This is a genomic window from Streptomyces gelaticus (genome assembly GCF_014649535.1).
GTDB lineage: Bacteria > Actinomycetota > Actinomycetes > Streptomycetales > Streptomycetaceae > Streptomyces > Streptomyces gelaticus.
Genome location: NZ_BMTF01000001.1, coordinates 534692 through 592362, shown reverse-complemented (window position 1 = coordinate 592362; position 57671 = coordinate 534692). Strand labels below are relative to the sequence as shown.

Here is a 57671-nt window from a genome sequence, read left to right as displayed (position 1 = left end):
TGCGCAGCTCGATCCCGATGGCCCGCCCGTCCTCGACAAGGATCCGCTCGACGCGTGCCCGGTAGTTGATCCGGCCGCCCAGCGATGTGTAGCGCTCCTCGATCGACCGGGACAGGCCCAGCGAACCTCCTTGCGGGAAACCGGCGTTGTTGTGATGGGCACCCGCCATGTTGAACAGGTACGGCAGGAGCGGGAAGCCTTCCGGGTCCTGGAAGAAGATGTTGCGGAACGCCCGGCGGAGCAGCGGGTCCTGGAACCGGTCGGCGAATTCGTGCATCGGCGTCGAGGCCGTGCGCCAGAACAGCCGGAACGCGGGCAGGACGGTGCGCAGCAACGCCACTCGCTCGCGTACGGTCCGCAGGGCGGGGGCGGTCAGGAACGGGTACAGCTCGATGTCGGTGAACCGGCGCAGGTCCCGGCAGAACGAGCGGATCAGCCGGGCGTCGGCGGGCGAGAGTTCGAGCAGATGGCGTTCCAGCCGACCGGGGTCGTTGTAGAAGGTCACCGAGCGGCCGTTCTCGTCGACGACCCGGTTGAACATCTCGAAATTGGTGATGGTCTTGCCGTCGAGTGCCCCCAGTTCGCGCCACACCTGGTTGGCTTCGTTGCCGGCGGCCGTGCCGATCAGCCACTCGATGCAGTAGTCGAAGATGTAGCCCTCGCGCGACCAGGCCGTGCAGCAGCCGCCGGGCAGTACGTGCTTCTCGAAGATGCGGGAGCGCATCCCGTTCATCTGTGCGTAGCACCCGGTGGACATCCCCGCGACGCCGGCGCCGATGACGATGACCCGGGGGCCGCCGTCCCCCACCGGGTCAGGGCCGCTCCACTCGTCCTCCGGCTCATCGGACATCGGTGCCGCCCTCCTGGAGGATGCCGCGCACCAGCTCGGCGTTGCGGGCCGCGTGCTTGGGGTCGAGCATGTCGGCGTGGATTCCGGAGCCGCGGAGCACGGACGTGGCCGTGATCGAGCTGCCGTGCCAGGTACCGCGGGCGTCGGCGGCGTAGAGGGCCGTCTTCTCCTGGTCGGTGACCACGCTGACGGTCGCGGACACCGTTCCGAGATTCGGTGTGCGGCCGCAGAAGGCCAGGTACTCCGCCGCCTGGTCCAGGGTTTCGCGGGCGACGGCGTCCGATCCGGTGTGCTTGCGCAGGTGTTCGGCCAGCTCCGCCTCGAAGAACTCGATGTGCTCGGGGCCGGGTACGTACGGTTCGAGGATGCGGTGCGAGTCCAGCACGATCACATGGGCGACCTGGCGTCCCCGGCCCTCGAGTTCCTTGGCCACCTCGAAGGCGAGGTTGCCACCGAGCGAGTAGCCGAGCAGCAGGCACCTGCGCTCGGAGCGGTGGGTCTCGACGAGGTCGGCGTAGTGGGCCACCTTGTCGGCGCCGGAAACGTAGTTGAAGGCGATCAGCCGGTACTCGGGCAGCCTGGCGGCGAACTCCCGGTAGACGAGTCCGTGGCCGCCCGCCGGCGGGAAGCAGAATACGGTCCTTTCCCGGTCGTTGTTGAAGCTGAGGAAGGGCAGGTCGTCGAAGTCCGATCCGGTGACGATGCGTTCCAGCGACGCGGCCATCCCGTGCAGGGTCGTCACCCGGTACAGCAGACTGACCGGGATGCCGACGCCGTATTCCTTGCGCAGCCGGTGGATGAGCTCGATCAGTTTGATGGAGCTGCCGCCGACCTCGAAGAACTCGTGCGTCAGGCCGACCCGCTCCAGTCCGAGCAGGTCCTTCCAGTGCCGGGCCATGCTCACCTCGAAGGGTGTGCGCGGCTTCTCCTCGGGCTCGTCGTCGGCGTCGAACCGGGGCATCGGGAGGGCGGCGTGGTCCACCTTGCCGTTGGCGGTCAGCGGCAGTGCCGGCAGGGTGACGAAGTGCGCCGGAACCATGTACGCGGGCAGTCGGTCGGCGAGGTGCCGGCGCAGCGCGCGCCGGTCCGGTGCCGCCCCCTCGGCCGGTACGCAGTAGGCGCAGAGCACGTCCTCGCCCCGGGCGTCGGCCCGCACCGTGACGACCGCACGGACCAGGCCGGGCCACTGGGCGAGGTGTGCCTCGATCTCGCCGAGCTCGATCCGGTGGCCCCGGAGCTTGATCTGGTCGTCGACCCGGCCGAGCAGATGGACCCGGCCGTCCGCGTCCCACCGTGCCGCGTCCCCGCTGCGGTAGAGGCGTACGGGGCTCGCGCCCGGCTCCCGGCTCAGAGTCCGGGTGACGAAGCGCTGCTGCGTCAGCTCGGGATCGCCCGCGTAGCCGAGCGCCACGCCGTCGCCGCCGATCCACAGCTCGCCGGGCACCCCGGGGGGCACCGGCTCACCGTGCCGGTCGAGCACATGGAGCGTGCTGTTGCTCAGGGGTCGTCCGATCGGCACGGTCCGTCCGGGTTCCAGGTCGTCGACGGGCCCTTCGAAGCAGGCGCTGTCGATGGTCGCCTCGGTGACCCCGTAGGAGTTGATCAGGCGGGTCCCGGGCCCGCACATCTCATGCAGCCTGCGGTACTCCCCGGCCTTCCACACATCGGATCCGACGACGAGCAGCCGCATGAAGTCCAGCCTCAGACCGCGGCGTTCGCAGTGGTCCATGAGGCCGCGCACGACGGCGGGCACGAACTCCGCGCAGTCGACGCGCTCCTTGCGCATCGTGGTGTAGAGGCGCTCGGTGTCGAAGAGCAGATCGCGGTCGACCAGCACCAGGCTGCCGCCCGAGCACAGTGCACGCACCACGTCTCCGGTGAAGACGTCGAACGACGGCGCGGCCATCTGGAGGTGCACCCGCACGTCACGGTCCAGCCGGTACTCCTGGAGCCAGGCCCCGTACGCCGAGGCGAGATTGCGGTGGCTGACCCGCACGGCCTTGGGGAGGCCGGTCGAGCCGGAGGTGTGGATGACGTACGCGGGAGTGTCGGGATCGGTCGGGTCCTCGGCACCGGAACCGGTGCCGCTCGGGGTGTCCGCCACGGGCGCGGTCTCTTGCAGCTCCCGCAGGGTCAGCGTCGGTACCGGCAGCCCCCTCATCCGGTCGCGGCGGGCGTCGTCCTCGGTGACGACCAGGGTGGCGCCGGCGACCCGTACGGTGTGGGCGACGCGGTCGGCGGGATGGTCGGCCGGGATCGGGAGGTAGGCGCCGCCGGCCTTGAGGACCGCGAGCAGCGCGACGATGAGCTCGGGTGACTTGTCCAGGCAGAGCGCCACCACCGAGCCGGCGCCGACACCGGTCCCTCGAAGCCGTCCGGCCAACTCCCCGGAGATGCGGTCGAGTTCCCCGTACGTCAGTCGCCGGGCCGTACCGTGGGGCGTCGGCGCCGTGACGGCCGGCGCGTCGGGGCATCGGGCGGCGGTGTCACTGATCAGCCGGTGCACCGGCCGGAAGCCGTCCGCCTCACCGGCTCCCGTCCCCGGGGTCAGCGCGGTGCGCCCGGCGCTGCTCCATTCGCCGACCAGCTGCTCGCGCTCCCGGGCATCCAGCATCTCCAGCCTGGAGGTGGGACGGTCCGCCGGGGCCCGGGTCATGCTGTCGAGCAGTGCGGTGTAGTGCGATGCCATCCGCCGCATGGTCTCCGGCAGGAACAGGTCGGTGTTGTACTTCAGGACGCAGTGGAATCGGTGCTCCGCCTCGTCCTCGTACACGGACAGCGTCACATCGAACTGGCCTTCCTCCTCGGGTAGTTCGATGTACTGGAGGCGATAGCCGTACTTCTCGGTTGCGACCTTGTGGGTGAGCAGGATGAACATGGCCTGGAACACCGCGGAGCGGCTGGGGTCGTGCTGGAGCCCCAGCTTGTCGACCAGCAGGACGAAGGGGTACTCCTGGTTGTCCAGACCGCCCAGCACGGTCGTACGGACCTGTTGCAGCAGCCGGGCGATCGAGGGGTCTCCGGACAGGTCCGCGTGGAGCGGGAGCGGGTTGACGAAGTAGCCGTAGACGGAGGCGAATTCCTGCTCGGTCCGGCCGGTGACGGGGCTGCCCACGATGACCTGGTCCTGTCCGGAGTATCGCTGCAGCAACAGGTAGTAGGCGCTGAGCAGCACCATGAACGGGGTCACGTCGTGCTCACGGGCCAGGGTGTGCACCCGGGCGGTGAGCTCGGTGTCCAGTACGAAGAACTCCGACGCTCCGTTGTGTGTCTGCACGGCGGGGCGGGGCTTGTCGACGGGCAGTTCCAGGGTCGGAACCTCGGCCGGCAGGTGCGTTCGCCAGTAGTCGAGCATGCGCGGCGCGGCGGGTCCGGCCAGGAAGCGGTTCTGCGCGTTGAGGAAGTCCAGGTAGCGGGCGGTGACCGGCGGCAGCGAGGGGGCGTGCCCCTGGCGCAGCCCCTCGTACACCGCGAGGAGCTCCTCGATGAAGGTGAACGTGGAGATCGCGTCGGAGACGATGTGGTGCACCGCCTTCATGATCACCCAGCGGTCGTCGGCGCGCTTGAAGAGGCGGAAGCGGAACAGCGGATCGCGCTCCAGGTCGTACGGCCTGCGGTACTCCGCGACGATCGTGCTGTGGATGTCCTCCCACTCCTGGTCCTGCACGTCGAACAGCGCGACGTCCGCGCTCGCCTCCGGCGACACCTGCTGCATCGGAACGCCGTCCACCGTGAGGAAGTTGGTCCGCAAGGCGGGGTGGCGTGCCACCATGCAGCGGACGGCCTCGAACATGAGGTCGGGGTCGAGTGCGACCCGGACCTCGACCGCCCCGCCGATGTTGTATGCGTAGCCCTCGGGATTGAGCTGCCTGAGGAACCACAGGGCCTTCTGGTTCTGCGTCAGCGGATGGCGGAGTTCGTCCTCGAACACCTCCACCGCGGCCGTGTCGGCGCCGCCGGCCTGGTGAGCGACCAACTCTTCCAGAGCGTCGTGGAGTTGGGTGATCAGCTCGACGACCGGAGTTCCGCTGAGCAGCGCCACCACGGGCGGGGCCACGCCGAGTTCGGAGCTGATCCGGGCACGCAGTTCCATCGCCAGGAGCGAGTCGAGTCCCAGCGCGTTGAGCCCCGCCTGCGGGTCGATCCGTTCGGGACCGGTCCGCAGCACCGAGGCGGCGAGCGCGATGAACCGCCCGGTCACCAGGGACAGGCGTTCCGCCGGGTCCGCGTCGCGGAAGGTGTCGAGTACGCCCTCGCCCGGCCCGGTCGCCGTACCGGCGGGGGCCGCCTCCGCGAGATCGGCGACCAGTGAGGGCGGTGAGGCGTACCAGGCCAGGAACACCGGCCAGTCGACGACCGTGGCGACGAGCAGTTGGGCGCGGTCCTGGTCGATGACACGTTCCAGAACGGCCATGCCGACGTCGGGTGCGAGCGAGCTCATCCCGCGGTTGTGGAGGTAGTGGTCGACGAGCCCCAGCTCTTCGATCATGCCGGTGGCCCATGGCCCCCAGTCCACGCTCAGCGCCGGCAGCCCGAGTGCCCTGCGGTGGTGGGCCAGCGCGTCCAGGAAGGCGTTGCCCGCGGCGTAGTTGGTCTGGCCCGCCGTGGTCAGCAGGGAGGCGATCGAGGCGAACAGCACGAAGTGGTCCAGCGGTTCGTCCCGGAGGTGGCGGTGCAGCAGGTACGCACCGACGGCCTTGGGATCGTGGGCCTCGGCGAATGTCCGGCGGTCCATGTCCTCGACAAGCGTGTCGCGGACCTGACCGGCGAGATGGAACACACCGCGGACCGGCAGCGGGTCGGTGCGCCGGTGGGCATCCAGCCAGGACGTGAATGCGGCTTCGTCGGTGATGTCGAGCGGTGCCAGGACGACCCGTGCCCCGAGCGCCTCCAGCTCCTTGACGAAGGCGGTGGCACGGCCTTCGGCGGTGCCCGGGTCCAGGGCCCGCCAGGTGGAGCGCTCCGGCAGGACGGTGCGTCCGACCAGGATCAGACTGCGCGCCCCACGCCGGACGAGGGTTCGGCAGAGCAGTCGGCCGAGCGCTCCGAAAGCACCGGTGACCAGGTAGTTCCCGTCGGTGCGCAGGCACAGCGGAAGGGGGTGCGTCAGCTGTTCGGCCTGCCGGATCCGGCTGGTGAGGCGGCCCGCGCCGCGCAGCGCGATCTCCTCCGCGTCGTCGGTCAGGAACTCACTCAGCAGCGCCCGCGCCTCGGCCCGGCATCCGGCGTCGTCGCTCCGCGCGCCGGGGTCCAGGTCGATCAGCTTGCCGGGGTGGGAGAGCAGCTCCTGGTGTCGGAGCACCCGCCCAACTCCCCACGCGGGTGCGCCCAGCGGCTCGACGGTTTCGCCGGGCTCGACGCTCTGCGCGCCGCGGGTCACGATGTGCAGCCGCCCGGTCCGTTCCAGGCGCAGCAGCGTCCGGGCGAGCGCGATCAGCGAGTACGCCCCGGTGCCACTGTGCCGTACGAGGTCCTGCGGTGAGGCTTCGGCGAGGTGGGGCAGGTCGAGGTTCCACAGATGCACGACGTGGCCGACGGGCTTCCTGCCGCCTCCGCCGTCGTTGGTTTCACCCAGGTCGGCGAAGAGCCGCTCCATGTCCGTGGCGGACCCCGGGACGACCGTGAACTCGCTGCCTTCGCCGCTTCTTCGGTAGGTGTCCCCCGGGCGTACGAGGCGGCAGCGCTCGCCGCGCTCGGTGAGCAGGTCGCTCAGGGCGTCGCCGACACCCTGACGGTCGGCGAACACCAGCCAGTCGCCGCCGTGGCCGGCTCCGGCTCCGTCCTCGGCGGCATCCTCGGCGGACTCGAACGGGCTGTCGGCCCAGACGGTCTCGGCGAGCCAGGAATCGATCGTGCCGAGGCCGACCGCGGTGGAGGCCTTCTCCACGTCGGCTGCGCGGAAGCCGTGGATGCCGCCGAGAGGCTCACCGTCTTCCGCGTAGACGGCCATGTCCCCGACCAGCTCGTCCGCGTCGCCGCGGGTCACCGTCGCGTGGACCCAGATCGGCTGGTCCCCCACCGGCGCGAGGCGCAGTTCGTCGATCGACAGGGGGAGGCGGATCCCGGTCGTGTGCCGGTCCGACTCGTCCGCGCCTTCGGCTCCGGTGTCGGGCAGCTGGGTCGTCAGCAGCGACTGGAAGCAGGCGTCGAGCAGCACGGGGTGGATGTGGTGTCCGGCCGCGTCGTCACCGATCACAGCGGGCGGACGGAGCCGGGCGAGGACCTCTCCGGAACCGATCCACACCTCTTCGATGGCCCGGAACGCGGGGCCGTAGTGGTAGCCCAGATCGGCGAGCGCCGCGTAGCAGTCGTCGCCGGCCAGCCGACGCCGGGTGCGCGCCCGAAGGGCTTCGGTGTCGGCCGGGGGCCCGGCCGGGCGCGGCTGCCCCGAGCGCACCACGCCGCTCGCGTGCACCGCCCGGCTGCTCTCGTCCTGCCCCGCCGACGCGATCGTGAACGCGGCGTTCTGCGAGGAGAGGGTCAGACGCACGGCCCGGTCCTCGCCCTCGGGCAGGAACAGTGCCTTGCGGAACTCGATGTCCGTCAGCACGACATGGGTGCCGCCCGTCAGGGAGCGGACCGCCTGAGTGGCCATCTCCAGATATCCGGCCGCCGGAAAGACCACCGTGGACTGGATGCGGTGGTCGTCGAGGTAGGGCAGCCGCTCGGTGTCCAGCGTGGCGTGCCAGGTCGGCTCGGTGTCTTCGGTGCGGCGGCCCAGCAGGGGATGGTCGGCGCGGCCGAGACGGACCTGGGCGACGGGTGCGGGCTCCGTCCAGTAGCGGTCGCGTCGCCAGGGGTAACGAGGCAGGACCACCGGCCTGCCCGCCGGGTGCAGGGTGTCCCAGGCGATGGGTACGCCGAGGTTGTGCAGCTCCGCCAGCGATGTGGCGAAGCGCTCCGGTTCGTTTTCCTGGCGGCGGATCGAGGGAAGGGTCCGCGCGGTCGCCCCCCGGCTTTCGAGGCACTCGCGGATGGAGTGCCCGAGCACCGGGTGCGGACCGATTTCCAGGAACAGGCCGTATCCGTCGTCGGCGAGACGGTCGACGGCGGAGCGGAACCGGACCCGGTGGCGGACGTTCTTCCACCAGTAGCCCGCGTCCAGCTCGCTGCCGTGCGCCGTGCCCTCCTGCCCGGTCAGGTACAGCGGAACCGTCGCCGCCCGGGGTTCGAGACCGCCCAGCGAAGCCAGCAGCTCGTCCTTGATCAAATCCATTCCGGCGCTGTGGTACGGAACATCCACCGTGAGGAACTTGGTGAACACCTGCTCGGCGCGCAGCCCGTCCGCCAGCTCGGCCAGCGCGTCGCGGTCGCCGGCCAGGGTGACCGCCGAGGGGCTGTTGACCGCAGCGACGGACACCCGGTCACCGAACGCCGCCACGCGATGCTGCGCCTCCTCCTCGGGCAGGCTCACGGCGAGCATGGTGCCGGTGCCCGTCAGCTTCTGCTGGAGCCGGCTGCGGTGCATCACCACCTCCACCGCGTCCTCCAGGGTGTACACCCCGGCCTCGTAGAAGGCGGCGACCTCCCCGGTGCTGTGACCGACCACGGCATCGGGCCGCACACCGTAATGGCGCCACATGGCCGCGAGGCCCACCTGGACGGCGAAGTTGGCCGGTTGCGCGAGCCATGTCTCGCCCATGCGCGATCCGGCTTCGTCGGCCTTCATCTCCTCGATGAGGGACCAGCCGGCGACCGAGCGGATGGCCTGGTCGCAGCGGGTGACCGCGTCCCGGAACACCTCGTCGCTCTCCAGCAGCTGGCGGCCCATCCCCCACCACTGCGGCCCCATGCCGGTGAAGACCCAGACCAGACCTCGCTGTTCGGCTTCGAGCTGCCTGCCGTGGACGACCCCGGGGTGCGGTTCACCGCGCAGGAAGGCGGCGAGTGCCTCGTCCAGCCCGGCCCGTGAGGAGTACACGACGGAGAGCCGCGACTCAAGGTGCTGGCGGCGGTGGGCCAGGGTGTGACCGAGGTCGGGAAGCGACACCCCGGGCCCGTCCACGCCTGCCAGCTCGCGGCGGATGCCGGCCGCCACCTCCGGCAGGGCCTCCGGCGTGCGGGCGGTCAACGGGAGGAGATTCCAGGCCCGTTCGCGGGGCGTGGCCGGGGGTGCGCATCTGTCCGGTGCCTGCTCCAGCACGACGTGGGCGTTGGTGCCACCGAATCCGAAGGAGTTCACCCCGGCCCGCGCGGGTCCCTCGTGTCGGGGCCATGCGGTCGGCTCGGTCGGGATGCGGTAGGGGGAGGAGCTCTGGTCGATGGCGGTGTTGAGCTGCTCCAGATTGATGTGGGGCGGGATGAGACGGTGTTTGAGGCAGAGCACGGTCTTGATCAGGCCGGCGATGCCCGCCGCCGCTTCGGTGTGCCCGATGTTCGTCTTGACGGAGCCCACGTAGCAGGGCGCGTCCGGTCGGCGGCCCTCGGCCAGCGCCCGGCTGAGTGCGTTCGCCTCGATCGGGTCGCCGACGGGCGTGGAGGTGCCGTGCGCTTCCACGTACTGAAGGTCGCCGGGCGTGATGCCGGCTTCGCCGCAGACACGCCGGATGAGGGAGACCTGGGCGTCCGCGTTGGGCACGGTGATGCCATTGGTCCGGCCGTCCTGGTTGACCCCCGCGCCGAGGATCACCGCGTGGATGGGGTCGCCGTCGCGCAGGGCGTCGTCCAGCCGCTTCAACGCGACCAGACCGACGCCCTCGGCCCGTACGTAGCCGTTGGCCGTGGCGTCGAAGGCGCGTGACCGGCCGTCCGGCGAAAGGAATCCGCCCTTCGTCTCGGCGATGGTGTACTGCGGCGCCATGTGCAGCAGGACCCCACCGGCCAGCGCGAGGTCGGTCTCCCGGTTGTTGAGGCTCCGGCAGGCGAGATGCACCGACACCAGGGAGGAGCTGCACGCGGTGTCGATCGACAGGCTCGGTCCGCGGAAGTCGAAGCAGTACGAGAGACGGTTCGAGACCATCGTCATCATCGTGCCGGTGGCGGTGTGGGCGGCGAGTGACGAGAAGCCCAGGTCGGAGAATTGCAGGATCTTGTAGTCCAGCGTGAAGGCACCGACGAACACGGCGGTGTTGCTGCCGGCGAGCTCCGCGGGCCGCTGACCACCGTCCTCCAGCGCCTCCCAGGCGACCTCCAGCAGTTTGCGCTGCTGAGGGTCCATGTGGTCGGCCTCGCGCGGGCTGATGCCGAAGAAGGCGGGGTCGAACTCGTCGAAGCCGTCGATGTATCCCCCGCGGCCGCCGATGAGACGACCGGGTTTCTCCTTGTGTCTGCTGCCGAGGCTGCCGACGTCGTAGCGATCGGCCGGCGTCGGTGTGATGCAGTCCTTGCCCTCCATGAGATTCTTCCAGTACGCGCGGTGGTCCGACGCACCGCCGGGCAGTCGGCACCCCATGCCGATGATCGCTACTTTTTCGCTCACAGAGGCACTGTTCACGTCGGGCAAGGCTGTACTCCTAGAGTCGTGGCGCCGCGGCACGGCATGGAAAGGCAGTTCAGGCAGCACCGGTACCGGACCCCTTCGCACGGCGCATGGGGTGGAGAAGGCTGGAAACGATCTCCCCGGTACGAGGGAAGGACGTGGGATCGCCCAGGCCGACCGCGACCGGTTCACGGCCGGGCCGCCAGGTGTAGCTGCCGAAAATGTGGTCCCAGATCGACAGGTCCGAGCCGTAGTGGCCGGCTTCGGACAGTTCGGTGCTGTGGTGCAGACGGTGCTGCTCGGGGCTGGCGAGCACATGGTTGAGCCGGCCGATGCGCACGTCGATGTTGGCGTGGACGAAATAGCCCTGGGCAGCCACGAAAAGGCCCACGACGAGCACCGAGTCACGGGAGAAGCCGACCAGAGACAGAGCCAGCTGAACGCTTCCCTGCGCGAGCACGATATCGAGTACGTGGTTGACGCCGTTATTGGCGACATTGACCTTTTCCGGCACATGGTGCACACCGTGCACCCGCCACAGCATCGCGTTGGTGTGACCGAGTCTGTGCACCAAATAACTGGCCAGTGAACCGGTCAACAGAGCTGCGGGTATTTCCGCCCAGAGACTGAGTACCGCTTCGCTCGGCGACACCACGGAGACGATCGCGGAGACCAGGTATTGCGCAAAGGCACTGGCCACCATCGTCAGCAGGGAGTAAATGCCGTACCAACGCCATTCACCGGCGTTCGGGTGCCAGGACCGCCGGTGCGGAATCAGGCGTTCGAGCGCTGCGAGATAGGAAATGACGCCAAGCAGGAAGAGCGCACTCACACGGCCGGGATCCCAGTCGAAACACAACGCTGCTGCGGCCACCGAAACCGTACCCGCAAGAAGGAAAGGGTACGCCGATACGCGCACGACAGCGCGCGCGGAGGGCATCGGCGCACCCTCCCTCCGGACCCGACCGGAATTCACCTCCGGATCACCGCCGGGCAACGGCTCACAACTTTCCACTCGAGCACCTTCACGAAAGGAACCATCACGGAAACATGCACAGCAAAGCGCACGGACCATGAAGGAGAAACTGATGACAACCTGCGGACGCACGGGACCGGGGCGCCGAACGCCGCCTGTCACGTGCGGGGAATGTGGGATGAAGTGTGGTGTGAGCCGTCTCATGGGCCCCGCGGACCCACAGCTTCTTCGCCGGGGGCCGCTCCAACAATTTTTCCCTACCCGGCGACCCCAACCGTCGAATTCAAGCCTCGTCGCGATACCCGGTGGTGGACATGGCAAGAATAGCCGCCGTCACCCGGCACGCCCGATCCGCCATGAATATGAATTACTAGTAATACCAGTCGTCCTTTTTCGATTCTTCCGGCCATCGTTCCCGCAACGGCAGGGACCGACAGTGAACGCCCGTACAACGAACCTCGCAATCGAGCCACTTGCCCGGCTCCCTGTTGTCCGCCCGTGGGAACCCGCACCCGTGCCCTCAGGCCACCATCGGCCGGTCATCGGGGGCGATCGGGGCCGGGAGCACCGTGCAGCCGCTCAGATAGCGGTCCGTCGCGGCGGCGGCGGACCGCCCCTCCGCAATGGCCCACACCACGAGGGACTGGCCGCGCCCCGCGTCACCGGCGATGAAGATCCCGTCCGTCCGAATGCGGGCCGCCCGCCCGGACGACTCCGTCGTCTCGGCCCCGAAGCCCGCGTTCCGGGCGAAGTTTCCCCGGCCGTCCAGCGTGAGTCCGAGCTGGCCCATCAGCCCCGTGCCGCGTTCGGGGCCGTAGAAGCCGAGGGCGAGCAGGACCAGGTCTGCCGGGATGCCCCGCTCGGTCTCCGGGCGGGGTCTCCTGGTCTCGGGTTCCACTTCCGCGAGACGCAGCGCACACACCCGCCCGAACCGGTCGCCCTCGAAGCGGAGGGTGGCCGAGCCGAAGACCCGTGGATCCGCGCCCTCCCGCCCGCGGGCCTCCTCGTGGGCATGGGATATCCGGTAGACCTTCGGATACATGGGCCAGGGCTCGCTGCCCCGCCGGGTGTCGCCGGGCTCCGGATTGATGTCCAACTGCACCACGGAGGCGGCCCCCTGGCGCAGCGCGGTCCCCATGCAGTCCGAGCCGGTGTCCCCTCCTCCCACGATCACCACATGCTTGCCCTCGGCGGTGACGGCAGGCGCATCGCAGTCGCCCTCGGTGACCCGGTTGGCCAGGGTCAGATAGTCCATGGCCTGATGGATGCCGCACAACTCACGGCCGGGGACGGGCAGCTCCCGTCGCCCTCGCGCACCTACCGCGATCACGACCGCGTCGTGCCGCTCGGCGAGTTCGGCGGCGTCGAGGTCGCTGCCGATGTCCGTCCCGGTGCGGAATTCGGTGCCCTCCGCCCGCATCTGCTCGATGCGGCGGTCCAGGTGGCGCTTTTCCATCTTGAACTCGGGGATGCCGTAGCGGAGCAGTCCGCCGATGCGGTCGGCACGCTCGTAGACGGCGACGGTGTGGCCGATTCTCGTGAGTTGCTGCGCCGCGGCCAGGCCCGCGGGGCCGGAGCCGACGACGGCGACGGTCTTCCCGCTGAGCCGCTCGGGCGGCCGTGGTGAGGCGTACCCGCGTTCCCAGATCTGGTCGGCGATGGCCTGCTCGACGTTCTTTATGGTCACCGGGTCGGCGTTGATGGTCAGCACACAGGCGTCCTCGCACGGTGCCGGGCACAGCCGGCCGGTGAATTCCGGGAAGTTGTTCGTCGCGTGCAGCCGCTCGGCCGCGGCCCGCCAGTCGGCCCGCCTGACATAGGTGTTCCACTCGGGGATGAGATTTCCCAGCGGGCAGCCGCTGTGGCAGAACGGGATCCCGCAGTCCATGCAGCGCCCGGCCTGCTCGGACACGAGGGGGAGCCGTACCTGTCCCGCGTGGACCTCGTTCCAGTCACCCAGCCGCTCCTGGACCGGCCGTGCCGGGACGGGTCGGCGGGGGAATTCGAGGAAGCCGTGCGGGTCGGTCATGGCCGCCTCCATCACTCACTCGCGGCGTGCAGGCGTTTTTGTCAGCCTACGCCTGCTTTGCCCATTGGCCCAGCGTGCCGATGCCACCCCTTGAGTGCCGCCGGAACGGCTACCGGCGGGTCACACGGCGGCGCAGTACCGGTATGGACATGACCAATCCCCCTGACTACCCTCGAAGTTGGTCTAGACCTAGTGGGGTGGAGTGCGCCCCCACTCGTCTCGCAGCGCCCCCACACCTCCCTCAGGAGCGAAGCATGCGCAAAAGGATCACCTCGTTACTCCTCGGCCTCGGAATGGCCGGGGCCGCTCTCCTCGTCACCACCGGCAGTGCACAGAGCCACGGCTACACCGATGCCCCCATCAGCCGTCAGCAGCTCTGCGGCAACGGCACCGTGCGCAATTGCGGCCAGATCCAGTGGGAGCCGCCGAGCGTCGAGGGCCCGAAGGGCTTCCCCGCCCGCGGTCCGGTCGACGGCACCATCTGCGCCGGTGGCAACGGCCGCTTCTCCGAGCTCGACGACCCGCGCGGCGGCGCCTGGCCCCCGACGCAGGTGACCGGCGGGCAGAGCTACACCTTCCGGTGGCGCATCGAGGCCCGGCACGCCACGACCGACTTCCGCTACTACATCACCAAGGACGGCTACGACCCCACCAAGCCCCTCACCAGGGCCGACCTGGAGCCGCAGCCGTTCCTGACCGTGCCCTTCGGCGGCCGTCTGCCGGCGCCCACCGTGACGCATGCCGGAGTCCTGCCGCAGAAGTCGGGCAAGCACCTGATCCTCGGCGTCTGGACGATCGCCGACACCGGCAACGCGTTCTACGCCTGCTCGGACGTCACCTTCTGAGCCCGGTCCGCATCCGCACGATCCCGCTGTCCGGGGTGGGGTCGGCCCCACCCCGGACAGGATCGCCCGGCGGTTCCTGGCCGATGAGGGCCTGGTTATCTGGCGGGTGGTCTGCGCGGCGATCCGGGGGTCGTCGGCGGCGTACGAGGTGCAGGCGTTCAGGCCGGTGGCCAGTGCCCAGCCCCGCCCGCGGGCCCAGGTGGCGGTTTCCCGGCCGGTCTCACTACGGCGTGGCCGCTCCGAAGAGCATGCCGAAGTTCATTTCCTTGTCGGCAGGGTCGCTGCCGTCGTCGACCAGGTCGTACCAGTAGACCCGCGTCACACCGTTGGCCGAACCGATCGCGTAGAGCCGGATCAGGTCGTCGGCCTGCCGGCGTTCGGTGATGCCGTGACCGGTGTCGGTGGGCGCCGGCCCATCTCGCTGAGGACGATCGGCTTGTCCTTGCCGCCGTTTGCAGCGCGGATCCGCTGCCGCAGGCCGGCGATGGTGTCGCCGGAGCCGCCCAGCCACTCCGGTCCGCCCGGGTAGCGGTTCGGGTGGACGCTGGAGGCGTCCATCGACTTCAGGCCGCCGCGGTCGATCAGGTCCGGCGCGAAACACTTGGTGCCGTCGGCGGCCACGTAGTTGCCGATGCCGATGGTGGCCGGACCGACGGCCGATGCGCCCGGGTCCGCGGCCTTCACGGCCTGGTAGACCCCTTGGAGCACGTCCAGGCAGCAGGCTGCGCTTCTCCCGCAGGCGCTGTTGTTGAAGGTGCCTGCGTTGTACTCGTTCAGCACCTCGACGTTGCTCTGGCCGTACTGCTTCAGAAGCGCCGCGGCGAACCTGCGGAAGGCGGCGATGCCTTCGGGGCTGCTCGGCGTACGTCCGCCGTCGTACAGGGAGTTGGCGCCGTTGGCGTTGATCAGCGGGGTGATGCCCAGCGCTCGGGCGTGCGCCATCTCGGCGGAGAAGGCCGCCGGGAAGGTGCAGCTGCCGTTCGTGGTCTCGAACCGGTCCCACCAGGCGTCCTCGCGGATGTGCGCGATGCCTGTCCTGCGCGACTCGTCCAGCGCGTTCAGGCCCCAGCCGGCCCGTCCGGTGTGCACGGCGGCACCGAACGGCGAGGCCGGGCCGACCACGTCGTCCGGCACCGGTTCGATGACGGCGAACGAGGTGCGCAGGTAGGTCGGGTCGGTGGAGGAGCCCGCGTGCAGGGAGAGTTCGAAGTACCCGGGGGCCAGGTCGGCGACGGGGATCGCGGCCTTCGCTCCGGAGAGCCAGCTGGTGCCGCCGCGCACCCGGGTGCCCTGCTCATCGGTGACCGTCCAGGAGACCGACGTCGCCGAGGAGCCGAACTCCACGGCGCCCTGGCCCTGTTGGAAGATCAGGCTCGGCGAGGTGACCGACAGGGTGTGGGTCGCGGCGGGGGCGGACGGGGGAAGAGCCACGAGCAGGGAGAGCGCCAGGGCCGGCGCCATGGCGAGAGCCGGCATGCGGACGGGGCGTGAACGCCGCCGTGGAGCCGGCCGGGTGCGGTGCCGGGGGCCGGCCGTGCCGTCGGTGCCGGTGGAGATGTGGGTCATGGCGACTTCGCCCTCTCCTTGCAGGGCTATCCGCTGCCACGGCACGGCGACCAGGCAGTTCGTCGACCCGGCCTCCTCGTCGCGGGCGAACCGGACACCGGCACCCTCCACGGAACCCACCGGGTAGTCCTTCGGCAGGGATTCGACGAAGGCACCCGGTCCCTGAGTCAGGGTGTCACCGGCGTAGAGCATGTACCAGTCGTCACCCCAACTCCCGAGCTCTTCACCGGGTTGGAGGAGGCGGGTCCCGGACGATGTCGCACTGGTCGGCGTGGACAACTGGGAGAACGTGATCAGCGGCCAGCACACCCGCCATCTCACCACCGTGGACATGGGGTTGGCCGCACTGGGCGCCGCCGCCACTGCCCAGGTGGCCGACGGGCGCGACGCCCCCTGGACGCACGCCCAGCCGTGCACCCTGGTGGTCGGCGCGACGACGGCCGGGCAGCGGCCCGGGGCCTGAGCCGGTCCGGCCCCGACGGCCTGGCGGTCATTCGGCGACGGCGAGCCGGGCCTGGGGTTGGACGGTGACGAGCGCGATCCCGCCGCAGCACACCGCGAGGAGCAGCAGTTCGGCCGGAGAAGGTGCGGGCGCGGTGTCAAGCGCCCAGTCGCCCAGCCGCACGGTGAAGGGAACAGCCAGTTGCACGGCGGCCGTGAAGACTGGTCCGCGGAGCAGGATGAGCCGGTGCTGCACGAGGTAGGCGGGTGCGTAGACGGCTGCGCCCAGCACGACGATGCCCCCGGTCGCGGCGGGTGTCGGCGGGTGGGCGATCAGTGCGGGCAGGGCCATCGGGAGCAACAGGCAGGTGGCGGCCGCGAGCAGCACGGGCAGCACGGCGAGCGGTGGCAGCCCCGACAGCCGCTGCCGGTAGAGGAATCCGTACACGGCGAAGGCCACGGTCGCCGCCGCCACGAGCAGCAGCCCCACCCCGTCCGCATCACCCGCGTCCGCGCCGAGCGCCGCGTATCCGGCGGCCGCCGCGCAGGCGAGCACCGCCCCCGCCGCCTTGCGCGGCCCGGACCGTTCGGCGAAGAACAACGCGCCGACCGCCACCGAGGCGCACGGCATCAGCGCGACGACGAGATTGGTGAGCGAGGTCCCGATGCGCGGGATGGCGAGAAGGGTCCCGGCCGCGTACCCGGCGAATCCGAGCAGGCCCAGCAGCCATACGGTGCCCGGGCGGGCGGCGGCCCGGCGCAGGTCGGCCCGGCCGGGCGCGGTGGAGGCGGCGACGGCGGTGAGCACCGCGCAGCACACGGCGGTCCGGCCCACGGCGACGATCAGCGGATCGGTCCCGGTGACCAGGGCGCCGGAGACCAGCCAGGTTCCGGAGAGCAGCAGGACGAGGACGGCCGGCATCGCGTGACCCTTCCGTGGGTGGCGGAGGAACGGCGAGGGCGGCGAAGAGAACGGCGTGACCTCGGCCCGAACCCGCTGATCCGGCACACCCCCTCTGCACCGTCACTTTCCTGTAGGTGCCAACCATAACGACCGATGCCGTCTCCGCCAGGTCGCGGGACCTGCTCGTCCCCGTCACTCCGGCCAGGCGGAGTCCTTGTCGTCAGCACTCCCCCGGCACAGTCGGACACCCGCCGTCCGGGTTCTTCCGTTCGGATCAGGCCGGATCAGGACCCCCGCGGGCCCGGTGTGATCCGAACGGGAGACCCTGGGCCCCGTCCGCCGGGGAGAGATGGAGATGGGCCAGGTCGTGCGGGACCGGTCCGCCGGGGCGGAAGAGCGGTGCGCTCTCGCCGTCGGCCGCGGTGGCCGGGGCGTCCGTGAGGCGGAGGCGGGTGCGCAGCCGTCCGTAGAAGTCGTTCGGGCCGAGCCTGACGACCCGCAGGCGGCGCGGTGCCGCGTACACGCCGAGCCAGTCCCCGGCGTCCAGTACGCCGCGCAGCTGGCCGTCGATGGTCACCGCGCCCTGTCCCGAGTGCGGCAGGACCCGCACGGCGACCGGTTCGTCGGCCGCGGCGACCACGCTGCGGTCGAAGGTCATGTGTGCCGCCACGGGCGTGAAGAGGACGGCGTCCATGCGCGGTGAGACCACCGGGCCGCCCGCGGCGAAGCTGTAGGCGGTCGAGCCGGTGGGGGTGGCCATGATGACCGCGTCGGCGGAGTACGAGGCGAGGAGCCGGCCGCCGATGTAGACGCCGAGGCTCACCTGCCGGTCGCGGGCGAGCTTCTCCACGACGACGTCGTTGAGTGCGGTGACGTCCAGTGCCACGCCCCAGCCCTCCGCCGCGGCCTCCTCGTCGAGGGCGATCTGGGGAGGCGGGAGCATGGGCCGTTGTCCGTAGCCCATCAGGGCGTCGATGTCCGGGGGCACTTCGAGTACGCGGGAGGCCCGCATGGTCAGGGTCATGCGCTCCTCGACCTCCGCCCGGCCCCCGTGGACGGCGTCGAGCGCCCGGACGACGTCCTCGGCGGGCACCTCGGTGAGGAAGCCGACGCGGCCCAGGTCGATCCCGAGGACGGCGCCGTCGCTCTTGGCGGCGATCCTGGCGCCGCGCAGGAACGTCCCGTCACCGCCGAGCGTCACGATGAGATCGGGGTTGCCGGCGACATCGGCCTCCTCGCGTCCGCCGCGTCTGCGTGCGTCCTCGCGCCACACGTCGATGTCCGTGCACGGGATGCCTTCGCGGGCGCACCAGTCGCGTACGACTCCCGACGCGACCACGGCTTCGGGGTGACCCTGGTGGACGACGACTCCGACCCGTTCGACACTCATCCCGTCACGACTCCCCGTGTTCCGACGACGTCCTCACCCCACTGTGAGGGCATCGGGGGTGTCCTCGCCCGTCGGCAGGCGCAGCTCGCCGACGGGCCGGACATCGCACGGAACACGTCCGGGGAGGATCAGGGCTGTGCGTCCTCCGGAATGCTGACCAGCCAGCGGGTGTCCCGGCGAGGCCGCAGGTAGAGCGCCCAGTAGAGCGTGGCGACCGCCGTGATCCCACCGGTCCACAGCAGGTACTCGGTCTCCTGCTGGATGAGGATGTACGTCAGCACGGCGATCAGCAGCACGGGGACCGCGGGCCACAGCGGCATGCGCCAGGCAGGTGCCTCCCGGTGCGTGCCGCGGCGGCAGAGCAGCGCCGCGACGGCGACCAGCAGGTACATGGCGGTGACGGACACCCCGGTGACGCCGTACAGCGTGTCGAGGTTGACGAAGCAGAGCGCCGCGCCGGGCACCCCGACGATCAGGGTCGCGACCCACGGGGAACCGAACCGGCCGAGCCGGGCGAGGGCATTGTTCACCGGGGCGGGCCACGCCTTGTCACGGGCGGAGGCGAAGAGCACCCGCGAGTTCTGGATGACCATCACGATGCCCGCGTTGATGATCGCGAGGGCGACGCAGAGGCTGACGAAGGTGCCGACGGCCGAGTTGGACCAGGCCGCGACCATGGTGTTGAGGTCGCCCGAGGTCAGGGCCTCCAGGTCCGGGGCGCCGAGCGTGATGGCGATCACCGGGACGAGGATGACCGCCGTGGAGATGGCGAGGGTGGCGAGCACGGTACGGGCCACGTTGCGCCGCGGGTTCTCCAGCTCCTCCGAGAGGTAGACGGCCGTGGAGAAGCCCTGGGTGATGAAGAGCGCGATCGCGAGCCCGGAGATCACCATCATCGCGGTGACGGTCGAGTGCGTGCCGCCCGACGAGGCGACCGTCCCGTGCACCAGCGCGGATCCGCCTCGTTCGGAGTGGGCGAAGCCGAGCACGGCGACGACGCCTGCCGCGATCACTTCGAGGACGAGGAAGATTCCGGTGATCCACGCGTTGGCGCGCAGGTCCAGGAGGCCGGCGAGGGTGGCGAGCAGCATGACGCCGGCGCCCGCGACGGGAGCCGGAATGTGCACGATGGGTTCGAGGTAGTCGGCTGTTCCCATGGCGATCACGGGCGGCACGATCATCACGACGAGCAGCGAGAGCACGAAGACGAGCCAGCCTGCGAGCCGCCCCGCCATGGTCGACACCATGGCGTACTCGCCCCCGGCGCTGGGGATGAGCGTGCCCAGCTCCGAGTAGCAGAAGGCGACCGCGATGCAGAGCAGCGAGCCGATGCCGATGGTGAGGGCGGTGTACGTGCCGAGGCTGGAGAACAGGTCCGGTACGACCACGAAGAGGGTCGAGGCGGGCGTCACGCAGGAGAGCGTGAGCAGTGTGCCGCCCACGACGCCGATGGAACGCTTGAGCTTCTGTGGAATGGGGCCGGTCGCTGGGGCAAGCGCCTGGGGAGCGCTGAGCGTGTCGGTCATCGTGCGGTTCCGATCAACAGGTGCGGTGTCTGAGCACGGGAGCGGTATCGCCTCCAGACGAGGACGTGGTGAGTGGTTTCGTCGCTCCCAGCGCGATATGGAATCCCGACGTGTTCCGCAGGTCAAGAGGTGTTCACCTTCGGAATTCGTTGTTTCGAGCCACCAATTCGACGGTTTGGCGTTAACAACGCGTCATAGCCCGGGGATCGGGGTGTACGGGAACCGCAGCCGGCGCCGACGGAAAGATTTCCCCGTATCCAGCATCCGGAAGGCGGGGCGGCGTCCCGCACGGGCGGGGCGCCCGGGTCGGCCGCCGTTCGCGCGGCCCTTGGGGTCGCGCATCCAGCGTGTTGATGCCAGCCTGGAGTCATGGCTTGGGCGTCATGGACGACTTGCGGTGTGTTCTCCGGGCGCGGTGGCGTGCTCACGGAGGAGGTCGGTGTCCTGTCCGGGGATCTGACCGTTCATACGACCTGGGCGGATGACACGGCCCAGGTCACTGTGCAGTACAGCGGTGCGATCGACTGGTTCACCATGTCGGGCAGTCCCGTGGCGTGCCGTTCGGAGGAGGACAGCCGTCGCCTGCACGACGCGGTGGTGCAGGCGGTCCGGGCCGGGGAGGCGGCGACCGTTCCCGTCCTGCCCGGCATCGCGACGGGGAAGCCGGCGGAACGCACTCCGGAGTAACGATCAGGCGTGGACAACCGGGTGCCGCAAGGTGATTGCACGGCGACCGTCACGTACTTCGGAGCGCCGCGGCGACCAGTCCCGCGATCTCGTCCCTCAGCACTCCCCCGCCGCCCACCAGCCGGTCGAACACCAACCCGTCCACGCAGGCCAGCAGCGTGAGCGTCCGCCCCTCGGCATCGGCCACGCCTCGCGCGCCCAGGAAGGCCCGCATGGTCTCGCGTGCTGCGTTCTCGCGCGGTACGAGAATCTCGCGCAGCTCCGGGTGACGCACGCTCTCGACGGCGCACGCATAGCGGGCGAGCGATCTCCGCCGCCCCTCTCCGGCCAGTCGGCGCTCCACGAAGCCGGCGAGCCCGTCCGTCAGTTCGTCCGCATCGCGCGGCATCCCTGCCTGCTCACCGGCCGCCTGCAACTCCGCCTGGTCGAGGGCGACCAGCCGTCGGACCAGCCCCGTGAGCAGCGCCCGGCGGGTACGGAAGTACGCCGAGGTGGTGCCCGGCGGCAGATCCGACGCCCGGTCCACGGCCCGGTGGGTCAGACCGCGCATCCCCTCCTGAGCCAATACGCCGATGGCGGCATCGGCGAGGACGGTCCGTCGGTCTGTGGTCATCCCCCCTTTCTACACCTGTAGGGCCGGCGTAGTAGGCTCCTTCTACACCTGTAGAAAACTTCTGTGAGTGCATGAGACTTCTGCAGATGTGAAGCCGAGGCGGCGCAGGAGAGGGGATCCGCATGGGCGGCAGCGCGGTGGTGGTCGGCGGAGGCATCGGCGGGCTGGCCGCCGCGATCGGACTGCGCCTCATCGGCTGGGAGGTGATGGTCGTCGAGCGCGCCCGCGCCCTCGACGACGCGGGCGCGGGCATCTCCCTGCACGCGAACGGATTGCGTGCGCTGGACGCCCTCGGTGTCGGCGCGGCGGTGCGGGCGGCCGCGCGGCCGCAGTACACCGGTGGCACCCGCACCCCGGACGGCCGCCTGCTGGCACGCATGGACGGAGCCGCGCTGGAGCGCGAGCTGGGGACCCCGATCGTGGGCATCCCACGGGCCGTGCTGCACCGCCTGCTGCGCGAGGCCCTGCCTCCCGCACACCTGACCGTCGGCGCGGAGGTGACGTCCGTCGACCGCTCCGACGCCTCACGGGTCCGCCTCGCCGCCGGTGACTCCGCCTTCGAGGCGGATCTCGTCGTGGCCGCCGACGGAATCGGCAGCCGGCTGCGCGCCCAGTTGTTCCCGGGGCACCCCGGTCCGGCCTACAGCGGCTCGACCGTACTGCGGGCCATCACGGAGTCCCCGGTCGGCCTGACCACGGACTTCGAGCTGACCTGGGGGCCGGGGGCCGAGTTCGGCCACATCGCCTTCGCGGACGGCCGGGCGGAGTGGCACGCGGTGCTCAACTCCCCTGCCGGGGTGCGGCATCCGGATCCGCTCGCCGAGGTACGCCGCCGGTTCGACGGATGGCACGATCCCATTCCGGCGCTGCTCGCGTCGACCAGGCCCGATGCCGTCCTGCACCACGACGTCAACGAGCTGGTCGTCCCGCTCCCGTCCTATGCGGTGGGCCGGATCGCCCTGCTCGGCGATGCCGCCCACGCCATGACCCCGAATCTCGGGCAGGGGGCCTGCCAGTCACTGGAGGACGCGGCGACGCTGGCCGCCGCGCTCTCCGCCGGGCCCACCGTCGAGTCGGCGCTCGGCCGCTACGACGCCGAGCGCCGGCCCCGCAGCCAGTCGGTCGCACGGGCCGCCCGCCAGGCCGGACGGATGGGTCAGCAGCTGTCCCGTCCGGCCGCCGTCGCACTGCGCAACACGGCGCTGCGCCTCGCGCCGTCCCGCCTCACCGTCCGCACGATCCTGCGCCATGCCGACTGGACGCCCCCGCGGCTGGGTTCCGTACCTCAGTAGGCCCCGAAGACGTTGTCGATGGAGCCGTACTTGGCGGCCGCGTAGTTGCACGCTGCGGTGATGTTGGCGACGGGGTCGTAGGCGTCCATCGCCGTGCCGGGCACGTGGTAGGCGCGGAAGGTCGGATCGATGATCTGGAGAAGGCCCTTGGACGGCGTCCCGGCCGCGGCGTTCGAGTCCCAGTTGTTGATGGCCCGGGGGTTGCCGGAGGACTCGCGCATCACGTTGCGGTGGATGCCGTCGTAGCTGCCGGGGATGCCGTGCTCGGCCATGACGGCCAGCGACTCCTTGATCCAGCCGTCCAGATTGTTCGCGTACGTCGCGGCCGGCGCCGCGGCGCTGACGGACTGCGCCGGGGCCGCCGATGCGGCGCCGGCGCCGATGAGCGGAAGCAGTAGGGCGGCCGCGCCCGTGCCCACGGCGATGAAGCCCCGGGTCAGTGAGGTGGACTTGCGACGACGGTACGTACCCGTTGCGGGCATGGTGGATTCCTCTCCGTCGCCTGCGAGGTGAGCTGTCGGGTTCAGGCGGGAGATGCCTGGCCGCGCACGAACGCGGCTTCACCCCGAGCCGTTCCGGATACCGGACCGGCGGCCTACCTGGGTCCCCCGCTCCTGCCGTACACGAGTGGGTCGGATTGCCGGACAGCGGCAGGATTCGGCGTTCCGTCCGGATTGACGGTGACCGTAGGCGAGAGGGACTGAAAGGGACAAGCCCCTGATTTCCTTATGCAATTCACTTACAAGATCGAATCATGAGAATTGCAGTAATCCACCTCACATCGACCCCTCCCCCTTCCTTGCGCGGAAAGGGAATCGGATCGCGTGACGCGACGCAGGGGGACTCGAACGTGACTCGCGCCACGAAATCGCAAAAGGGATATTTCACCTCACCACTAAAAGAGCAATTCGGACAGAACACTCCTAACGGGCCGAGCGTGTCGACATGGGAGGCTCACATCGCCGCTCCCCCTCCCCGATACCCAAAGGCGTTGCCATCCCCCCTCCCCGCCGTTATGGTTCTGATGTCCTGTTGTCTCCGATAGAGGTGGACGTTGCGCATCTGAGGTCCGCGAACATCACGCCGTACGGCTCCGCCCGTACGCCCGTCACGCCGTAGCAGTGCCCCGCACTGCCCGTGACCCCGCGTGGATGCGACCTCGGTGCATGAGCCGTCCGCTCGATCCTCAGGACAGCCGCACCTTCCTCTGCTGCTCGGTCGCCGCGTGGTGCTCGCATACGAAGCCCCCACCCACCGCGCTTGCGAATGCGAGGAACACCATGGCAACACCCACCACCCCCGGCGCTTCGCTCACCTGCTCGGCCCTGTCCTTCCGGTGGCCGGACGGCACGAACGTCTTCGACGGGCTCTCGCTCAGTATCGGCCGGGGCCGCGTCGGCCTCGTCGGCACCAACGGCGCGGGCAAGTCCACACTGCTGCGACTGTTCGCCGGTCAACTGCGCCCCTCCCAGGGGTCGGTGACCGTCGGCGGCAGTCTCGCCCACCTTCCGCAGAACATCACCCTCGACACCACGCTGCGGGTGGACCGGGCCCTGGGCATCGCCGAGCGGCGCGAAGCGCTGCGCGCCATCGAGACCGGGGACGTCGACGAGAAGCACTTCGCGACGATCGGCGACGACTGGGACGTCGAGGAACGGGCCCTGGCGACCCTGGGCTCACTCGGACTCGGGAACGTCGAACTGGACCGCACCGTAGGTCAGTTGTCGGGCGGCGAGACCGTCCTGCTGCGCCTGGCCGCACTGCTGCTGGACCGTCCCGGCGTACTCCTCCTGGACGAACCCACCAACAACCTCGATGCGTTCGCCCGCCGGAGACTGTACGAGGCCGTCGACTCCTGGCGCTCGGGCGTGCTGGTCGTGGTCAGCCACGACCGCGAACTCCTGGAGCGCATGGACCGCATCGCCGAACTGCGCGCCGGATCCGTGAACTGGTACGGCGGTGGCTGGTCCGCCTACCAGGAAGCCGTGGCCACCGAACAGGAGGCCGCCGGACGGACGTTGCGGGCCGCGGAGGCCGATCTGCGCCGCCAGAAACGCGAACTGGAGGAGGCCCGGGTGAAGCTGGCCCGACGCCAGCGCAATGGCAGGAAGACCGAGGCCGCGGGGAGTCTCCCGAAGATCCTGGCCGGCCGCCGCAAGCGGTCCGCGCAGGAGTCGGCGGGCAAGCTTCGCGGCGTCCAGGAGGAGCGGCTCAGCGAGGCGCGCGAGCGCCGGGAGGAGGCCGCGGAGGCGATCCGCGACGATGCCGAGATCCGCGTGAGCCTTCCCCGCACGGCGGTGCCCGCCGGACGCACGGTGCTGAGCCTGCACGAGCTGCGCCCCCGGTTCGGGAGCCTGAGCGGGGGCAGCCTCGAGGTGCGGGGACCCGAGCGGATCGCTCTCGTCGGCCGCAACGGCGCCGGGAAGACGACGTTGCTGCGCACCCTCACCGGTGAGCTGGCCCCCCTGTCCGGCGAGGCGAGGACGTTCGTGCCGACGCGATTCCTTCCGCAGCGGCTCGACGTACTGGACGAGGAGCTGAGCGTCGCGGCGAACGTGGCCCGGATGGCCCCCGGGACCACGGACAACCACATCCGCGCCCAGCTCGCGCGCTTCCTCTTCCAGGGGAAGCGCGCGGAGCAGCCGGCGGGCACCCTCTCGGGCGGAGAACGTTTCCGCGCCGCCCTCGCGGCGACCATGCTCGCCGCACCGGCGCCGCAACTGCTGATGATGGACGAGCCGACCAACAACCTCGACATCGCCAGCGTGCGGCAGTTGACCGGTGCGCTCGGGTCCTACGAGGGGGCGCTCCTGATCGCCAGTCACGATCTGCCCTTCCTCGAATCGCTCGGCATCACCCGTTGGTTGCTCGTCGGCGAGGAACTACGGGAGACCACCGCCCAGGAGGTGGGCGATCTGCTCGCGGCGCCGGAGCACGCGAGCCCGGTCTGATCCGGCCGAGGGACCGGGGTGCGGACCTTCGCACGACTCCATGCGGATGGTCGTGCGAAGGCCCGCACCCGCGCCGCGATTTCAGAGCCTGTCGATGATCTTGCTCATCTGCTCGATCTCGGCGGTCTGAGCGGTGACGACGGCACCGGCGAGTTTCTTCGCGTCGGCGTTGTCACCCTTCTTGCGCTCTTCCTCGGCCATGGTGACCGCGCCCTGGTGGTGGCCGGTCATCAGCTGGGCGAACTTCTTGTCGAAGTCCTTGCCCTTGGCGGCCGACAGCTCGCTCATGTCCTTGTCGGACATCATTCCGGGCATTCCGGAACCGTCCGGCCCATGGTCCATCCCGGGCATGTCACCCATCGAGGACGAGCCCGAGGGCAGCGGCTTGCCCCACGCGGTGAGCCAGCCCTTCATCGTGTTGATCTCGGGGTCCTGGGCCTTCTCGATCGCGGTGGCCAGCTTCTTGATCTCGGGGTCGGCGGCGCGGCCGTCGGCCAGCTTCGCCATCTCGATGGCCTGCTGGTGGTGCGGGATCATCTGCTGCGCGAACTTCACGTCCGCGTCGTTGAACGTGCCGCCGGGGGTGGCCGGTGCGGAGGCGCTGCCCGAGCCGTGGTCCATGCCGGGCATGGACGAACCGTCGGACTTCGAGCCGTCGGAGGAGCCGCAGGCCACCAGTGTCAGAGCGAGGGCGGCCACGGTGCCGGCGGCCGCGAGCGTGCGGCGGCGGGCGGCGGAGGACAGGGAAACGGACATCTCGGGTTCTTTCCAGGTGGACGCGCCACATCCATGGCGCGCGAAAGGGACAGGGTCGTCCGGCCGGTCCGGGCCCGAAGGGCCGTGGACCGGCGGATTCCTGTCACGTCCGCGCGACGCACACCTGGAGCAGCAGTTCCCTGCCGGCGAACGGCGGTCCCCGCCTGGCCGGTCCGCGTACGGCCGCACGGTGCCCGATGAGCGCCCCGACGGCCAGAAGCACCAGGCCCAGCGCCATCAGCAGCGGCAGCACCTGGTCACGGGTGTGAGTGAATACGCACGACTCCCCGTCCGTCGCGGGCGCGACGGCGCCCACGTGCGCGGAGCCCTCGTCGCCCCGCACGGCAAAGTGGCCGTGGGCCGTCGTCATGGACGCGGGCGCGGCCGCGCTCATGGCCATCGCGTCGTGACAGCCCTCCGCGGCGCTCGCCGGCGCGCCGTGCATGAGGAACAGTCCGCACAGGACCGCACACAGCACGAACAGCCGGGACGTGCCCGGTGTGCGTGTCCGTCGGCGATCCACATCTGCCTCGCATGCTCGGTCGTACGGGTCGTGCGGTGCGGGCCCGACGATACCCCCACCGGGTTCCCCGTGGCGCGGCGCGGTCCTCCGTTCCGGTGGCGGCCGGTGGACGGGTGCAGCGTCAGGGTGGCCGGTCCTCGCCGGCGAGACCGTCCACCGACTCCCGAGAATGAGGTCGGCGTGGCCGACGCGGCGGGCGTACTCCTCGATCATGTCGAACAGGACCCGCCGCAGGCTGCCGCCCGGTGGCCGGTTCAGCCGTCACCGCCGACCCGTGTCCAGGCGGCGTCGCGCAGCAGGCGCAGGCCGTTGAGGCCGACGACGACGGTGGAGCCCTCGTGCCCGGCGACCCCCAGTGGGAGCGGCAGCGTGCCGGCCAGGTCCCAGACGACGAGTCCGGTGATGAAGACGGCCGCGATCACCAGGTTCTGCACGACGAGGCGGTGGCACCGGCGCGAGAGCGCCACCACAGTGGGGACGGTGGCGAGTTCGTCGCGGACGACCACGGCGTCGGCGGTCTCCAGGGCGAGGTCGGAGCCCGCCCTGCCCATCGCGATGCCCGAGTGGGCGGCGGCCAGTGCCGGAGCGTCGTTCACCCCGTCCCCGACCACGAGCACCTTCCGCCCGGCGGTCTCCATCTCCTTGACCGCGTGCACCTTGTCCTGCGGCAGCAGTCCGGCCCGGATGTCGACGATCCCGGTGTCGGCGCCCAGGCGGGCCGCGGCGCGCGGGTTGTCCCCGGTGAGCAGCACCGGGGCGCGCCCGGTGAGTCCGGTGAGGCGGGCGACGGTGGTCCGGGCACCGGTGCGCAGCCGGTCGGCGATGCCCAGGACACCGACGGACGTGCCGTCGAGTACGACCAGTACGGCGGTGCGGCCGTCCTCCTCCAGCCGGGCGGCGAGCTCGGCGACCGCTCCGTCGGCACCGGTCCGGGCGTCCCGCAGGCGGGCCGGGCTGCCGACGGCGACGCTCCGGCCGTCCAGGGTGGCGGTGACGCCGACGCCCGGGGCGGAGCTGAAGTCCGCCACCGGGGGCACGGCGAGTCCGCGGGCGCGGGCGGCTTCGGTGACGGCGCGGGCGAGAGGGTGTTCGCTGGGGTGCTCGGCCGCCGCCGCGAGGGTGAGCAGGGCGTCCTCGGTCAGGCCCGAGGACGCGAGCGGAAGGATGTCGGTGACGCGCGGCGTGCCCTCGGTCAGGGTGCCGGTCTTGTCCAGTGCCACGGCGTCGATCCGGCCGAGGCGCTCCATGACCACGGCGGACTTGATGAGCACCCCGTGCCGCCCGGCATTGGCAATGGCGGACAGCAGCGGCGGCATCGTGGCCAGGACCACTGCGCACGGCGATGCGACGATCATGAAGGTCATCGCCCGGAGCAGTGTCGGCTGCAGAGCCGCGCCGAAGGCCAGGGGCAGGGCGAACAGAACAACGGTGGCGGCCACCATGCCGATCGCGTAGCGCTGTTCGACCTTCTCGATGAAGAGCTGGGTGGGGGCCTTCGTCGCGGAGGCCTCCTCGACCATGGCGACGATCCGGGCGATCACCGAGTCCGCCGGATCGCGCTCCACAGCCACCCGCAGCGCCCCGGTGCCGTTCAGGGTTCCCGCGAACACCTCGTCGCCGGGCCCCTTGGGCATCGGAAGCGGCTCGCCCGTGATGGTCGCCTGGTCCACCTCGCTCGCCCCGTCGAGGACCCGGCCGTCGGCTCCGACGCGCTCGCCGGGGCGTACCAGGATCACGTCCCCGACCGTCAGCTCCTCGGTGCGCACGGTCTCTTCGGTACCCGCCTCGTGGAGGCGGGTGGCCGTGGCGGGTGCCAGGTCGAGCAGTCCGCGTACCGAGTCCGCCGTGCGTGCGGTGGCGAATGCCTCCAGGGCGCCCGAGGTGGCGAAGATGACGATCAGCAGGGCGCCGTCCAGCACCTGCCCGATCGCCGCCGCGCCGAGAGCCGCGACGACCATCAGCAGGTCGACGTCCAGGGTCTTCTCGCCGAGCGCCTTCAGCCCCTCCCGGGCCGGCTCCCAGCCGCCCGCAGCATAGGTGAGCGCGTACAGCGGGCCCCACGCCCACCACGGGGCGCCGAGCAGGTGCAGCGGGAGCGCGGCCAGGAACAGCACCAGCGCGGCCGCTGCCCATCGGGCCTCCGGAAGTGCCAGGATCCGGGTGCGCCGCTCGGCCGCGCCCGCGCCCCGGACCGGGCCGGTGGACGGGGCCGGGCGGGTGACGGTGGAAGACATGGGGTGGTGATCCTTCACGCGAGAAGGCGGAGTGGTTCGACCTCCGCACCATACAGGACCACATGAACACCCATTCATGCATCATTCTCCGTAGGATGAGGCCATGGGCCACGGAGTTGACGCGAAGACTGCCGCCACCGCGCGCGAGCGCCTCGACGCGGTGGGAGCCACCGATGTGGCCTCCACCCTTCAAGCCCTCGCCACGCCCTCCCGGCTCCGCATCCTCGCCCGACTCCAGGAAGGCCCCTGCCCCGCGACGGAGCTGGCCGAGGCGGTCGGTATGGAGCAGTCCGCCTGCTCCCACCAGTTGAGGCTGCTGCGCAACCTGGGCCTCGTCACCGGCGAGCGCCGGGGCCGCTCGGTGATCTACGCGCTGTACGACAACCACGTGGCCGAACTCCTCGACCAGGCCCTCTTCCACGTCGAACACCTGCGCCTCGGCCTCCACGACACCCCCGGACAGGGGGCCGCCGGAGCCGATGGCACGACGGCCGCCCTGCGCTGAGCCCCGCCGCGCGTCACACGGCGCCGCCCTCCCGGGCGAATACGGCCGCCAGGAAGTCCCCGAGGATCTCGCCGAAGGCATCCGGGCGTTCCATGTTGGGATAGTGAGCGGTCCCCTCGACGGTCGCCTCGTGACCGTCGACGACCGTCCGCGCGAGGCGCTGGGCCATGGCGAGGTGATCATCCGAATCGATGCCGCCCGATACGGCCAGCACCGGGACGTCGACCTCCGCCACCCGCGCCCAGGTGTCGGCAACGGGCACGCGCCAGTCGGGTTCGTCCGCGCCATGCTTGGCCAGCGTCCCCTCGGCCATCGTGCGCAGGCGTCGCACAACGGCGCCGTCGACGTCGCCGAGTGTGCGGTGCGGCCCCGCCGCGAAGAGCATGAAGGCGTCGGTCCAGCCCGCTACGTCACCGGCGGCCAGCGAGCGGGCCTGCTCGGCCAGGACCTGGCGGGACCAGGAATCGTGGAACTCGGGCTCGCTCGTCCCTGCCCCGCTGACGACCAACGCACGCACCAGACCGGGGTGTTCGAGCGCGGTGTCGACCGCGGTGGCACCCCCCATCGAAACGCCGGCCAGGACCGCGGGCCCGGCGTCGAGGTGACGCAGGAGGGCGGCCAGGTCGTCCGTGTGCCGGAAGGGCCTGCTCGCGTTGGACGATCCGCCGTGCCCGCGGGCGTCCGGCACAATCACGCGGTGGCCCCGCGCGAGATCCGGCACCTGGTCGTCCCACATCCCGTGGTCCAGGAATCCGCCGTGCAGCAGCACCAGAAGCGGGCCGTCGCCGGTGTCGCGGTAGACGAGGCGGCCGTCGTCGGTCTCGAAGGATTTCAGCTCGGAGGCAGCATTCATGACAACCAAGGTGCCATCCATCCGTCACGTTGACAACCGAGGTGTCATGATGACTGCATGACCGAAAACGATGCACCCCTGGCGCCCGAGGAACTCGCCCACCGGCTCACGGAGGTCTTCGCCCTGGTCGGCCCGCTCTACCGGCGCGTGCAGCGCAAGGTGGAGCAGGCCGCACCGATCGAGGGCCTGTCCGTGGGCGTACGCGCCGTACTGGACCTGCTGCGTGAACACGGCCCGATGACGGTCCCGCAGATGGGCCGGGCACAGGCGCTGAGCCGGCAGTTCGTGCAGCGCATGGTCAATGACGCCGCAGCCGGACAACTGGTCGAGATCATCCCCAATCCCGCCCACCAGCGGTCGTCCCTGGTCCGGCTGACCGGGAGCGGCAGGGCAGCGATCACCGCGGCCCTGACCCGTGAGCAGTCCCTGCTGCGTCAGGTGGAGGGGGATCTGACCGATACCGAGGTGACGGCCTGTCTGCGCGTACTCGGCAGGATGCTGGACCTCTTCGACCAGGTCGACGTGGACTGAGACCGCGCGAGGCACTGCCCGGGACCCGACGGAAACGGCGCATCCGCCACCGCATGCGGAACCAATTACCGCCGCTTACGCTCATATCTGGATCTATGCCGCCAGGAGTCGGTGATCGACAGGAAGCGAGATCCCCATGGAGCGGCTCAAGAAGTCCGGAATCGTCGGGGAAATCTCGGCGGAGTTTCTGGGCACGATGATTCTGATCCTCTTCGGCTGCGGCGTCGTGGCCCAGGTCGTGGCCGGCGGTGCGCTCACCGATCCGCCGGGCGGCCTCGGAAATCACGACAGCATCGCCTGGGCCTGGGGTCTCGGAGTCACTCTGGGCATCTACGTGGCGGCCAGACTGAGCGGAGCCCATCTCAATCCGGCGGTGACTCTCTCGCTCGCCGCATTCAAGGACTTCCCCTGGAAGAAGGTCGCACCCTATTCCCTCGCGCAACTCGCGGGGGCATTCGTCGCGGCCCTGCTGGTCCGCTGGAATTACACGGAGGCGCTGGCCGAGGCGGACCCCGGACACACGATCAAGACACAGATCGTGTTCTCCACCCTGCCCGCCAATGGAAACCCCGCACTGCCGGTCCACGAATGGGGGGCGTTGCGGGACCAGGTCATCGGCACCGCCATTCTCGTACTGCTGATCTTCGCAGTCACCGATCTCCTCAACACTCCGCCAGGCGTCAACCTCAGCCCGTTCATCGTGGGCCTCATCGTGGTGGCCATCGGCATGGCGTTCGGGACCAACGCGGGGTACGCGATCAATCCCGCACGTGACTTCGGCCCCCGGCTCGCGAGCTTCCTCACCGGCTACGGAGGAGCATGGCGGGACCAGTACGGCAACTTCTACTTCTGGGTGCCGATCGTGGGCCCGTTCGTCGGGGGCCTGGTGGGGGCGTTCGCCTACAAGACCTTCATCGGCCGCTTTCTGCCCTCGGCGGAGGAGGAGCCGGAAGGCACCATCCCCCTACTCCCGGAGAAGTGACGCCCGGTCCATCACCGGGCCCGGACTCAGGAGAGGCAGCATGCCATGGCGGACTTCATCGGCGCAGTGGACCAAGGCACCACCAGTAGCCGCTTCATGATCTTCGATCACGACGGAAACGAAGTGGCCAGACATCAATTGGAGCACGAGCAGATCCTGCCCCGTTCGGGCTGGGTGGAGCACGATCCGGTGGAGATCTGGGAGCGCACCAACTCAGTGATGCAGACCGCTCTGCGCACCGGAGGCCTGAGCGGCACGGATCTCGACGCCATCGGGATCACCAACCAGCGCGAGACGACGGTCGTCTGGGACCCCCGCACCGGCCGGCCGTACTACAACGCCATCGTGTGGCAGGACACCCGGACCGACTCGATCGCCAAGGCCCTGGAGAACGGAGGGTACGGCGAGATCATCCGGCGCAAGTCCGGTCTCCCTCCGGCCACTTACTTCTCCGGCGGGAAGATCAAGTGGATTCTCGAAAATGTCGAAGGGGTCCGTGCGGCCGCGGAGCAGGGACATGCTGTGTTCGGGAACACGGACTGCTGGGTGTTGTGGAACCTCACCGGCGGTCCGGACGGCGGAATCCATGCCACCGATGTGACCAACGCCAGCCGGACGATGCTGATGAACCTGGAGACACTCGACTGGGACGACGAGTTGCTGGACATCTTCGGCATCCCCCGGGCGATGCTCCCGACCATCAGGCCCTCCTCCGACGCGGAGGCGTACGGCCGGTCGCGCACGTCCCGGCCGCTGCGCGCCGCGATCCCGATCACCGGGGTGCTCGGCGACCAGCAGGCGGCCACGGTGGGGCAGGTGTGCTTCGAGCCGGGCGAGGCGAAGAACACGTACGGCACCGGCAACTTCCTCGTGCTCAACACCGGTACGGAACTGATCCGGTCCAAGCACGGCCTGCTCACCACCGTCGCCTACCGGTTCGGGCAGAGCCCCCCGGTCTACGCCCTGGAGGGCTCCATAGCGGTCACCGGGTCCGCGGTGCAGTGGCTGCGGGACCAGATGAAGATCATCACGACCGCGAGCGAGAGCGAACGCCTCGCCCGGACGGTCGAGGACAACGGCGGGATGTACTTCGTGCCGGCCTTCTCCGGGCTCTTCGCCCCGTACTGGCGCTCGGACGCCCGGGGTGCCATCGTCGGCCTGGCCCGGTACAACACCAACGGCCATCTGGCGAGGGCCACCCTGGAGGCCATCTGCTACCAGAGCCGGGACGTGGTGGAGGCGATGGAGCAGGATTCCGGCGTCCACCTCGACGTGCTCAAGGTCGACGGCGGGGTCACAGCCAACGACCTCTGCATGCAGATCCAGGCGGATGTGCTCGGGGTTCCCGTCAGCCGTCCCGTCGTCGCCGAGACGACCGCGCTCGGTGCCGCCTACGCGGCCGGTCTGGCCACCGGATTCTGGCAGGACCAGAGCGAGTTGCGGGAGCACTGGCAGGAGTCGAAGCGCTGGGAGCCGCAGTGGGGCGAGGAACAGCGGACCGAGGGCTACGCGAACTGGAAGAGGGCCGTGGAACGCACACTTGACTGGGTCGAGGTGGGATGAGCCCGCGCCTTCGGTCGCCGGCGCCGTGCCTTCACGCCTTCACGCCTTCACGCCTTCATCGTGATCCTGGCGGACCCGCTCGGTCATGCACCGCGGAGCATCACGAAGGGAACGAGAGCACCGAGCAGCAGTGTGCAGGCGAGCGCGATCCAGCCGGCCGTGCCGAGGGCGAGGACGACGCCGGTCATCAGCACCGGGCCCGCGACCCGGTTGGCCACGGTGCGGCTGGTGTTGAACAGCACCAGGTAGGCGCTGCGCGCCTCTTCCGGCGCCAGGGCGAAGGAGAGCGTCCACGAGGCACCGACCTGGAGCAGTTCGGCGAAGGTCAGCAGGACGACGGCCGCGCCGAGCACCAGCAGCGCCTCCCTGGGCCCGAAGCCGGGCGCGGCGGCGAAGGCCAGGGCGCCGCAGCCGAGCAGCAGCGCCGCGGCCGCGTACGAGAGCCATGCCCGGCGCGTGGTGCGGTAACAGCGGTTGAGCGGGTACTGGAGAGCGATGCACAGCACGGTGTTGACGGCGTACAGGATGCCGACGTACCGCTCCGGCACCTGCGTCCCGGTGACGAGCCACAACGGGAAGGCCACATTGAGCACCGGCATCCAGAGCGACACCAGTGCGTTGTACGCGGTGAAGCCGAGCAGTCGGCGGTCCTTGAGCAGATCCGTGATCCGGGCGCTCCCGACCGTGGTGGCCGCTTCCCCGCCGGGCGCGACGGCGTACACCGCGGCCACCACCGCATTGGCGAGTGCGCCGCCGATCAGCAGCGGCCGGAAGGCTTCCGGTGCGCCGGAGCCCAGGGCGACTCCGGCGATCAGCCCGCCCAGGCTGATGCCGAGATTGACGACGGTGCGCTGCACGGCCATCACCTTCGCGCGCAGGTTCTCCGGGGTGCGAGCGCCGACGTACGACTGGACCAGCGGGGGTGAGGACTGCTCGGTGACGGCGATGGCGGCGGCCACGAGGAGAAAGCTCCACCAGCCGTCCACCCGGAGATAGCCGACGGTGGCCAGCGCGCGCAACAGCATCACACCGATCAGCACCGGCTTCGCCCCGAAGCGGGCGGCCAGTCGGGCGACGGGCACGGCGGCGGCGATGGCGACGGCACCGCCGATGGTCAGGCCGGTGCCGACGGACGAGGTGCTGAGATGGGCGGCCTTGACGAAGTAGATGGTCGAGACGGCGAGGAAGAGCCCCGTCCCGGTCCACTCGATCAGTGTGGCGCCCTGCACCACCGGCAGGAACTGCCGGTAGCCGGGGCGCTGTCGGCCGAGGGCGGTGGTTGCGGCACGCGGCACTGCTTCCCCCCTGTGCGATGCGTCGTCCGGGCGTGGCGGTGGATCAACGGCCGGGGCGGTTGCGCGCGCTCAGACCTTAGGCGGGCGACGCCCGGTACCACCACGGCGCCGCCTCGTGTGCCTGCCGCCATTGGCCGGTACGGCTCTTGACGGCCCCCTCATACCCTTCGCCCTGCTGCGGCCGGGCCCGGTTCCGGCGGATCCGGGCGATCACCGAGAAGCGGAATGGCCGGTTCGATGCCGGGTGTCCCAGTCTGCCGGATGGGCACCGACCAGCCGTCGGACACGAGCGGTGCCGGGCGGCACAACCTCTCCTGGATGCCTGTTATCTTTACGTGACTTCGCGACAGAACTCTCGGTCATGCTTTGGCCTTTGCTGTGGCGGAGTCGTCGAGAGCGGAGCGAATCGTCCGCACTCCGGGCGTTTCGGCCCCATCAGCAGCCGGACAGGCTGACCTGCACCTGAGGACACACATGGCATACACCGGCAGGGACGAGTGATCCCGCCGCCCGCTCGACGCAAGCAGTAGTCCGCGAGGCCATGGGGGAGGCCGGCTGTGCCGGTGCGTGGCCGCGGACGCAATGACCACTGCACGGGCGCGGTCGCGGTCTGCGGCCGGCCCGGCCTGTCATGGCTGGACGGAATGACACAGCACAACATATTCAGCAGGACGGCGCGGGCCGCACGGACCGCGCTGGTCCCGGGGACGGGGCGCCGGAAACAGACGAAGCGCCCGTTCGCCCGCCTGCCGCGCAGACCGGACTTCCCGCGCGCGGGCCGGCGGGGCTGGCGAAGGTGGGTGCCCTCGTGGCGGCTGGTCCTGGGCTCGGTGCTGATGTTCACCGCGACGCTGGCGACCGTGGTGGGGATCGCCTACGCGCGTACGGACATACCCGAGGACCTCAACGCCTTCGCCACCCAGCAGGACACCGTCTATTACTGGGCCGACGGCACACCGATGGCCAGGACCGGCTGGGTGAGCCGCCAGGAGATGCCGCTCTCGAAGATCCCCGATCACGTCCGATGGGCCGTACTGGCGGCCGAGAACGCCAACTTCTACTCCGACCACGGCATTTCGACGCAGGGCATCACCCGCGCGCTGTGGCGCACGGTCAGCGACGGTGACACCCAGGGCGGATCCACCATCACCCAGCAGTACGTCAAGAACGTCTATCTTTCACAGGACCAGTCGTTCTCGCGGAAGTTCACCGAGATGCTGATGGCGGTCAAGCTGGACAGCCGCCTGAGCAAGGACGAGATCCTCCAGGAGTATCTGAACACCAGCTGGTTCGGCCGCGGCACCTACGGCCTCCAGCGTGCCTCGCAGGCCTACTACGGCAAGGAGGTCACCCAACTCAACGCCAGCGAAGGCGCGTTCATCGCCTCTTTGCTCAAGGGGGCCTCGCTGTACGACCCCGCCGTCAATCCCCGCAACCGTGAGCGCGCCGTCGAGCGGTGGCGGTGGACGCTGGACCGTATGGTGGAGATCGGCAAGCTGGCCCCGGCAGAACGGGCCACGTACACCACCTTCCCCGAGCCGAAGCCCCCGCACCGGCCGAACAGCGCGGGCGGACAGGACGGCTATCTCGTCCAGCTCGCCGAGTCGTACGCCAAGCGGGCCGCACACATCTCCGACGCACGCTTCGACCTCGGCGGCTACCAGATCTACACGACGTTCGAGAAGCCGCGGATGACCGCCCTCACACGGTCCGTCCGTGACGCACGCCGCGCGCTCGACCCCGAACAGCGCAAGGCCGACCGGTTCGTCCGGTTCGGGGCCGCGTCCGTTGCCCCGGACGGCCGGATCCTCGCGGTGTACGGCGGGCCCGACTTCGAGCGGCAGGCGTTCAACGAGTCCAACGCGGGTACCGTACCGGCCGGTTCGGCCTTCACCCCCTTCGTCTACGCCGCCGGGCTCCAGCACGGGGTGTCGCAAAAACGCAACGGTCCGCGCTCCACCATCACACCGGCAACCGTGTACGACGGCGATGACGGCATCCCGGTCATGACGCCCGAAGGCCCCTACTGGGACCGCAGCGGAAAAATGGTCAAGGGGCACAACGACGACGGCACCTCCTACGGCCCCATCAGCCTGCACGAGGCCATGGCGAAGTCCGTGGACTCCCCGTTCCTCCAACTCGGCATGGACACGGGCCTGAAGCTGGTCCGCAGCACGGCCGAGGCGTCGGGGCTCCTCCCCTCCAGTTTCGGCCCGCCCGTCCCGGCATTCGCGATGGGCAACTCCACGCCCAGCGCCATCCGGATGGCCGACGCGTACGGAACGTTTGCGGCCCGCGGTGTGCACACGGATCCGTACTCGGTCCGCAAGGTCACCCGCAATGGCGAGCCGGTCCGGCTCGACCTGCCGCGCCCCAGGCGCGCCGTGCGGTCCGAAGTCGCCGACGAGATCACCGCATCGCTCGTCCGGCCCGGCGGCAGGAACGGTGCGGTGTCCCTCACTCCGGCCGCCACCAAGGCCGGCACCACCGAGGACGACACCGCGCGCTGGTACGTCGGATACGGCCCCACCGCGTCCACCGCCGTCGTCGTCTACCGCATGGACCTGACGAAGAGCCTCGCACCGCTGCCGCTCAAGGGGCTGGCCGGCGGTCCGGCGGACGACGGGAAGCTCCCGGCCCAGATCTGGAACACATACATGGAAGCCATGACGAAGTGACAGATACCAAAGGAAAAACCCCTGTTCGCCGCATACGGGCCCGGCTCACGCCCCGTATCGTCCTCGGGATCACGGTATGCCTCGTGGTGTCCGGTTCCGCGGCACTCGTCCCGCTGCTGTCCGGCGAAGCCTCGGACGGCCGGACTCCGCAGCAGGACGCACGCACCGTCGCCGCGCCGAAGCCGACCGCCACCGAGCACCGCGGGGAGGACGCGAGCACGGAGGAGGAGGACTGGGACGGAAAGATCAAGATCCTGGGTGACGGCTCCACGTCCTACACCGGCCCGCAGCCGGGCCGGATGAAGGCCGAGCGGCTCAAGCGGGGTGAGCGGCCGCCCCAGTTCGTGGTGTTCTCGTGGGACGGCGCGCTGGAGGGCGACGACCACATGTTCTCGCGCTTCCGCCGGGCGGCGAAGGAGAGCAATGCCCACATGACGTTCTTCCTCACCGGCATCTACCTCCTCCCGAAGGACAAGCGGGACCTCTACCGGCCGCCCCAGCACAAGACCGGAGCCGCCGCGATCTCGTACCCGACGCGCGAACACATCCGGATGACACTGGACCAGCTCGGCGGTGCGTGGAAGGAGGGCAACGAGATCGGGTCCCATTTCAACGGCCACTTCTGCGAGAAGAAGGGCGGTGGGGACTGGAACAAGAACGAGTGGATCAGCGAGATCGGCCAGTTCTACTCCTTCGTGCAGAACTGGAAGACCAACACCGGCTACAAGGACCTCGATCCGCTCCCCTTCGACCCCACGCGTGAGGTCGTCGGCGGTCGGGCGCCCTGTCTGGAGGGCCAGAAGACCCTGCTGTCGGCCACCAAGCCGTTCGGCTGGCGCTACGACGCGAGCTCCCCGGGCGACTTCCAGATCTGGCCGTCCAAGAAGGAGGGCGTCTGGGATTTCCCGCTCCAGATGCTGCCGTTCCCCGGCAAGAAGTTCCAGGTGCTGTCCATGGACTTCAACTTCCTCTACAACCAGTCCAAGGGCAGCACCGAGGGCGACCCGGCGAAGTACGCGACCTGGCGCGAGGAGGCACGCAACGCGTACATGGCGGGTTTCGAGCGGGTCTTCCACGGCAGCCGCGCCCCACTGTTCATCGGGAACCACTTCGAGGACTGGAACGGCGGCATCTACATGGATGCCGTCGAGGAGACGATGCGCGAGGTCTGCCCCCGCAAGGAGGTCCGCTGCGTGTCCTTCCGTGAACTGGCCGACTGGCTCGACGCACAGGACCCCAAGGTTCTCGCACAGTGGCGGACCCTCGACCCCGCCCAGCCCCCGAACTGGAAACAGTAGGGAACGGGACCGGGCAGCGCGGCTCCGGCCGGAGCCGCGCTGCCCGGGTTGCGGGTGCCGTCGGCGCCGCGGTCAGTTCGCCTTCTCGACGAACTCCGTGGTGTACGTCTTGGAGAGGTCCACCTCGGCGTCCTTCAGATTCGGGTTGAAGGCCTTCAGAACCCGCTCGACGGTGGCGGGACCGTCCGCGGGCATCACGCCGTCCTTGGTGAACATGGGGAGCGTGCTCTTGATGGCCTGGGCGTAGAGAGCCTTGCCGCCGCCCTGGGCGTAGTCGGCGGGCATCTTCGCGGCGATCTCCTCCGCGCTGTGCGTGGACATCCACTTCAGCGTCCTGACGAAGGCGTTGACCAGCTTCTGGACGGTCTCCTTGTGGCTGTTGACCCATTCGGTCTGCATGTAGAGGCTGGACGAGGGGTAGGGCCCGCCGAGCGCCTCCTTGGAGCCCTCGGGCGTCCGCATGTCGATGAGGATCCTGCCGAGCTTCTTGTCCAGGATGGTGGCGACCGTCGGGTCGGTGGTCATGCCGCCCTGGATGGAACCCTGCTGGAGGGCGGAGATGAACGTCTGCCCGGCTCCCACCGCGACCGGCGTGAACTCGCTGGTCTGCACATCGCTGTTGACGGCGAGGTACTTGGTGAGAAAGTCGGTGGAGGAACCGATGCCGGTCACGCCGAGCTTCTTGCCCTTGAAGTCCTTCGCCGACCTGATGTCGTCCGCCGCCCGGTCGGACACGATCTCGACCTCGCCCGGGGCGTGGGAGAACTGTACGACGGATTCGACCTGCTTGCCCTTCACCTGGAGGTCGAGGGTGTGGTCGTAGAAGCCCACGGTGCCCTGGACATCGCCGGAGACCAGCGCCGTCTCGGCCTGGACGCCGGCGGGCTCGGTCAGGAGCTGGACGGACACGCCCTCCTCCTTGAAGTAGCCGAGCCGCTCGGTCAGCATCGCGGGCAGGTAGATGACCTTGTCCAGGCCCCCGACCATGATCTTGACCTTGTCGTCCTTGCCACCGGAGGCCGAGGTGGAGCCGCCGCCGCAGGCGGTGAGGCCGGTCAGGGCGAGTACGCCGGCGACGGCGAGGGCCGGGATCCGGGTGGATGTACGCATCTGATTCACGTCCTTGTGAAGAATGGGGCGGGGATACGGAGGGCCGCGGGGCGTCAGCGCGCGCTGCCGGCCTCGGCCGGCTTCCAGCGGAAGAGCCGCTTTTCGAGGAAGGTCAGCAGGCCCTCGGCCAGCAGGGCGACGATCGCGAGGATGACCATCGCGGCGTAGACGCCGGCGGCGTTGAACGTGCCCTGGGAGGCGGCGACCAGCAGTCCGAGCCCCTTGGTGGCCCCGATGTACTCACCGACGATCGCGCCGATGAGTGCGAAGCCGAAGCTCACGTGCAGGCTGGTGAAGATCCACGAGGTGGCGGAGGGGATGACCACCTGGAGGGTGACCTGGCGGTTGCTGGCGCCCAGAATGCGGGAGTTGGCGACGAGATCGCGGTCGACCTCCCGAGCACCCTGGAAGGCGTTGAAGAAGACGGGGAAGAACACGAGGACGACCGCGGAGGCGACCTTCGACGCCGGGCCGAGGCCGAACCAGATCAGGAAGATCGGCGCGAGCACGATACGGGGCAAGGCGTTGAGCACCTTGATGTACGGCCCGAGGACATCGGCGGCGAACCGGACACGGCCCAGCGCGATGCCCAGCACCACACCGGCGAACACACCGATGACCCAACCGAGCAGCGCCTCGTAGAGCGTGTACCAGATCTGCTCCCAGAGAGAGCCCTGGGCGGTTCCGTCGACGACCCAGGTCCGGATCTGGTCCCAGATCTTCGACGGCATGGAGAAGTTGAACGGGTCGATGACCGCGGTGCGGGCCAGCCATTCCCACAGTCCGACGACCGCGAGGAGGACCGCGATCCGGCTGCCCGTCACCAGGTACGTGCGGTTCCTGGCGGCCCGCGCCCTTGCCCGGGCCCGATCGGTCCCGATGACGGCGGCACTCGCCGTGACGGTGTCAGGCGACATCGAGGGCACCCCTCTCGCGTGTGATGCGGACCTCTTCGCCGAGCGAGGACCAGATCTCCCGGTAGATCTCGACGAACCTCGGTTCCAGCCGGACCTGTTCGACCTTGCGGGGACGGGGCAGGCCGATCTCGAAGACCTCCTTGACCGTGGCGGGTCCGGCGGTCATGACCACGACCTTGTCGGCCAGCGCGATGGACTCCTCCAGGTCATGGGTGACGAAGACGACGGAGGCGCCGGTGCCGGCCCACAGCTCCAGCAGTTCGTCCGACATCAGGGCCCTGGTCTGCACATCGAGCGCGGAGAACGGCTCGTCCATGAGCAGGATCTCGGGGTCGTTGACGAACGTGGCCGCGAGCGCGACACGCTTGCGCTGACCGCCGGACAGCTGGTGGGGGTAGCGGTCCTCGAAGGAGGAGAGGCCGACCCTGGCGAGCCACTCCCGGGCCCGCTCCTTCGCCTCGGGCTTGGCCACACCGCGGAAGCGGGGACCCGCCATCACATTGGACAGCACGGTCCGCCACGGGAAGACCGCGTCCTGCTGGAAGACGAAGCCGACCTTGTCGCCGATGCCGCGCACCGGCTCCCCGGCCACCAGCACCTCGCCCTCGGTGGGTTCCTCCAGGCCGCTGACCAGGGTCAGCGTGGTCGACTTGCCGCATCCGGTGGGGCCCACCACGGCGACGAACTCGCCGCGCCCGATCGTCAGGTCCAGATCCCGTACGGCGGTGTGGAGCGTCCCCGACGGAGTCCGGAACGCTTTGCTCGCCCCCCGCAGCTCGATGGCGGGGCTCGTTTCGCTGTTCATGGGGCGGGACGCTAGAGGCGCCCCGCGGGCGCGGGCACCCTTGCGCCCACAACTCCGGGTTCTGCCCATAACGCGGGGTTCTGCTCGTTCTGCTCGCGCTCCGGCAACGAATGCGACACGAGGACTGGTCATCGGCGACCACGGCGTTTACGTTGCGTTCACACGAGGACGAAACGGAGCATCATGTTCCTGGCCGGAGGAAGGCAGAGGGCGAGCACATGCGCATTCACTGGCCCCGCCGTGTCTTCGCCCAGGTGCTCTTCACCCAGGTGGCCATCACCACCGGAGTGATCATGCTGATCACGGGGCTCTTCCTCGCCCCGCTCAGCCATCAGCTCGACAACCAGGCGATGCACCAGGCCCTTTCCATCGCCCAGACCACCGCCGCCGAACCCGGGCTGGTACGCGATCTGCGGAGCACCGACCCCAGCCCCGGCGGCCCGGTGCAGGCCGAGGCCGAACGGATCCGGCGGGCCACCGGAGCCCTGTACATCGTCGTCATGGACACCCGCGGGGTCCGCTGGTCGCACACCGACACCGCACAGATCGGCAAGCACGTCTCGACCGACCCCAGCACCGCTCTGGGCGGCCGCGAGATCATGCAGATCGACGACGGAACGCTGGGCAGGTCGGCACGGGCGAAGGTCCCGCTCCGCGACGGGCGCCGGCACATCGTGGGCGCCGTGTCGGTGGGCATCGCCTACGACAGCGTCCATGACCGGCTGCTGGGAACCATTCCCGGTCTGCTGCTCTACTCCGGTGCGGCGCTCGCGGTGGGCGTACTGGCCGCGCTGGCCGTCTCGCGGCGGCTCCAGCGCGGCACGCACGGGCTCGCCTTCACCGACATCTCCGCGCTGCTGGACGAGCGCGAGGCCATGCTGCACAGCATCCGCGAGGCGGTGCTCGCCCTCGACGCGCGGGGCCGGATCCGGCTGCTCAACGACGAGGCGCAGCGCCTGCTGGAGCTGGACCAGCAGGCCGTCGGGCGCCCGCTGGGCGAGGTCCTGCCGCCGGGCCGTACGGCGGAGGTGCTGGCGGGGCGGGTCTACGGCGCCGACCTGATCACCGTCTGCCGGGGCCGGGTGCTGATAGCCAACCGGATGCCCACCGGCGACGGCGGGGCCGTGGTGACCCTGCGCGACCGCACCGAGCTGGAGCTGCTGAGCCGTGAACTGGACTCCACCCACGGGCTGTTGGACGCGCTGCGAGCCCAGGACCACGAGCACGCCAACCGGCTGCACACCCTGCTCGGTCTGCTGGAGCTCGGCAGGCACGAAGCCGCGGTGGAATTCGTCGTGGAGGTGACCGAAGGTCACCGGGCCTCGGCTGAGCAGGTCGCCGAGCGCGTCAACGATCCGTTGCTCTCGGCGTTGTTGGTGGGCAAGTCGGCCATCGCGGCGGAGCGGGGCGCGTCGCTGCGCATCTCGCCGGGCACCCGGCTCCCTGACGTGGTGGTGGACCCGCGCGATCTGGTGACCGTTCTCGGAAACCTCATCGACAACGCGCTGGACGTCGCCACTCTCATCGAGGTGGAACTGCTCGCGGAGGGCAGCACGGCGGTGCTGCGGGTCAGTGACAACGGGCCCGGTGTGCCTCCCACGATGCGTGAACAGATCTTCGCCGAGGGGTGGTCCACCAAGGAGTCCCCCGCGCACCGAGGGCGCGGTCTGGGACTGGCGCTGGTGCGCCGGCTGGCCGAGCGCTACGGTGGCGCGGCCCGCGTCACGGCCCGCGCCGGCGGCGGCGCGGTCTTCACCGTCGTCCTGCCCGAGGCGCTCACCGTCCGGCCGCTGACAGAAGTGGGAGAGTCGCGATGATCGATGTCCTGGTGGTGGACGACGACTTCCGGGTCGCCGAGATCAATGCCGCGTACGTGGCCAAGGTCCCCGGCTTCCGGGTCATCTCGCGTGCGCACACCGCCGCTCAGGCGCTGTCCTTCCTGGAGCGCGATCATGTCGACCTCGTGCTCCTCGATCACTATTTGCCGGACGAGACGGGGCTGACGCTGGTGCGACGGCTGCGCCAGCTCGGTCACCCGGCCGATGTGATCATGGTGACCGCGGCCCGAGATGTGTCGACCGTTCGGACCGCCATGCGGTACGGGGCACTCCAGTACCTGGTCAAGCCGTTCAGTTTCGGCGGGCTGCGGTCCAAGCTGGAGAGTTACGCGGCTCTGCGCCGGACGCTGGACGGCGTGGGCGCCGGCCGCGGCGAGGCCGGACAGGAGCAGGTCGACCAGATCTTCGGTGCCCTCCGTACCGCGGAGTCCGGCCCGGCGGCCGGAATGCCCAAGGGGCATTCCGCACCGACCGCGGATGTCATCCGCCATGTCCTGTCGGCCGCCGAGGGGCCGCTGTCCGCGCACGAAGTGGCGGCGCGGGCGGGGCTCAGCCGCTCCACCGCCCAGCGGTACCTGAAGTATCTGGAGGGCGCGGGCCGGATCAGTCTCAGCCTCAAGTACGGCGACACGGGCCGCCCCGAGCACCGTTACGCATGGGCGAATCTCCGTCCGGAGCCGCTGCGATGAGCCCGTCGGGCGCGTCGCCGGTGGAACTCACTCCCGCGGCGGCGGAGTTGCTGCGACGGCTGCGAGAGGTGCATGGGCCGCTGATGTTCCATCAGTCGGGCGGCTGCTGCGACGGCAGCGCTCCCATGTGCTACCGGGACGGCGAGTTCCGTACCGGTGGCTCCGATGTGCTGGTGGCTTCGCTCGACGTCGCCGGGGTGGCGGAGAGCATCCCCTTCTGGATGTCGAGGAGCCAGTTCGAACTGTGGGCGCACACCCGCCTGATCGTCGACGTGGTGGAGGGGCGGGGCAGCGGATTCTCGCTGGAGGCCCCGGAGGGGGTGCGGTTCCTGATCCGTTCGCGGCTGGCCGGCCCGGACGGGGACTGACCCGCCGCGAACGGTCGCCCGGCGGGACTCCGGGGTCAGGGCGTGAGGTTGCTGACGACGTCGGCCGTGGCGGCCAGGCTGTCCTGGATGGTCGGCGCCATGCTCGTACCCGCGAGGAAGAACCCGAGCATGGCGCAGACCAGCGCATGCGAGATCTTCAGCCCCCCGTTGCGGAGGAAGATCACCGCAAGGATCAGCAGAAGCAGCACCAGTGAGATCGAAATAGCCATGGCCAACCTCCTCCGCCGCGCCGGAATGCGGCATTCGGCCGCCAGTGTGGCGTAGCGGAGGAGCCGCCCGGCGCGCTGGCGTGTCCGCCATCCGGGTGTTGACTGGCTGTCACGCTCGGGGTGGCGCCTGCGGTCAGCCGCGGGGCTGGGCGGCCCCGGTCCGGCCGTCCCGGTCGTGGGTGCGGAGGAAGGCTTCGAGCCCGGCCAGATCATCGGTGTTGAGGTGGTCGACCCCGGCGGCCAGCAGCTCCGTCCAGACGGCCTCCCGCGCCGGGCCCGGCGCGTCCGGCGTGGCCCAGAAGCGGACGCGCTGACCGTTGCGATGGGCCCGGTCCACGTGCGAGCGCAGTTTGTCCCGCTCGGCCGCGGGGAATGGCCCTGCGCCCAGCCAGCTGAAGCCATCGCTCCAGCTGCTGCTGATGAGCGGGATGAACGCGGCGGTGGCCGAGGTTCCGAGGTCCTCGGGGCGGCCGTCGTAGAAGGCGTACCGGCTCTGCTGCGCCTCCATCGGGACGCGGGCGGCGCGGTCGCCGGAGATGACGGGGGTGACGGCGCCGGGGCGCACCCGGCCGTGGTGGTACGACGTCAGCATCCGCCGGTAGCGCCGGAGCTGCCGGTCGAGTTCGAGGTAGGCCGCGGCTCCGTCCGTCTTGATGTCGATCAGCAGCTGTACGGGTTCGTGGTGGCCGAGGTGGACCGTGCCGTGGTTGGCCCGGACCCTGGCCAGCAGCGGGTCCAGGTAGAGCGAGGCGAGGGTGCGGGCGGGGTCGAGGTCGGTGGCCTCGTGGGCGACCAGCAGTTCCCCGTCCACCAGGAAGATGTCGGCCTCGACACTGGTGAATCCGTGTTCGAGCGCGTCGTACAGGGGTCGTGTGTGCAGGTAGTCGTTGTGTGCGTGGGCCCGGCGCAGCGGCTGCCGACGGTGGCGTCGTACGGCGGTGGACGTGGGGGCCGCTTCGGACGCCGCGGCGGTCCGCGGGGAAAGCAACGTGCCTGCGGCCACGGTGGCGAGCGCGGTGGTGACGACGCTTCGACGGGTCGGGAACGCCATGGATTCTCCCGGGGCGAGTGGTGGACCGGACGGGCGGACGCGACCGAGTATGCGACGGCTCTTGCCGCAACGGACAGGCACCGCACAAGAGTTGACCAGGTCGTCGTCCGCCCGTCGACTGCCGTTGTCCCGTCGGGCCGGGAGCGTCCGGCGCCGGCCGGCCCCGTCGGCACAGGTGGAGATGGCGAGCCGGGTGCCGCCGGCGCTGCCGGTCGCCGGCCGGTCCTGCGGGACGGCCGTCCCGCAGGCGGCGGCGTCGAGGGCGGTCGTCCCGGCCGGGCGGGCCACGCAACAGGACACGGACCTATCAGGCCGGGCTCATGGACTCCTGCGGCGCAGCGGGTCCGGAGCACTCCCGCCAGCCGACCGTGCGGTCGCACCAGCGTTCCAGCAGCACCCGGTCGTGGCCGACTGCCAGCAGCCCGGCCCCGGACTCCCGCCGGTAGGCCTCGACGACCGCCACCAGCGCGGCGGTCGTCGACGCGTCGAGCATCGCGGTCATCTCGTCGCAGATCAGCCAGCGCGGCCGCAGGACCAGCGCCCTCGCCAGACAGGCCCGCTGCAACTGACCGTCGCTCACCTCGTGCGGGCGCCGGCCCAGGAGCTCCGGCGTGAGCCCGACGGCGGGCGCCAGCCCGGCCACCCGGTCCGCGACCTCCGAGCGGCGGCCGGTCGCACGCAGCGGCTGGGCGATGAGTTCACGCAGGGTGAGCCGGGGGTCGGCGGAGAGCCGGGGCTGCTGGAAGACGACGCCGACGGCGGTGCGCTGCGCACGCGGGGCACGGTGGCGCCAGCCACGTACCGGTTCGCCGTCGAGCACCACGGTGCCCGCGTACGGGCGGTGCAGCAGGGCCGCGACCCTGGCCAGGGTGGACTTGCCGCAGCCGCTCGGGCCCAGCAGTCCGAGCGACTCCCCCGGCGCGAGGCGCAGCGAGACCTCGCGGACGACGGGATCGCGTCGGTCGTATCCGGCGGTGATGCGGGTGAGTTCAAGCACGGACCGGCTCCTCCCCGTCCGCCCGCACACCGTGGTGGCAGGCGAGAGAGCCGTCGAACTGCGGCTGTACGGAACACCGGTCGTCGGCACGGCCGCAGCGGGCCGCGAATGCGCACCCCTCGGGAAGCGCCCCGAGCTCGGGCGGCAATCCGGGGATCGGAACGAAGGCGCGCTCCGGCAGGGCGTCGAGGAGGCCGCGCGCGTACGGGTGGCGCGGTCCGGGCTGCCCGAAGAACCGCTCGGCGTCGGCCAGTTCGACGATGCGGCCCGCGTACATCACGGCGACCCGGTCGGCGATCCGCTCGGCCGCCGCGAGATCGTGGGTGATGATCAGCAGCGCCCTGCCCCCGTCGGTGTGGCGGCGCAGTTCGTCGACGGTCCGCTCGACCAGCTCACGGTCGAGTCCGGTGGTGGGCTCGTCGGCCAGGAGCAGGGGTGCGTCGCCGATCAGGGCGAGTGCGGTCGCGGCCCGCTGGGCGAGACCGCCGGAGAGTTCGTGCGGGTAGCGGTCGAGGTGCCCGGCCGGGAACGAGGCGCGTGCCGCGGCCTGTTCGGCCGCCGGGCGCAGCGCAGGTCTGCGGACGCCGGTCAGTTCGCGCAGGGTCTCCTCCAGCTGGGCGCGCACGGTGCGGACCGGGGTGAGGTGTGCGGCAGGGCTCTGCGGTACGAGTCCGATGCGGCGACCCCGTACCGTACTGGCGAGAGTGCGTTCATCGGCGGTGAGGAGGTCGGTGCCGTCGTCCAGCAGCGCCGAGCCCGAGGTCCGCGCGTTGCCCGGAAGCAGTCCCAGCAGCGCCGAGGCCAGCACGGACTTGCCGCAGCCGCTCTCGCCGACCAGCGCCAGGCACTCCCCTGCCGCGAGGTCGAAGTGCGCGTCGGTGACGGCGGCAATGTGCCGGCCGCCCCGCATCCGGAAGCGCACGGAGAGGCCGCGGACGGAGAGGACCGGCGCCTTCGGGCCGGGGTCGTTCTTCACAGCATCAGCTCCGATCGGCGGCGCGGGTTGATCCGCTCCCGCCATGCGCCGGCGAGTCCCGCCAGTGCGAGGGTCGGTATCACGAGGAACAGGCCCGGGAAGAGCGTCGGCCACCAGTCCCCGGCCAGGAGCGAACCGCGCGCCGTCTGCACGAGGTTGCCCAGGCTCGCCTGATGGGTGGGCAGTCCCAGTCCCAGGAAGGAGAGCGCGGACTCGTGCCACATGGCGTGCGGCACCATCAGCACGGCCGCCAGGCCCGCCTGCGGAAGCACCGCGGGCAGCAGGTGCCGGACAACGACCCGCCCGCGCGAGGCCCCGCCCGAGATCGCCGCGTCGATGAAAGGGCGCGAGCGCAGCGACAGCACTTCGGAGCGGACGATCCTGGCCGTCGAGAGCCAGTGGGTGAGCGCGACGGAGACGATCACCGGGCCGACACCGGGCCGGAACATGGCCACGATGAAGATGCCGAGCAGCAGATGCGGTACGGAGGAGAAGGTGTCCACGAGCCGCATGACGACGCGGTCGGTCCATCCGCCGAACGCCGCGGCCAGCGCACCGACCGCGGTCCCGATCACGGTCGCGGTGAGTCCGGCAACGACACCGACGAGCAGCGAGACGCGGAGCCCGTAGACGCAGCGCAGCAGCAGATCGCGCCCCACGTCGTCGGTGCCGAACGGGTGCTCCCAGGACGGTGGGCGGAGCCTGGCCGCGAGGTCGACGGCCTGCTGGTCGAGCTGGACCAGTGGCGGCACGAGCAGGACCGCCAGCAGCACCGCGGCGACGATCCCGGCGGAAACGGTCACACGGATGCGGCGGGTGGTGCGGAGCGGGTGCCCGAGGGCGGTTTCAGCCATCGAAGCCCACTCTCGGGTCGGCGAGCGCGTACAGCAGGTCGGAGAGGAGGTTGCCGAGGACGACGGCCACGGTGGCCAGCACCGTGAGAGCGGCCAGCAGCGGGAAGTCGACGGAGGTGGCGGCCTGCACGGTGGCGGCGGCGATCCCCGGCCAGCTGAAGACCGTCTCGACCAGCAGGGCGCCGGTGATGAGTTCGGGGACGCGGGAGCCGATGAGGGTGAGCATCGGCAGCATCCCGGAGCGCAGTGCGTGGCCGAGCAGTACGGTGCGCTCGCTCAGTCCGCGGGCGCGGGCGCCGCGCACCGGGTCCTCGCCGAGCGCGTCCGCGACGCCCTGGCGCACGTAGAGGAAGAACCACGGCAGCTGGGAGATCCCGAGCACGGCCGCGGGGAGCACCAGGTGGACGGCGACCTGACCGAAGGTGACGGTGTCGCTGGCCGCGTCGGTGAGACCGCCGGCCGGGAGCACACCGAGTTCCACGGCGAAGAACCAGATGGCGAGCAGTCCGAGCCAGAAGGCCGGGGCGGCTTCGAGCGTGTACGCGGCAGAACTGGCGCACCGGTCGAGCAGGCGGCCGGGCCTGCGGGCGGCCAGTACGCCGAGGCCCGTGCCGAGGAGAACGGCGACGGCGAAGGCGGTCGCGGCGAGCAGCACGGACCAGCCCAGGCGTTCGCCGATGACATCGGCCACCGGCTGGCGCATCACGGCGGAGTCGCCGAAGTCGCCGCCGAGGGCCGAGCGCAGCCAGTTCCACCAGCGGCTCACGAGCGGCTGGTCGACACCGAGGTTGGCCCGCAGCTGGTCGAGGTTCTCCTGCGACGCGGTGAGCCCGGCGGTGCCCGCGTAGGCCTTGACCGGGTCGAAGGGGGAGGCGGCGGCGACCGCGAAGACTCCGAAGGTCACGGCGGCCAGGACGGGGACGGCGAACAGCGCCCGCCGTCCCGCCATCCTGCCCATCGGCCCCCAGGGGAGGCGCGGGTTCACTTCTGCGGCGTCCAGTCCTCGACGTTCCACCACGGGCCGGATGCCAGTCCGTGGTCGTGCGGTTCGACCTGGGTGGTGAGCGGGCCGAAGCGGTCCTTGACGACGTAGAGGTGGTCGATGTGGGTGAGGAAGGTGTAGCCGGGGTTCTTCACCAGTTCGCGCTGGACGGTGTCGTACGCGGACTTGCGCGCGGCGTTGTCACCGCTTCTGCGGCCCGCTTCGAGGGCCCGGTCGACGGCCTCGTTGTCGTACCAGGCCATGTTGTTGAAGCCGTCGCCCGCGAGCGAGGACTTCAGCAGGGTGTACTGGTCGAAGTCGGGGTCGGCGGGTGATCCACCGCCCGCGAGGACCGCGTCCTGTTTCATCCGGGGCTCGATGACCTCCCAGGTCCCGGCCTCGGTGGTGATGTCGATGCCGGCCTTCTTGGCGTCGGAGGCGTAGGCGAGGGCGTGGTCCTGGCGCAGCTTGTCGCCGGTGAGGTACCAGAGCGGGAAGGCGGCGCGCACGCCGTCCCTGGTGCGGATGCCGTCCTTGCCCGGCTTCCATCCGGCGTCGTCGAGGATCCGCTTCGCGGCGGCGAGGTCGTGGGCGCGTTCGGTGCCCTTGGTGAACCACTCGCTGTCGGTGGGGACGGGCCCGTAGGCGGGCCGCCCCTCACCGTTGAGGATCGAGTCGACCATGGCCTTCCGGTCGACGGCGATGTCGAGGGCGCGCCGGACGGCGAGGTCGCCGGTGACCTCGTTGTGGGTGGGCAGGGTCACGGTGCGGTAGTCGTACGTGGTGGCGGCGTACGTCCGGGTGCCGCTGCCGCGGGCGAAGCCCTTGGCCAGATTGGGCGGCAGGATCGCGCCGTCGAGTTCACCGGAGCGCAGCCGGGTGGCACGTACGTCGTCGTCCTTGATGATCGCCATGGTGAACTTCTTCACCTTCGGCGCGCCGCCCCAGTAGCCGGGGTTGGCCCTGAAAACGATCTTCTCGCCCTTGGACCACTTGGTGAGCAGATACGGCCCGGTGCCTATGGGGCTGGTGGTGAAGGTGCCGGTGTTGACGTCCTGCCTGCCCGCGACGTGTTCGGGCGCGATGGGCAGGACGGTGCGCTGGGCGAAGGGCGCGTAGGGGTACTTGAGCCGGAAGACGACGGAGTCGTCACCGTTGGCCTCGACGCTCTTCAGCGCGTCGAGTTCGGTGCGGGACGCGTTGTTGGTCTTCTTGTCGAGGATGGTCCGGTAGGTGAAGACCACGTCCTTCGCGCCGAACGGCTCGCCGTCGCTGAACTTCACGCCCTTGCGGAGCCTGTAGGTGTACGTCAGTCCGTCGTCGCTCACCTCGGGCAGGGCGACAGCGAGCGCGGGCCGCAGCTTCATACCGGCGTCGAGGGCGAGCAGCCCGTCGAAGATCTTGGAGTTGCCGTCCTTGCCGTAGCCGAGCAGCGGGCTGAGGCTGTCGGGCTCGTAGGCGATGCCGACCACCGCCGAGTCCCCCGCGCCCGAACCGGAGCCCCCGCCGTCCGGGCCACCCGGCCGGGAACAGGCCGCTGCGGTCAATGACAGCACGGTCGCCAGTGCCGCGGCGACCGCTCCCCGTATCGATCGGGCCGTCATACTCTGCACATCCCTTATTGAAGATCAGATGTTATTGCGAAACTCTCGCAATTAAACATCAGGTAAAGGGGTGCCCGGTACCCCGTCGGACGCGGAGACACAGAAGCGGAGGCGCGTTCTCACGCACCTCCGCCCCAAGTCCCGCAACCCTGCGGGCTGTTCCGTCCCCCCGGCTACGGCGCGGGCAGTTCCACGAGCTCGGCGATGGTCTCGCGGTGCCGCCCGGCCGTGCCGTACGCGATCGAGTCGGCCTTGGCGCGCTTGAGATACAGGTGCGCCGGGTGTTCCCAGGTCATGCCGATCCCGCCGTGCAGCTGGACGCACTCCTCAGCGGCGTGCACCGCGACCCCCGAGCAGTACGCCTGGGCGACAGCCACCGCCAGCGGCGCGTCGGGGCTGCCGGTCGCGAGGGCGTCCGCGGCGTTGCGTGCGGCGGCGCGGGCCGACACGACCTCCAGCCAGACCTGTGCCATGCGGTGCTTGAGCGCCTGGAACGAGCCGACCGGCCGGTTGAACTGGTGCCGTTCACGGGTGTAGCGGACCGTTTCGGCCAGACACCACTCGGCGACTCCGAGCTGTTCGGAGGCGAGCAGCCCGGCGCCCGCCAGCAGTCCCCGGCGCACCGCGGCGACCGCGGACGCACCGTCGGCCAGGCACGTTCCGGCTGCCCCGGCGAGGGTGACGGTGGCGAGCGGGCGGGTCAGGTCGAGCGGCACCAGCGGCTCCACGGCAACCCCTCCGGCACCGGCCTCGACCGCGTACAGGCCGTCGGTCGTCGGCACCAGCAGCACATCGGCGGCGGCCGCGTCGGCGACTCCGGTCACCGTCCCCTCCACCCGCCCGGCGACGACACCGGCCGGCCGAGCGGCGTCGGGCGCCTGGGCGGCGAACGGCACCGCGAGGACCGCCACCCTGCGGCCCGCGGCGAGATCGCCGAGGAGCGCGGCGACCGGCCCCTCGGACGCCCCCAGCGCGAGAAGCGTCTGCGTGGCGACGACCGAGCCGGTCAGATAGGGCGCGGGAGTGACGGCGCGGCCCAGTTCCTCCAGCACCACCGCGGCCTCGCGATGACTCGCGCCCTGCCCGCCGAACTCCTCCGGCACCAGCAGCCCCGCGGCACCGATGCCGGCGGCGAGCGCCTTCCACAGCTGTGGGTCGTACGGTGTGGCGGACTCGGCGCGGGCGAGCACCGCCGGCGCGTCGCTCCGGTCGGCGAGCAGCGCACGCACCGCTGCCCGCAGATCCTCCTCGGCCTCCGAGTACAGCAGATCGGGCGCCTGGGTCTCTTCGGTCGGTGCGGTCATCGGGCCAGGTCCTTCCAGGCGACGTCCTTGTCGTTGCGCGGCTCGGCCGGCAGGCCGAGGACACGCTCGGCGACGATGTTGAGCAGCACCTCGCTGGTTCCGCCCTCGATGGAGTTGCCCTTGGAGCGGAGGTAGCGGTAGCCGGCGTCCCGTCCGGTGAAGTCGACGAGCTCCGGCCGGCACATGGTCCAGTCGCCGTACAACAGCCCTTCGTCGCCGAGCAGTTCGACTTCCAGTCCGCTGATCTCCTGGTTGAGCCGGGCGAAGGCGAGCTTCATCGCGGAGCCTTCGGGGCCGGGCTGCCCGGCGACGAGCTGCTGGCGCAGCCGGGTGCCGGTGAGCCTGGCCACCTCGGCCCCGACCCAGAGGGCCAGCAGGCGCTGGTGGAGGTCGTGGGTGCGCAGTTCGGGACGTTCGCGCCAGGTGCGGGCGACCGGGCCGATCATGCCGCCCTCGCGCGGGATGCGCGCCCCGCCGATGGAGACCCGCTCGTTCATCAGCGTGGTCTGCGCGACCTTCCAGCCCTCGCCGACGAGGCCGAGGCGCCTGCTGTCGGGGATGCGTACGCCGGTCAGGAAGACCTCGTTGAACTCGGCCTCGCCGGTGATCTGGCGCAGCGGCCGCACCTCGACGCCGGGGTCGGTCATGTCGCAGATGAAGTAGCTGATGCCGCGGTGCTTGGGCAGGTCCGGGTCGGTGCGGGCGATGAGGATCGCCCAGCGGGCCAGATGGGCGCTGGACGTCCAGACCTTCTGCCCGTCGACGACCCAGTCCTCGCCTTCGCGGACGGCGCGGGTGCCGAGGGCCGCGAGGTCGGAGCCTGCGCCCGGTTCGCTGAAGAGCTGGCACCAGACCTCCTCACCGACCCACAACGGGCGCAGGAAGCGCTGCTTCTGCTCGTCGGTGCCGAAGCCGAGGAGGGTGGGGGCGGCCATGCCGAGACCGATCCCGATCCGGCGCGGGTCGTTGTCGGGGGCGCCCGCGGCGGCGAGTGCGGCGTCGACGACGGGTTGCAGGGAGCGTGGCGCGTCGAGGCCGCCGAGTCCGGCCGGGTAGTGCACCCAGGCCAGTCCGGCGTCGAAGCGGGCCCGGAGGAATGCGGTGCGGCCGGTGGTGGCCGGGGGGTGTGCGGCGAGCAGGTCCTGGGTGCGGCGGCGGAGTTCGGCCGCGTCGGGCACGGTCATCGGGCGGCTCCTGACGGGCGGACGACGATCCGGCCGATGCCGGCGCCGTCCGCGACCCGCTGAACGGCGTCGGCGGCACCGGCCAGTCCGACGCGTTCACTGATGAGCGGCTTGATGGCGCCCTGCGCGGCGAGCCGGGTGAGTCCGTCGTGGCAGGCGCGGACGGCTGCCGGGTCCTTGTCGTTGTACAGGCCCCAGTGGAGTCCGGCGATCGAGTAGTTCTTGACGAGTGCGTGGTTCAGCGCCGGGGCGGGGATGACACCGCTCGCGAAGCCGACGACGATCACCCGGCCCTCGAAGGCGACACACTTCACGGACTTGGCGTAGGCCTCCCCGCCGACAGGGTCGTAGACCACGTCGGCACCGCGCCCGCCGGTCGCCTCCTTGACCGCGGTGACGATGTCCTCGCCGTGACGGTCGATGACCAGGTCGCAGCCGAGCTCGGCGGCGGCCCCGGCCTTCTCCGGGCCTCCGACCACACCGATGACGGTGGCTCCGGCGGCCTTGCCGAGCTGGACGGCGGCGCTGCCGACCCCGCCGGCCGCCGCATGGACCAGGAGGGTCTCGCCCGCCCGGAGACGCGCCCTGCGGTGCAGGCCGAACCAGCCCGTCTGGTAGCCGATGTGCAGGGCGGCGGCCTCGGCGTCGTCCAGGGTGTCCGGGGCGGGCAGCAGCGCCGCCTCGTCGGCGACGACGTACTCGGCGAACCCGCCGTGCGGCAGGGCCGGGGTGGCGAGCACCCGCCGCCCGTCGGCCGTCCTGCCGCAGATCTCCACGCCGGGCGTGAAGGGCAGCGGTGGCCGCACCTGGTACTGGCCGCGGCAGAGCAGCGCGTCGGGGAAGTTGATGTTCGCCGCGAGCACCTCGACGAGCACCTGCCCGTCGCCGGGCGTGGGCCTGTCCGTCTCCTCCAGCCGCATCACCTCGCTCGGCTCGCCGTTCCGGTGCACTCGCCATGCCTGCATGAGGGGCCTCCACAACACTGTCGGCATTACCACTGCTGCGGCGCATACTAAGCGGTCGCTTGCCTCGCTGGGAACAACCCACGGGGTCCCGGTTCCGGCCGGGCCGGACATGGGTGCGCCCGGTCCGGCCCGAAGGAGCTTCGGGCCGGACCGGGCGCGGGACGGTTCCGGGCGCGGGACGGTTCCGGGCGCGGGCCTCAGCCCTGGCCGGCCACCACCACATCGGCGATCTGCGGCGCCGCCGACCCCGCGTGCCAGACGAGCCGCACCGCGTCGGCGGTCCGGCCCGCCGTGTCCAACCGGGTGTACGGACCGTCGAGCGCGCCGACGGTCTGCCACGTTCCGTCGGTCCCCCGCAGCTGGATGTCGGCACGGGCCGTGGACCCGGCCGGCTGGAGAACGGTCACGGAGGGCACAGCACGCGCGGCGACGAGCCCCCGCTCCAGCGTCTCCCCGGCCTCCGGGGCACGGGCCGCCCGGTAGACGGTGCCCGGGTCCCCGTCGAACGCCGCGCGCAGCGAGGATCCGGCCGCGGCGGGCGGTCCTCCGGTCACCGCGCCGTCGTCCGCCGGGATGCTGAACTCCCGTACCACGAGCCAGTTGTCCTGGCCGGCGGTCGCCCGTGCCCGCACGTAGCGCGCCTTCGTTCCGGCGGGCGCGGTCGTGGTGACGTCCGGCTTCCCGGAGAAGGCGGTGAGCTGCTGCCAGCTCTGTCCGTCGGCGGAGTACTCCAGCACCCCCTGGTGGAGGTAGTCCTCGGTGCTGCCGGGCTTGGCCATCGCGAGGGTGACGGAGCCGATGTCCCGGATCCGGCCGAGGTCCACGGTGACCGCGTCGCCCGCGGCGGGCGCCCCGTCGCTCCAGAAGTAGGTGGAGTCGTCGCCGTCCAGCATCCGGGCCAGGGTGTTGCTCTGGTATGTGCCCAGGTTCGTCGAGGCCGAGGGCCTGCCGCTCACGCCGAGGATCCGGTCGTGCTCGGCCTCCGCCGCGTCGACGAACCGGTCCAGGACGCCGTCACCGACGAGCACCGGCACCTTGTGTCCGTCGAGCCCCGTGTAGGTGAAGGACTTCGCCGCCGTGAGCTGTGCGGGCAGCTGCTGCCGCAGTTCCCAGGCCTGGGCACCCTTTCCGGCGCGGGCCGCCTCGACCATGCGCAGGGCGGTGCGGGCGGCGGTGGCCCAGGCCCCGGTCGCGTCCAGCCAGGGGGCGGCGTCGGCGACGAAGCCGTGGTCCGGGAGGCCGGCGCGCAGCCTGCCGGGGGCCGAGCCGAGCGCGCCGAGCACGGAGGTGAGCCGGGCGGCGTCACCGGACTTCCAGTAGCGGTCGAACTCCGCCGCCAGTTCGGGTGCCTGGTCCTTGTTGAGGGCCGAGCTGTAGTTCGCGTCGGCGAAGGCCCGCAGCGCCTGCTGGGTGCGCGGGTCGCCGCCCGCGTACTCCTTCAGCCCCTCGCCCCATGAGGTGCGGGGGTCGTACGCGGCGTCGTTCCACGCGTAGTCGGCAACGGTGTACAGCGCGATCTTCGAGGCGTACGGCTGGATCATCGGGTTCGCCGTGATCCCGGCCAGCTCGCCGGGCAGGCCCTTCTCCCGCCCGCTGAACGGGCCGAGCAGCAGCCGGTTCGTCGCGTAGTCGTTGACCGGGTAGTTGTCCCAGGTCAGGATCGGGTGGTTGAAGACGGTGCGGGCGGCCCGCGCCTGTGCGACGGTCATGGTCGGCGCGACGACGCCGACACCCGTCCACTCGACCAGCACATTGGGGTCGAGCTGCTCGGACAGCGCCTTCTTGTACGGCGACGCGGAGACGTTGTAGTACTCGGTCGGAACCATCTGGAGCGGCTGGGCGCCCGGGTGGGTGGCGATGAACTCCTTGTTGACCCGGTTGAGCAGATATGCCTGCGCCGCGCCCGCGGCGCCGCCGCCGGTCCCCCACTTCGCCTGGTCCTCGGCGCAGTTCCAGTCGGTGTAGCTGATGTCGTCGAGCGGCACGGCGAAGGTGCGTACGCCGATGTCCCAGATGGTCTGGAACTTCTCGACCAGCGCCTTGGCGTCCGCCTCCGAGCTGTAGCAGACGGAGAGGCCGGGCGAGAGCGCGTACGTGAACTCCACGTGCCGCTGGGCGGCCCGGTCGGCGAGCTCCTTGATCCGGTCCAGCTGGTCGGCCGGGTAGGCGTCGCGCCACTTCGCGCGGAGGTACGCGTCGTCCTTGGGCGAGTACACATAGATGTTCATCTTGTGCTCGCCGTAGTAGTCGAGCTGGTCGAGCCGGGCCTCGTGCGACCACGGGGTGCCGTAGAAGCCCTCGATGACACCGCGCAGCGCGGTGCCGGGCCAGTCGCGCACCGCGAGGCCGGCGACCCGGGCGCCCGGACGCTGCTCGTGCGGCAGGATCTGCCGCAGTGTCTGCGCGGCGTAGTACGTGCCCGTGGCGTCCTTGCCCGCGAGGACGATGCGACCGGCGCCGACGCCGAGCACATAGCCGTCGGCGGGCAGTGCGGACGGCCCCTCGATCCCTTGCGCGGCGAGCGCGGCCGGGTCACCGACATGGACGGTGAGCCCGCTCGGGCCGGGCCTGTCGCTGCGTACGACGCGCTGGGCGCCGGCCCGGCGCAGCGCGCTCTCCACGACCTGGACGGCAGATTCGTCGGATGTCCTACCCGTCACCACGGTGACGGTCGCGCTGATGGTGATCCGGTCGGCCCGCGTCTTCACGGACTGCGGGGTCGGCGTGATGGCCGGGGCCGTGCGGGCGGCCGTGGCTCTTGCCGGGGTGGGGCCGCCGACCGCCTGGGCGGGCGGCACAGCAGTCAGCAGACCTCCGACGAGCAGGGTTGTCGCCGTACCGAGCGCGGTGAGACGGGGTGGGCGAGGCGTCACTAGTCCTCCATTGATCACTCAAGTCACCAGAGTCGCGCAACACAACAACACCGAATTCAACAGCGTGGCGCTTACATGTCAATGGTCTGGACAACATCAACACGCGGACCTGCGGTTTTGTCTCCAGAAGCCGTACCCGTGCATGCATGACACCGAACATGCGGGGCCGGAATTCCGCAACGGAATGCCGAACGCAGCCCGACCGGACTCAGCGGGTC

Annotated in this window: 43 protein-coding genes, 1 pseudogene and 1 riboswitch (1 of these 45 cut by a window edge); of the genes and pseudogenes, 14 read left to right on the top strand and 30 right to left on the bottom strand. The window is 70.6% G+C overall.

The features are described from left to right. The 4 genes from IE107_RS02640 to IE107_RS02625 all read right to left on the bottom strand — a co-directional run. On the bottom strand, positions 1-850 hold the 5' portion of the coding sequence (locus IE107_RS02640; protein WP_189540516.1) for a phytoene desaturase family protein. The gene continues 833 nt to the left of window position 1, outside the view; 850 of the gene's 1683 nt are visible here — the first part of the coding sequence; the start codon lies at positions 848-850; its stop codon lies beyond the left edge, outside the window. Beyond that, positions 840-10292 (bottom strand): non-ribosomal peptide synthetase/type I polyketide synthase, encoded by a 9453-nt coding sequence (locus IE107_RS02635; RefSeq protein WP_189540514.1) that lies wholly within the window; start codon positions 10290-10292, stop codon positions 840-842. Before IE107_RS02635 ends, IE107_RS02640 begins: the two co-directional genes overlap by 11 nt. Positions 10293-10341: 49 nt before the next feature. Then, on the bottom strand, positions 10342-11208 hold the full coding sequence (locus IE107_RS02630) for a sterol desaturase family protein (protein ID WP_189540507.1): 867 nt from the start codon (positions 11206-11208) through the stop codon (positions 10342-10344). Positions 11209-11764: 556 nt separating this feature from the next. Then, positions 11765-13273 (bottom strand): glutamate synthase subunit beta, encoded by a 1509-nt coding sequence (locus tag IE107_RS02625; RefSeq protein WP_189540504.1) that lies wholly within the window; start codon positions 13271-13273, stop codon positions 11765-11767. Between the two features lie 254 nt (positions 13274-13527). Here IE107_RS02625 and IE107_RS02620 point away from each other — a divergent pair, with 254 nt between their 5' ends. Continuing rightward, positions 13528-14118 (top strand): lytic polysaccharide monooxygenase auxiliary activity family 9 protein, encoded by a 591-nt coding sequence (locus IE107_RS02620; protein WP_189540502.1) that lies wholly within the window; start codon positions 13528-13530, stop codon positions 14116-14118. 93 nt (positions 14119-14211) lie between these two features. Here IE107_RS02620 and IE107_RS34705 read toward each other — a convergent pair. Further along, positions 14212-14328 (bottom strand): annotated as a pseudogene (locus IE107_RS34705) (phosphotransferase); the annotation flags it as partial. A 144-nt stretch (positions 14329-14472) separates the two neighbouring features. Then, positions 14473-15876 (bottom strand): hypothetical protein, encoded by a 1404-nt coding sequence (locus IE107_RS02615; protein WP_189540501.1) that lies wholly within the window; start codon positions 15874-15876, stop codon positions 14473-14475. On the opposite strand from IE107_RS02615, the gene IE107_RS02610 reads away from it, so the two are divergent. After that, a complete protein-coding gene (locus IE107_RS02610; protein ID WP_189540499.1) occupies positions 15875-16147 on the top strand; it encodes a substrate-binding domain-containing protein in 273 nt (90 codons plus the stop codon). The genes IE107_RS02615 and IE107_RS02610 overlap by 2 nt on opposite strands. Before the next feature lie 27 nt (positions 16148-16174). On the opposite strand, the gene IE107_RS02605 is transcribed toward IE107_RS02610, so the two are convergent. The 3 genes from IE107_RS02605 to IE107_RS02595 all read right to left on the bottom strand — a co-directional run bounded on the left by IE107_RS02605 (position 16175) and on the right by IE107_RS02595 (position 19945). Then, positions 16175-17047, bottom strand: a complete 873-nt coding sequence (locus tag IE107_RS02605; protein ID WP_189540497.1) for a DMT family transporter — start codon at positions 17045-17047, stop codon at positions 16175-16177. Positions 17048-17303: 256 nt separating this feature from the next. Continuing rightward, positions 17304-18419, bottom strand: coding sequence for an NAD(+)/NADH kinase (locus IE107_RS02600; RefSeq protein ID WP_189540495.1), 1116 nt, complete (start codon positions 18417-18419; stop codon positions 17304-17306). Positions 18420-18547: 128 nt separating this feature from the next. Next, positions 18548-19945 (bottom strand): APC family permease, encoded by a 1398-nt coding sequence (locus IE107_RS02595; RefSeq protein ID WP_189540493.1) that lies wholly within the window; start codon positions 19943-19945, stop codon positions 18548-18550. A gap of 369 nt (positions 19946-20314) precedes the next feature. Between IE107_RS02595 and IE107_RS02590 the strand changes: the two genes are divergently transcribed. Next, the gene (locus IE107_RS02590) at positions 20315-20632 is read left to right on the top strand and encodes a hypothetical protein (RefSeq protein ID WP_189540491.1); all 318 of its coding nucleotides are present in this window, start codon (positions 20315-20317) and stop codon (positions 20630-20632) included. Between the two features lie 49 nt (positions 20633-20681). Here the strand turns inward: IE107_RS02590 and IE107_RS02585 are convergent, their stop codons facing one another. Next, positions 20682-21245, bottom strand: coding sequence for a TetR/AcrR family transcriptional regulator (locus tag IE107_RS02585; RefSeq protein ID WP_189540489.1), 564 nt, complete (start codon positions 21243-21245; stop codon positions 20682-20684). 122 nt (positions 21246-21367) lie between these two features. On the opposite strand from IE107_RS02585, the gene IE107_RS02580 reads away from it, so the two are divergent. Then, positions 21368-22537 (top strand): FAD-dependent monooxygenase, encoded by a 1170-nt coding sequence (locus IE107_RS02580; protein WP_189540487.1) that lies wholly within the window; start codon positions 21368-21370, stop codon positions 22535-22537. On the opposite strand, the gene IE107_RS02575 is transcribed toward IE107_RS02580, so the two are convergent. Beyond that, positions 22531-23019, bottom strand: a complete 489-nt coding sequence (locus IE107_RS02575; protein ID WP_189540485.1) for a transglycosylase SLT domain-containing protein — start codon at positions 23017-23019, stop codon at positions 22531-22533. The two genes, IE107_RS02580 and IE107_RS02575, sit on opposite strands and share 7 nt — an antisense overlap. 2 nt (positions 23020-23021) lie before the next feature. Further along, positions 23022-23210: riboswitch (cyclic di-AMP (ydaO/yuaA leader) on the bottom strand. Between the two features lie 607 nt (positions 23211-23817). Here IE107_RS02575 and IE107_RS02570 point away from each other — a divergent pair. After that, on the top strand, positions 23818-25488 hold the full coding sequence (locus IE107_RS02570; protein ID WP_189540483.1) for an ABC-F family ATP-binding cassette domain-containing protein: 1671 nt from the start codon (positions 23818-23820) through the stop codon (positions 25486-25488). An 81-nt stretch (positions 25489-25569) separates the two neighbouring features. Here IE107_RS02570 and IE107_RS02565 read toward each other — a convergent pair whose 3' ends face one another. From IE107_RS02565 to IE107_RS02555, 3 genes are all read right to left on the bottom strand, one after another. After that, positions 25570-26244, bottom strand: a complete 675-nt coding sequence (locus IE107_RS02565) for a DUF305 domain-containing protein (protein WP_189540481.1) — start codon at positions 26242-26244, stop codon at positions 25570-25572. 103 nt (positions 26245-26347) lie between these two features. Beyond that, entirely contained in the window at positions 26348-26689 is a 342-nt protein-coding gene (locus IE107_RS02560; protein WP_229866648.1) for a hypothetical protein, read from the bottom strand. 332 nt (positions 26690-27021) lie between these two features. Next, positions 27022-29001 carry a heavy metal translocating P-type ATPase gene (locus tag IE107_RS02555; protein WP_189540478.1) on the bottom strand — a complete coding sequence of 660 codons (1980 nt, stop codon included), beginning with the start codon at positions 28999-29001 and terminating at the stop codon, positions 27022-27024. A 103-nt stretch (positions 29002-29104) separates the two neighbouring features. Between IE107_RS02555 and IE107_RS02550 the strand changes: the two genes are divergently transcribed. Beyond that, positions 29105-29506: an ArsR/SmtB family transcription factor gene (locus tag IE107_RS02550; RefSeq protein WP_189540476.1), complete on the top strand. Its 402-nt coding sequence runs from the start codon at positions 29105-29107 to the stop codon at positions 29504-29506. 13 nt (positions 29507-29519) lie between these two features. Here IE107_RS02550 and IE107_RS02545 read toward each other — a convergent pair whose 3' ends face one another. Next, positions 29520-30359, bottom strand: a complete 840-nt coding sequence (locus tag IE107_RS02545) for an alpha/beta fold hydrolase (protein ID WP_189540474.1) — start codon at positions 30357-30359, stop codon at positions 29520-29522. Positions 30360-30416: 57 nt separating this feature from the next. On the opposite strand from IE107_RS02545, the gene IE107_RS02540 reads away from it, so the two are divergent. From IE107_RS02540 to glpK, 3 genes are all read left to right on the top strand, one after another. Further along, positions 30417-30890, top strand: coding sequence for a MarR family winged helix-turn-helix transcriptional regulator (locus IE107_RS02540; RefSeq protein WP_189540473.1), 474 nt, complete (start codon positions 30417-30419; stop codon positions 30888-30890). A gap of 136 nt (positions 30891-31026) precedes the next feature. After that, positions 31027-31872, top strand: a complete 846-nt coding sequence (locus tag IE107_RS02535; protein ID WP_189540470.1) for an MIP/aquaporin family protein — start codon at positions 31027-31029, stop codon at positions 31870-31872. 45 nt (positions 31873-31917) lie between these two features. Then, positions 31918-33435, top strand: coding sequence for a glycerol kinase GlpK (glpK, locus tag IE107_RS02530; RefSeq protein WP_189540468.1), 1518 nt, complete (start codon positions 31918-31920; stop codon positions 33433-33435). A gap of 83 nt (positions 33436-33518) precedes the next feature. Here the strand turns inward: glpK and IE107_RS02525 are convergent, their stop codons facing one another. After that, positions 33519-34730: an MFS transporter gene (locus IE107_RS02525; RefSeq protein WP_189540466.1), complete on the bottom strand. Its 1212-nt coding sequence runs from the start codon at positions 34728-34730 to the stop codon at positions 33519-33521. A 644-nt stretch (positions 34731-35374) separates the two neighbouring features. Here IE107_RS02525 and IE107_RS02520 point away from each other — a divergent pair. Both IE107_RS02520 and IE107_RS02515 read left to right on the top strand, forming a co-directional pair. Then, the gene (locus tag IE107_RS02520) at positions 35375-37408 is read left to right on the top strand and encodes a transglycosylase domain-containing protein (RefSeq protein WP_189540463.1); all 2034 of its coding nucleotides are present in this window, start codon (positions 35375-35377) and stop codon (positions 37406-37408) included. An 83-nt stretch (positions 37409-37491) separates the two neighbouring features. Beyond that, positions 37492-38706 (top strand): polysaccharide deacetylase family protein, encoded by a 1215-nt coding sequence (locus tag IE107_RS02515; RefSeq protein WP_229866647.1) that lies wholly within the window; start codon positions 37492-37494, stop codon positions 38704-38706. A gap of 72 nt (positions 38707-38778) precedes the next feature. Here IE107_RS02515 and IE107_RS02510 read toward each other — a convergent pair whose 3' ends face one another. Genes IE107_RS02510 through IE107_RS02500 form a run of 3 tightly spaced genes read right to left on the bottom strand, consistent with a single transcriptional unit; the run spans position 38779 to position 41538 of the window. Beyond that, positions 38779-39816, bottom strand: coding sequence for an ABC transporter substrate-binding protein (locus tag IE107_RS02510; RefSeq protein ID WP_189540461.1), 1038 nt, complete (start codon positions 39814-39816; stop codon positions 38779-38781). A 53-nt stretch (positions 39817-39869) separates the two neighbouring features. Continuing rightward, positions 39870-40733 carry an ABC transporter permease gene (locus IE107_RS02505; RefSeq protein ID WP_189540459.1) on the bottom strand — a complete coding sequence of 288 codons (864 nt, stop codon included), beginning with the start codon at positions 40731-40733 and terminating at the stop codon, positions 39870-39872. After that, the gene (locus tag IE107_RS02500; RefSeq protein WP_189540457.1) at positions 40723-41538 is read right to left on the bottom strand and encodes an ABC transporter ATP-binding protein; all 816 of its coding nucleotides are present in this window, start codon (positions 41536-41538) and stop codon (positions 40723-40725) included. The genes IE107_RS02505 and IE107_RS02500 overlap by 11 nt, the downstream gene beginning before the upstream one ends. A 218-nt stretch (positions 41539-41756) precedes the next feature. Here IE107_RS02500 and IE107_RS02495 point away from each other — a divergent pair, with 218 nt between their 5' ends. Genes IE107_RS02495 through IE107_RS02485 form a run of 3 tightly spaced genes read left to right on the top strand, consistent with a single transcriptional unit; the run spans position 41757 to position 44433 of the window. After that, a complete protein-coding gene (locus IE107_RS02495) occupies positions 41757-43355 on the top strand; it encodes a sensor histidine kinase (protein WP_189540455.1) in 1599 nt (532 codons plus the stop codon). Then, positions 43352-44065 carry a response regulator gene (locus IE107_RS02490; RefSeq protein WP_189540453.1) on the top strand — a complete coding sequence of 238 codons (714 nt, stop codon included), beginning with the start codon at positions 43352-43354 and terminating at the stop codon, positions 44063-44065. Before IE107_RS02495 ends, IE107_RS02490 begins: the two co-directional genes overlap by 4 nt. Continuing rightward, positions 44062-44433, top strand: coding sequence for a DUF779 domain-containing protein (locus IE107_RS02485; RefSeq protein WP_189540451.1), 372 nt, complete (start codon positions 44062-44064; stop codon positions 44431-44433). The genes IE107_RS02490 and IE107_RS02485 overlap by 4 nt, the downstream gene beginning before the upstream one ends. Before the next feature lie 35 nt (positions 44434-44468). Here IE107_RS02485 and IE107_RS02480 read toward each other — a convergent pair whose 3' ends face one another. From IE107_RS02480 to IE107_RS02430, 11 genes are all read right to left on the bottom strand, one after another. Then, positions 44469-44663, bottom strand: a complete 195-nt coding sequence (locus IE107_RS02480) for a hypothetical protein (RefSeq protein ID WP_189540448.1) — start codon at positions 44661-44663, stop codon at positions 44469-44471. 133 nt (positions 44664-44796) lie between these two features. Further along, positions 44797-45714, bottom strand: coding sequence for a phosphatidylinositol-specific phospholipase C/glycerophosphodiester phosphodiesterase family protein (locus tag IE107_RS02475; protein ID WP_189540446.1), 918 nt, complete (start codon positions 45712-45714; stop codon positions 44797-44799). Positions 45715-46021: 307 nt separating this feature from the next. Continuing rightward, positions 46022-46711: an ABC transporter ATP-binding protein gene (locus IE107_RS02470; protein ID WP_189540444.1), complete on the bottom strand. Its 690-nt coding sequence runs from the start codon at positions 46709-46711 to the stop codon at positions 46022-46024. After that, entirely contained in the window at positions 46704-47621 is a 918-nt protein-coding gene (locus IE107_RS02465; RefSeq protein WP_229866662.1) for an ABC transporter ATP-binding protein, read from the bottom strand. The genes IE107_RS02470 and IE107_RS02465 overlap by 8 nt, the downstream gene beginning before the upstream one ends. Before the next feature lie 62 nt (positions 47622-47683). Further along, positions 47684-48541, bottom strand: a complete 858-nt coding sequence (locus tag IE107_RS02460; protein WP_189540440.1) for an ABC transporter permease — start codon at positions 48539-48541, stop codon at positions 47684-47686. Beyond that, complete coding sequence (locus tag IE107_RS02455; RefSeq protein ID WP_189540594.1) at positions 48534-49499, bottom strand: ABC transporter permease; 966 nt, start codon at positions 49497-49499, stop codon at positions 48534-48536. The genes IE107_RS02460 and IE107_RS02455 overlap by 8 nt, the downstream gene beginning before the upstream one ends. 23 nt (positions 49500-49522) lie before the next feature. Then, entirely contained in the window at positions 49523-51127 is a 1605-nt protein-coding gene (locus IE107_RS02450) for an ABC transporter substrate-binding protein (protein ID WP_189540438.1), read from the bottom strand. A gap of 173 nt (positions 51128-51300) precedes the next feature. Beyond that, a complete protein-coding gene (locus tag IE107_RS02445; RefSeq protein WP_189540435.1) occupies positions 51301-52431 on the bottom strand; it encodes an acyl-CoA dehydrogenase family protein in 1131 nt (376 codons plus the stop codon). Then, positions 52428-53615, bottom strand: a complete 1188-nt coding sequence (locus IE107_RS02440; protein WP_189540433.1) for an acyl-CoA dehydrogenase family protein — start codon at positions 53613-53615, stop codon at positions 52428-52430. The genes IE107_RS02445 and IE107_RS02440 overlap by 4 nt, the downstream gene beginning before the upstream one ends. Then, positions 53612-54580: an NADPH:quinone oxidoreductase family protein gene (locus IE107_RS02435; RefSeq protein ID WP_189540432.1), complete on the bottom strand. Its 969-nt coding sequence runs from the start codon at positions 54578-54580 to the stop codon at positions 53612-53614. The genes IE107_RS02440 and IE107_RS02435 overlap by 4 nt, the downstream gene beginning before the upstream one ends. Before the next feature lie 197 nt (positions 54581-54777). After that, entirely contained in the window at positions 54778-57453 is a 2676-nt protein-coding gene (locus IE107_RS02430) for a glycoside hydrolase family 84 protein (protein ID WP_189540430.1), read from the bottom strand. Between the last annotated feature and the right edge of the window lie 218 nt (positions 57454-57671).

What these genes read in the sequence shown, in the direction of transcription:
- IE107_RS02630 (WP_189540507.1), bottom strand. Translation starts at nt 11,208, where the DNA reads ATGCCCTCCGCGCGCGCTGTCGTGCGCGTATCGGCGTACCCTTTCCTT.
- IE107_RS02625 (WP_189540504.1), bottom strand. Translation starts at nt 13,273, where the DNA reads ATGACCGACCCGCACGGCTTCCTCGAATTCCCCCGCCGACCCGTCCCG.
- IE107_RS02620 (WP_189540502.1), top strand. Translation starts at nt 13,528, where the DNA reads ATGCGCAAAAGGATCACCTCGTTACTCCTCGGCCTCGGAATGGCCGGG.
- IE107_RS02610 (WP_189540499.1), top strand. Translation starts at nt 15,875, where the DNA reads ATGTACCAGTCGTCACCCCAACTCCCGAGCTCTTCACCGGGTTGGAGG.
- IE107_RS02615 (WP_189540501.1), bottom strand. Translation starts at nt 15,876, where the DNA reads ATGCTCTACGCCGGTGACACCCTGACTCAGGGACCGGGTGCCTTCGTC.
- IE107_RS02605 (WP_189540497.1), bottom strand. Translation starts at nt 17,047, where the DNA reads ATGCCGGCCGTCCTCGTCCTGCTGCTCTCCGGAACCTGGCTGGTCTCC.
- IE107_RS02600 (WP_189540495.1), bottom strand. Translation starts at nt 18,419, where the DNA reads ATGAGTGTCGAACGGGTCGGAGTCGTCGTCCACCAGGGTCACCCCGAA.
- IE107_RS02595 (WP_189540493.1), bottom strand. Translation starts at nt 19,945, where the DNA reads ATGACCGACACGCTCAGCGCTCCCCAGGCGCTTGCCCCAGCGACCGGC.
- IE107_RS02590 (WP_189540491.1), top strand. Translation starts at nt 20,315, where the DNA reads ATGGCTTGGGCGTCATGGACGACTTGCGGTGTGTTCTCCGGGCGCGGT.
- IE107_RS02585 (WP_189540489.1), bottom strand. Translation starts at nt 21,245, where the DNA reads ATGACCACAGACCGACGGACCGTCCTCGCCGATGCCGCCATCGGCGTA.
- IE107_RS02580 (WP_189540487.1), top strand. Translation starts at nt 21,368, where the DNA reads ATGGGCGGCAGCGCGGTGGTGGTCGGCGGAGGCATCGGCGGGCTGGCC.
- IE107_RS02575 (WP_189540485.1), bottom strand. Translation starts at nt 23,019, where the DNA reads ATGCCCGCAACGGGTACGTACCGTCGTCGCAAGTCCACCTCACTGACC.
- IE107_RS02570 (WP_189540483.1), top strand. Translation starts at nt 23,818, where the DNA reads ATGGCAACACCCACCACCCCCGGCGCTTCGCTCACCTGCTCGGCCCTG.
- IE107_RS02565 (WP_189540481.1), bottom strand. Translation starts at nt 26,244, where the DNA reads ATGTCCGTTTCCCTGTCCTCCGCCGCCCGCCGCCGCACGCTCGCGGCC.
- IE107_RS02560 (WP_229866648.1), bottom strand. Translation starts at nt 26,689, where the DNA reads ATGCACGGCGCGCCGGCGAGCGCCGCGGAGGGCTGTCACGACGCGATG.
- IE107_RS02555 (WP_189540478.1), bottom strand. Translation starts at nt 29,001, where the DNA reads ATGTCTTCCACCGTCACCCGCCCGGCCCCGTCCACCGGCCCGGTCCGG.
- IE107_RS02550 (WP_189540476.1), top strand. Translation starts at nt 29,105, where the DNA reads ATGGGCCACGGAGTTGACGCGAAGACTGCCGCCACCGCGCGCGAGCGC.
- IE107_RS02545 (WP_189540474.1), bottom strand. Translation starts at nt 30,359, where the DNA reads ATGAATGCTGCCTCCGAGCTGAAATCCTTCGAGACCGACGACGGCCGC.
- IE107_RS02540 (WP_189540473.1), top strand. Translation starts at nt 30,417, where the DNA reads ATGACCGAAAACGATGCACCCCTGGCGCCCGAGGAACTCGCCCACCGG.
- IE107_RS02535 (WP_189540470.1), top strand. Translation starts at nt 31,027, where the DNA reads ATGGAGCGGCTCAAGAAGTCCGGAATCGTCGGGGAAATCTCGGCGGAG.
- glpK (WP_189540468.1), top strand. Translation starts at nt 31,918, where the DNA reads ATGGCGGACTTCATCGGCGCAGTGGACCAAGGCACCACCAGTAGCCGC.
- IE107_RS02520 (WP_189540463.1), top strand. Translation starts at nt 35,375, where the DNA reads ATGACACAGCACAACATATTCAGCAGGACGGCGCGGGCCGCACGGACC.
- IE107_RS02510 (WP_189540461.1), bottom strand. Translation starts at nt 39,816, where the DNA reads ATGCGTACATCCACCCGGATCCCGGCCCTCGCCGTCGCCGGCGTACTC.
- IE107_RS02505 (WP_189540459.1), bottom strand. Translation starts at nt 40,733, where the DNA reads ATGTCGCCTGACACCGTCACGGCGAGTGCCGCCGTCATCGGGACCGAT.
- IE107_RS02500 (WP_189540457.1), bottom strand. Translation starts at nt 41,538, where the DNA reads ATGAACAGCGAAACGAGCCCCGCCATCGAGCTGCGGGGGGCGAGCAAA.
- IE107_RS02495 (WP_189540455.1), top strand. Translation starts at nt 41,757, where the DNA reads ATGCGCATTCACTGGCCCCGCCGTGTCTTCGCCCAGGTGCTCTTCACC.
- IE107_RS02490 (WP_189540453.1), top strand. Translation starts at nt 43,352, where the DNA reads ATGATCGATGTCCTGGTGGTGGACGACGACTTCCGGGTCGCCGAGATC.
- IE107_RS02485 (WP_189540451.1), top strand. Translation starts at nt 44,062, where the DNA reads ATGAGCCCGTCGGGCGCGTCGCCGGTGGAACTCACTCCCGCGGCGGCG.
- IE107_RS02480 (WP_189540448.1), bottom strand. Translation starts at nt 44,663, where the DNA reads ATGGCTATTTCGATCTCACTGGTGCTGCTTCTGCTGATCCTTGCGGTG.
- IE107_RS02475 (WP_189540446.1), bottom strand. Translation starts at nt 45,714, where the DNA reads ATGGCGTTCCCGACCCGTCGAAGCGTCGTCACCACCGCGCTCGCCACC.
- IE107_RS02465 (WP_229866662.1), bottom strand. Translation starts at nt 47,621, where the DNA reads ATGCGGGGCGGCCGGCACATTGCCGCCGTCACCGACGCGCACTTCGAC.
- IE107_RS02460 (WP_189540440.1), bottom strand. Translation starts at nt 48,541, where the DNA reads ATGGCTGAAACCGCCCTCGGGCACCCGCTCCGCACCACCCGCCGCATC.
- IE107_RS02455 (WP_189540594.1), bottom strand. Translation starts at nt 49,499, where the DNA reads ATGGGCAGGATGGCGGGACGGCGGGCGCTGTTCGCCGTCCCCGTCCTG.
- IE107_RS02450 (WP_189540438.1), bottom strand. Translation starts at nt 51,127, where the DNA reads ATGACGGCCCGATCGATACGGGGAGCGGTCGCCGCGGCACTGGCGACC.
- IE107_RS02445 (WP_189540435.1), bottom strand. Translation starts at nt 52,431, where the DNA reads ATGACCGCACCGACCGAAGAGACCCAGGCGCCCGATCTGCTGTACTCG.
- IE107_RS02440 (WP_189540433.1), bottom strand. Translation starts at nt 53,615, where the DNA reads ATGACCGTGCCCGACGCGGCCGAACTCCGCCGCCGCACCCAGGACCTG.
- IE107_RS02435 (WP_189540432.1), bottom strand. Translation starts at nt 54,580, where the DNA reads ATGCAGGCATGGCGAGTGCACCGGAACGGCGAGCCGAGCGAGGTGATG.